The sequence below is a fragment of the Pseudomonas sp. PA15(2017) genome (assembly GCF_001945395.1).
Taxonomy (GTDB): domain Bacteria; phylum Pseudomonadota; class Gammaproteobacteria; order Pseudomonadales; family Pseudomonadaceae; genus Aquipseudomonas.
In genome coordinates, this window is sequence record NZ_MSXV01000045.1 from 1 (window position 1) to 42138 (window position 42138).

Consider the following 42138-nt stretch of genomic DNA (forward strand, 5'->3'; position numbering starts at 1 on the left):
TGGCGACCAGGTTACCGGTGATCAACCCCGCCTGGCGACAGAACTGCACGAAAGCTCGGCAAGTCGCCTGGAACGCTGCACCGTTGTCCTTGCGAAAGTCGGCAATGGTCTTGAAATCGGCGCCAAACGGCCCAGCAGCCACATCACTTCAACATTGCGCTGGCACTCAGCCTCCAGACGGCGCGATGAGCGGATGCGCTGAAAATAGCCATACAGGTAAAGCATGAGCAGATCGGCCGGGTCATAGCCAGGACGCCCCGTGCGATGAGCCTTGGCTTTGCTAAAGCCCAATGCCTGAAGATCCAGCCTCGCTACATAGGCCTCGATCACCCGAACCAGATGATCCTCGGCGATCAGCTCCTCCAGCGTGACCGGAAATAGACTGCTTTGCCCGCGACCTTCGCCCTGGATATAACCCATAAACGACAATGCCCCTATCAACCGATAGAGGCATTGTCTTCAACTCACCCTCGGACTGCTAGGTTTTCACACAGTCTGCGCTGGCGCCCTTTTCATTTGTCCGAGCGTTGCTGCTCACGCTGGAAGCGTTGCCACAAGGCCTCGGCACCTTCGAACTCGGTACCATCCTCCTCGCCCAACGCCTCGGGATCAAAACGCTGTACGCAGCCCTGGCCGATCACCTGAGGTGCCGTGGCCGTGCCGGGTGCATCCGCCTCTTCGTCAGCCATGGCGATCAGCCTCGTGAGCGGCCTTGTTCATGCTGAGCGAATGCCTTCACCGCCAGTAGCACGTCGTGGCGGCTGATCTGGCCGACCAACCTACCCCCTTCGACCACCGGGAAGCGGCGACGGCGGCCTTTGAGAAAGCGCTCGGCCACGTCGATGATGTCCGCCTCGGGCGAGGTGGTTTCCACGTTGGTGGTCATGTACGAAGCGATGGTGCCGCCGGTGGCTTCGTAATAGGCACCCTGCAGGATGCCCCGCAGGCAGTCGCCCTCCGACAACAGGCCAACCAGGCGCCCCTGGCCATCGACCACCGGCGCCCCGGAAATGCGATGTTCGAGCAATCGATTGATTGCGGTGAACAGATCGGTATCGGCATGAAAGGTCACCAGGTGACGAGTCATGTAATCACGCACTTTTACGGACTTGAGCATGAACGCGAACTCCTTGTTCGAGCATCGGGCCAGACGGCTCAGTCGAACACCACCGTCTTGTTGTTGTGCACCAGCACTCGGTCTTCCAAGTGATAGCGCAGACCACGAGAAAGCACCATCTTTTCCACGTCCTTACCGAGGCGCACCATCTCTTCGATGGACTCGCGGTGGCTGACGCGAACCACGTCCTGCTCGATGATCGGGCCGGCATCCAGCTCTTCGGTCACGTAGTGGGACGTCGCGCCGATCAGCTTGACGCCGCGTAGCGAGGCCTGGTGGTAAGGCTTGGCGCCGACGAACGATGGCAGGAAGCTGTGGTGGATGTTGATCACGCGCTGCGCATAGTCCTGACACAATTTGGGCGGCAGGATTTGCATGTAGCGCGCCAGTACGATGACGTCCGCCCGCTGTTCTTCGACCAGTCGCGCGACCTCGTCGAACGCAGGCTGCTTGTCTTGCGGATCCACCGGCACATGGATGAACGGAATGCCATGCCACTCGACCATGCTGCGCAGGTCGTCGTGGTTGGAGATCACGCAAGGAATGTCGCAGTCGAGTTCGTTGCTGTGCCAACGGTGCAACAGATCGGCCAGGCAGTGGGATTCGCGGCTGGCCATCAGCACCACGCGCTTCTTTTGCGCCGAGTCGGTGATGCGCCACTCCATGGAGAATTCCCGGGCGATCGGCGAGAACGCCTGGTTGAAACCGTCCAGGTCGAAAGGCAATGAATCGGCACGAATTTCATGGCGCATGAAAAACCAGCCGCTCTGCGTATCCGAATGATGGCTCGCTTCGGTGATCCAGCCGTTGTAGGTCGCCAGGAAGTTACTGACCTTGGCCACGATGCCGGTACGATCAGGGCAGGCGATTACCAGCCGAAAAGTGCGCATGAACAACTCCAGAGAATTAGCGAAGGCGCGCATTTTAGCCAGACTAACGAAAAACTGCAGTATCTCGTGCAGGCCACCGCCCGCTACGCCATGGCCGCAGCCAGACGGCTGAAAAACAATTGGCTTAATTCACGCAGCTGCCTGTGCTGTAACCGGTTAAATGACCTTGTTTTTTAAGTGGCAGTTAAACGCGATGAATTGTTGCTGCCGCTGCAACTTCTTTTGTTCCAATGCGTCTATTTACTACAAAGCGGTTTACTTGAAACCGGCCGCTGTCTACTATAAGCAACACTTGTTCACACCTCCCCTTGCATTGTATTAAAGGTACGCCCATGTCTCTGATCACCGAATACCGCAGCCTCGAAGAAAACATCAAAGAACTGCAAGAGCGCCTGAAAAACCTGTCGCAAGACGACAAGCTGAAAAAAGAACTGGAATTCGAAGGCAAATTGCGCACGCTGATGGGTGAATATCAGAAGTCCCTGCGCGACATTATCGCCTTGCTCGATCCTGAAGCCAAAGTTGGCAAGGCACCGCGCACTGCGGGTAAAGCAGCGGCCACTGGCAGCAAGCGTGCTCGCAAAGTTAAGCAGTACAAAAACCCGAACACCGGTGAAGTGATCGAAACCAAAGGCGGCAACCACAAGACCCTGAAAGAGTGGAAAGCCAAGTGGGGCGCCGACGTCGTCGAAGGCTGGGCCACCCTGCTGGGCTGATGCCAGACCGGGGCGGTGAGTCCATGAAGAACGCCAGCATTGCTGGCGTTTTTTATGGGCGGTTATTCAAGTCGATTCAATGGTGAGACTTCGCTGGCCCCACCGCATGACCAACACGCGGCGCCGCTTTTATCTCCCCTGGTGTTGTAATCCGTATCGCTGACGCAACTGCTGCGCGTGCTCGATCCAGGCTTGCAATATCAGACGCTGGCTATCTGTGGCCGCGTTCAAATAAGCCGCCATGTCCGTCTCGAAGCTCGCCAAGGTATTCGGCGCCCCCCATTCGCTTTGGGTAAGACGCTGACGGCAGAAGGCGTGCCAGCGCTGTTGCTCTTCACCGTCGAGCGTCGTCGGGAAGTTGCGAGCCCGGTAACGAAACAGCAACTCGGGCAAGCGCGCATCATCGAACGGCCAGGACGCGGCCATCAATTGCGCCGGGTCACAGTTGCGCACCTGCTCGCACAATCGCCGGTCACGGTCACCAATAAAGCCGTCGTATAACTGCTGCTCGGGATCGACGGTCGCTGCGAAACTTTCTTCTGCATAAACCTGCGGCAATTTGTCTCGCCATTGTTCCTGACTGTCTGCCAGCCGCTGCGCCCGCGTCAGGAACTCGGCCTTGTCCAGTTGCAGGCGCTGACAGTCCTGCTCACGCAACACTCCGAGCGGCGCGACCACCGGGCAACGGTTTATATGGATGAGTTTGAGCGGCACCGGCAGCTCGCCGCCCAGTTCATCGCGCCGGGTATACAGGCGGCGACGCAAGGTGTCGGCATCCTCATTCAGCAAGGGCGCAGCATCGAGGTGCAGGTCGCAGACGATCAGGGCGTTACGGTTGCGCGGGTGCCAGGCCAGCGGCAGCACGATCGCCAGATAATGACGGGCCCCGGAAAAACGTCCGGACACATGCACCAGGGGTTGCAGCAGGCGAACCTGGTCGAGCACCTGTTGCTTGCTGCGCAACCCGTAAAGGTAGTCGTAGAGCTTGGGCTGGCGCTCGCGGATCAGGCGTGCCAGGGCGATGGTCGCGCGCACATCGGACAGCGCATCATGGGCCTGGCCATGGTCGATGCCATTGGCGGCAGTGAGCCGCTCCAGCTTGAGGCTGACGCCGTGCTCATCCTGCGGCCATTCGATGCCTTCGGGGCGCAGCGCATAAGCGGTGCGCACCATATCGATCAGGTCCCAGCGGCTATTGCCGCCCTGCCACTCGCGGGCGTAGGGGTCGAAGAAGTTGCGGTACAGGCTGTAGCGCGTTACCTCATCATCGAAACGCAGGCTGTTGTAGCCCACGCCACAGGTGCCAGGCCTCGCCAACTCGGCGTGCACACGAGTCATGAACTCGGCTTCACCCAGGCCCTCACGCGCCAGACGATCCGGACCGATGCCGGTGATCATGCAAGCTGCCGGGTGCGGCAGGATATCGTCGCTGGGCTGGCAGTACAGGTTGATCGGCGCGTCGATCTCGTTGAGCTGCTCATCGGTGCGGATCCCGGCGACCTGCAGCGGCCGGTCACGGCGCGGATCGATGCCGGTGGTTTCGTAGTCGTACCAGAACAGGCTGGAAGGCACGGCGAACTCCTGTGTGGGCACCTCTGAAAACGCAGCGATGGCAACGCAGATAGTTTAGAGGTGTCCTGTGGCGAATGAGCGTCGCAGTCTAGGTGGGTTGCGCAGCGATCACAAACCACGACGTGTCGCAAAAACTTGATGGCCGTCACGGGCCTCGCCATAGGCTGGCAAGCGAGCCCTTGTTAGGGATTTGCTCCGCTATTAACATTAGGAAACGATCTTATTACCGCTCGCCAAGGATGAATCATGAGTGACGTTACTTCCAATCCCTATGCCGTTCCCGCCAGCCAGTTGCAGGACGTACCCACTGGCGATCAGGCACCGAGTGTCGAACAGGCCCTGAGCCGCGGTTACGACTTCACCATTGGCGGCCTGCTCAGCGAAGCCTGGCAGCTGACCAAGGGCACCAAAGGCATCATCATCGGCGGCTTTCTGATCTTCTACGTGGCGATCCTGGTGGCCTCGTTCGTGGTCGGTGCGGTACTGGGCATCTTCAGCCTGTTCAGCGATAACCTGGTACTGATCATCATCGGCCAGTTGCTGACCACCATCATCGCTTCCGCAGTGAGCTACCCGTTCTTCGCCGGTCTGAACATGGTCGGCATTCGCCGCGCCGCTGGCCAGCCGTTCAGTTTCAACGAAATCTTCAGCCACTTTGGCAGCCTGGTGCCGCTGCTGATCGCCGCCGTATTGATGATGGTGCTGATCTACCTCGGCATGATCCTGCTGCTGATCCCCGGTATCTACCTGGCCGTGGCCTACATGCTGGCGATCCCGCTGATCGTCGAGCGCGGCCTGTCGCCCTGGCAGGCCATGGAAGCCTCGCGCAAGGCCATCACCCAGCACTGGTTCAAGGTTTTCGGCCTGTTTCTGCTGCTTGGTCTGATCGTCATCGTCAGCGCTATCCCACTGGGTATCGGCCTGATCTGGAGCATTCCGCTGTTCGTGATGGTCATGGGTGTGCTGTACCGCACCATCTTCGGCGTTCTGCCCGTCGCTCGCTGACAAAGCACCTGCAGCCAGGGCCGCGTTCGCGCGGCCCTGTTGCTTCCCGCCCCGCTGCTGGCTAGCATCGGGCTTTGCTCCGTACGACGTGACGATGCCGCTTTCCTCTTCCTCCTCCGTTCCTCGATCTCAGCAGACGGTGCTGGACACGCGCTATCAGGTGGAAACCCCGGAAGGGATCGACCTCGCACTGCGTCCCGCCGGCCTGGTGCCTCGCGCATTGGCCTTCACCATCGACCTGTTGATCCGCGGCGCCATTCTCGCCTTCGTCTACCTGACGCTGGGCCTGTTCGGCAAGCTGGGCATGGGCCTGGCGACCATCGCGCTGTTCCTGGTGACTTGGTGGTACATGGTGCTGTTCGAGGTGCTCAACCAGGGCCGCTCGCCGGGCAAGCAACTGCTTGGCCTACGCGTGGTGCATGACGATGGCACGCCGATCGGCTGGCCGGCATCGCTGACGCGCAACCTGTTGCGCTTCGTCGACCTGCTGCCGTTCGCCTACGCCCTGGGCATTATCAGTTGCCTGAGCAGCCGCGGCTTCAAACGTCTCGGCGACATCGCCGCCGGTACCCTGGTGGTCTACCGCGAGCAACCCATCGAGCGACCCAACCTGCCCGAGGCCGAGGCCCTGCCAGCGCCCTTCGTGCTGGATTTCGCCGAACAGCGCGCCGTACTGGCCTTCGCCGAACGTGGCGAAGGCTTGTCGACCGCACGCCGCGCCGAGCTGGCGGGCATTCTCGCCGAACCGCTGCAGGTCGACGCCAGCCAGGCGGAAGGCCGCATCAATGGCATCGCCCGCGGCTTGTTGGGCCCGACATGAAACAGAGCGTTTTCGAAAACCGTCATCAGCCCCAGTGGCAGGCCTTCGCCGAGCAGCTCACGCGCCTCGAGGCCGGTGGCCGCGATGCGGAAAAGAGCCGCACCTTCGCCGCCGAGTACCGCCGCCTCTGCCAGCACCTGGCCCTGGCCCGGGCGCGGGGTTACAGCAACCACCTGATCGAGGAACTGCAGCACCTGGCCCTGCGCGGCCACCAGCAGTTCTATCGGCATCGTAGCGCCATCGGCCCGCAGCTGATCGGCTTCGTGCTGGCTGGCTTCCCGCGTCTGGTGCGCGAAGAGTGGCGCCTGGTGAGCATCGCCAGCCTGCTGTTCTTCGGCAGCCTGGCGCTGATGGGCGGCCTCGTCTACCTGTTTCCCGACCTGGTCTACAGCGTCATGGATCCGGCCCGGGTCAGCGAGATGGAGAGCATGTACGACCCCGACACCACGCGCCTGGGCCGCTTTGGCGAGCGTGACTCGGGCGATGACTGGATGATGTTCGGCTTCTACATCATGAACAACATCGGCATCGCCTTCCAGACCTTCGCCAGTGGCCTGCTGTTCGGCGTCGGCAGCCTGTTTTTCCTGCTGTTCAACGGGCTGATGATCGGCGCGGTGGCCGGCTACCTGACGCAACTCGGCTACAGCGAAACCTTCTGGTCGTTCGTGATCGGCCACGGTGCCTTCGAGCTGACCGCCATCGCTCTGGCGGGCGCAGCGGGCCTCAAGCTCGGCGGGTCGCTGCTGGCCCCCGGTCGCCTGCCGCGCGGCGAGGCATTGCGCCTGGCGGCGATCCGCGCCGTGCGACTGCTCGGCGGCGCCGCGCTGTTCCTGCTGATCGCGGCCTTCATCGAGGCCTACTGGTCATCCATGACCTTCTCGACGCCGGCGGTGAAATACTGGGTGGGTGCCGGCCTGTGGGCGCTGGTGCTGGCGTATCTGGGCCTGGCAGGCAGGAGGCAGCATGCGCCTGACTGACGCCAGCGTGGCGATCCGCCCGCGCACGCCGTGGGAAGCCATCGACCTCGGAGTGCTGATGGCCCGCCAGCACCGCCGCCTGCTGATGGCCAGCTGGGCCGCAGTGACCCTGCCGCTCTTCGCGGTGCTCTGTGCGCTGCTCTGGCAGTATCCGTCCTGGGTGATGCTGGTGTTCTGGTGGCTGAAACCAGCCTACGAGCGGCTACCGCTGTACATTCTGTCGCGCTCGCTGTTCGGCGAGGCGCCGACCCTCAAGCAAGCGCTGAAGGCTTTTCCGGGGCTGCTCAAACCGCAACTGCTGGCTAGCCTGACCTGGCGCCGCCTGAGCCCGACGCGCAGCTTCGATTTGCCGGTGCTGCAGCTCGAAGGCCTGAAAGGTAAGGCGCGCACCCAACGCCTCAACGTGCTGGCGCAGCGCGATGCCGGCGCTGCAACCTGGCTGACCGTGGTCGGCATGCACCTGGAAACCGCCCTGTGGATCGGCCTCGGCAGCCTGGTCTACTTGCTCATTCCCACCCAGGTCTCCACCGAGTGGGACTGGCAGAGCCTGATCAATGGCGACACCAGCGACTGGCTGTGGCTGGAGCACTTGTCCAACCTCGGCTATGCGCTGCTGCTGATTCTCTGGGGGCCGATCTACGTGGCCGGCGGCTTCAGCCTCTATCTCAACCGCCGTACCGCCCTGGAGGGCTGGGACATCGAACTGACCTTCCGGCGCCTGCGCCAGCGCCTGACCGGCGTGGCCTACGCCGTGCTGCTGGGCGTCGGTGTGCTGGTGCTGCAAGCCCCGACGCCAGCCTTCGCCGACTCATCCGCCAGCTGTCCACTGCCCAGCGAAGACCCCAACGGCCCGGAAGCGGCGCGCATGCTTGCCCAGCCACTGACCAGCCAGGCCTCGCGGGAAGCGGCGCTGCAGATTCTCGACGCGCCGCCGTTCGAGAACCGGGAAACCGTGACCCGCTGGCGCTTCGGTGAGGAAACCAAGAAAGACGAGCCCGAGCCGCCCGAGAACCTGCAGAAACTGCTCGACCTGATCGAGAACTGGGGCGCCCTGAAAGGTCTCGCGCTGTTCTTCGAAGCGGCCCTGTGGGCCCTGGTGATCGGCGTCATCGCCCTGGTGCTATGGCGCTACCGCGAATGGCTCAGCACCTTCGTCAGCCGCGGGCGCTTCAAGCTTGCGCGCAAGAGCGAATCCCCCGATCAGCTGTTCGGCCTGGACGTGGTGCCGGAAAGCCTGCCGAACGACGTGGCCAGCAGCGCCGAACGACTCTGGTCACAAGACCCGCGCGCCGCCCTGGGCCTGCTCTACCGCGCCCTGCTAAGCCGCCTGATCCACGACCACAAACTGCCGCTGAAGAGCTCCCACACCGAAGCCGAGGTGCTGCCACTGGTCGATGGCCTCGACGACCCCGAGCTGAGCAACTTCAGCCAGACCCTCACGCGCCACTGGCAGAACCTTGCCTACGGCCATCGCCTGCCGCCGGCCGAGCTGTGCCCGGTGCTGTGCAATGACTGGCGGCGCCTGGTCGAACAAGGGGGCCGCCCATGAGCCGCGCCTTGCGTTTCGGTCTCGTCGCCGTGTTAGTGATCGCCCTTGGCCTGCTCGGCAACTACCTGCTGCAGCGCGCCGAATCCTACGAGGAAGTGGTCACCCACGGCCCGTCCCCCGAAGCACGCGCCAATCCCTACCTGGCCGCCGAACAGTTCCTGCGCAAGCAGGGGCTCGAGGTGACCCACGCCGACAACCTGGCCGGCCTCGACAGCCTGCCAAGTCGCGGCCACACCCTGCTGCTGCTCGCCAACCGCAGCAACCTCACGCCGCGACAGAACGAGCGCTTGCTGGAATGGACTGCCCGCGGCGGTCACCTGCTGTTCATCGCCGAACGCATGTGGGACGAGGAACAGCGCAAGAGCGGCGACGGGCTGCTCGACAAACTGAACGTGCAGCAGTACCCGGTCGAGCAGCTCGACGAGGAAGACGCCGAGCAGGAAGGCGACGGTGCTGCCGACGAACAGCCAGGCGAGCCGGCCAGCGAAGAGGACCAGCAGGAGCCGACGGACGCCTACCCGAACCTGACCAAGCTGTACCTGGAAAACGAGCAGGCGCCGGCCTATGTCGGCTTCGATACCGACTTCCACCTCTATGACGCCGACAACCTGGCCCATGTCTGGGCCAACAGCGGCGAAGCCACGCACCTGCTGCAGATCTACCACGGCGACGGGCTGATCAGCATCGTCACCGATGCCTGGATCTGGCAGAACGCCACGCTGGGCGATTACGACAACGCCTGGCTGCTCTGGTACCTCAGCCAGGACAGCGCCGTGACCCTGGTCTACAACGCCGACCGCGATGATCTGCTGACCCTGCTGCAACGCCACTTCAGCCCCGCGCTGCTGGCCCTCGGCCTGCTGCTGGTGCTGACGCTTTGGCACGCCGGTCAGCGCCGCGGGCCGCTGTTGCAGCCGCAACCGGCCAGCCGCCGGCAGTTGCAGGAGCATCTGCGCGCCGCCGCCGACTTCCTGTTGCGCCAGGGTGGCCAGCAACGCCTGCTGGGCAACCTGCAGCAGGACATCCTGCGCCGCGCCCGCCGTCGCCACCCCGGTTTCGAGCGCCTTGCCGTGGCCGACCAGTGGCAGATCCTCGGCCGCCTCAGCCGCCAGCCGTCGACCATCATCAGCCAGGCCATGCGCCCACTGGGCCAGAAACGCCTTTCCGCCAGCGACTTCACCCGCCAGGTCGCCCACCTGCAAACACTCAGGAATGCCCTATGAGCGAAAATACGCCCGACCAGCCGAGCAGTCCGATCAGCGAGTCCGCAGCAGCGCCAGCCGCTGCCCCGACCGCCAGCAACATCGCCCAGCAGCGCCAGCGAGCCAGCCAACTGGCCCAGGGCCTGCGCCAGGAACTGCAGAAGGCGGTGATCGGCCAGACCGCGGTGATCGACGACGTGCTCACCGCGCTCATCGCCGGCGGCCACGTGCTGCTCGAAGGCGTACCCGGCCTCGGCAAGACCCTGCTGGTACGCGCCCTGGCCCGCTGCTTTGGCGGCGAGTTCGCCCGCATCCAGTTCACCCCCGACCTGATGCCCAGCGACATCACCGGCCACGCGGTGTACGACCTGCAGAGCGAGCAGTTCAAGCTGCGCAAGGGGCCGATCTTCACCAACCTGCTGCTCGCCGACGAGATCAACCGCGCGCCGGCCAAGACCCAGGCCGCGCTGCTGGAAGTCATGCAGGAGCGCCAGGTGACGCTCGAGGGCCGTCCGCTGGCGGTGCCGCTGCCCTTCATGGTACTGGCCACCCAGAACCCGATCGAACAGGAAGGCACCTACCCGCTGCCGGAAGCCGAGCTCGATCGTTTCATGCTCAAGCTGCACATGGATTACCCCGAGCAGGACGAAGAGCTGAACATGGTCCGCCAGGTCACTCGCTCACCGAAGGCCGACATGCTCGACGTCACCCCGTTGCGCACCCTGCTGCAGGCCAAGGACGTGCTGATCATGCAGAAGATCGCCAGCGACCTGCCACTCGACGATCAGGTGCTCGACTATGCCGTACGCCTGGCCCGCGCCACCCGCAGCTGGCCGGGCCTGGCCATCGGTGCCGGCCCACGTGCGTCCATCGCCCTGGTGCGAGGCGCCCGCGCCCGCGCCCTGTTGCGCGGGGGCGATTTCGTGCTGCCCGACGACATCAAGGGCTGCGCCCTGGCGGTGCTGCGCCACCGCGTGCGCCTGTCGCCGGAGCTGGATATCGAAGGGCTGTCGGTCGACCAGGTTCTGCTGCAGCTGCTCGACCAGGTGCCTGCGCCCCGTCTATGAGCGAATCGAACCGGGATAAAGCGGCATGAGGCCCTCTTCCACCCTGCTGCGCCTGCTGGCCGGATTGCTCGTGATCGCCATCGTGCTCGGCGCGCTTGACGCGCTGTCGGTGGCGGTGCCCGAGCGTCTCATCACCCTGTGGTGGGGCCTGTTGTTGCTGCTCACCGGCGCGGCGCTGGTCGATGCCCTGCGCCTTTCCCGCCTGCCCTCGCCACGCCTGCAGCGCCAGTTGCCGGGCAATTTGCCGCTGGGCCGCTGGAGCGACGTGCGCCTGAGCGCCGAGCACGCCTACAAGAACGGCCTGCACATCGAGGTGTTCGATCACGCGCCTCAGGACATGGCCGTCGAGCACATGCCGCAACGGGTCGAGCTGCGTCCTGGCGAGCACACCACCTTCACTTACCGGGTACGCCCGCTGGTGCGCGGCCACTTCGTATTTCCACGCTGCGAAGTCAGCCTGCCGAGCCCGCTGCGCCTGTGGCAATCGCGCCGCACGCTCGACATCCGCGACGAAACCCGCGTCTATCCGGACTTCGCCCGGTTGTACGGTGCCCAACTGATGGCCGTGGACGACTGGGTCAGCCAGCTGGGCGTGCGCCAGCGCCAGCGTCGCGGCCTGGGTCAGGAATTTCATCAGTTGCGCGAATTTCGCGAAGGCGACACGCTGCGGCAGATCGACTGGAAAGCCACTGCCCGCAAACGCACGCCGATCGCCCGCGAATACCAGGACGAGCGCGACCAGCAGATCCTCTTCCTGCTCGACTGCGGGCGGCGCATGCGCAGCCAGGACGGCGAGCTGTCGCACTTCGACCATGCCCTCAACGCCAGCCTGCTGCTGGGCTACGTAGCGCTGCGCCAGGGCGATGCGGTGGGGCTGATGACCTTTGCCAGCAAGCAGCGCCGCTACCTGCCGCCAGTCAAGGGCCAGGCCCAGGTCAACGTGCTGCTCAACGCCGTGTACGACCTGCAGAGCACCCAGCGCCCGGCCGACTACAGCGATGCGGTGGACGCCCTGCTCAAGCGCCAGAGCCGCCGCGCCCTGGTGGTGCTGATCACCAACCTGCGTGACGAGGACGACGAAGACCTGCTGGCCGCCGTCAAGCGACTCGAACGTCGCCATCGGGTGCTGATCGCCAGCCTGCGCGAGGACGTGCTCGACACCCTGCGCCATACCCCGGTGCAGGACTACGAATCAGCGCTGAATTACTGCGGTGCGGTGGATTACCTCAATGCCCGCAACACCCTGCATGAGCGCCTGGCGGCCCATAACGTGCCGGTGCTCGACGCGCGCCCGGGCGAGCTTGGCCCCGAGCTGGTCAACCGTTATCTGGCCTGGAAGAAAGCCGGGGTGCTGTAGGAACCTGCTCAGGGTCAGCCCCGTGAAAGCAGGTTCCAGCCCCGCGGCCTCGCGCTGGCGTTACTTTGTAACCGGCTACTGCCCAGGCATGCGCCTTTCCTTATACTGCGCTCCCCTCTTCCAGCCTGTGGAGCTTGACCCGTGAACTTCTCGTCCTGGACACCCAAGGAGCGTCTGATTTGCGCAGCGTTCTTCGCCGTGGCCATTGCTTGCCTGCTGTACGGTTTCGCCTCGGGCGTTGCGCCGATGAGCAGCGAGTTCTTTTCGATGTTCGCCGTGGTTTCGCTAATCATCGGCCTGGCCCTGACCCCGCGTTTCATGCTGCAGCCACTGAGCGAGAGCCTCGGCAGCAACCTGTCCACCCCGCTGCGCATCGCGCTCGGTTTCTTCTGCGCCTTCCAGCTGGTCGCGGTCATCCGCGTACTTGCAAGCTGAGCAGACTAAAGCGGCGTGACCGTAACCTGCACATCAGGGTCATGATGGCCGCCGCCGAGAATCACCCCGCGCAGGGGTGACACGTCCCCGAAATCACGTCCCCAGGCCAGGGTGATGTGCTCCAGCGCCGGCAGCAGATTGTTGGTCGGGTCGAAATCCACCCAGCCGTTGTGCGGGCAATACACCGATACCCAGGCGTGGGAAGCATCGGCACCGACCAGCCGCGCCTGTCCCGGCGGTGGCTGGGTCAGCAGGTAGCCGCTGACGTAGCGGGCGGCGAGCCCCCGCGAGCGCAGACAGGCGAGCATCAGGTGAGCGAAGTCCTGGCACACCCCGCGGCGCTGCTCGAGCACGCCTGCCAGCGGCGTCGCCACCAGGGTGGCGCTGGCGTCGAAGGTGAATTCGCCGTGGATCTTCTGCATCAGCGCCTGCACCGCTTCCAGCAGTGGGCGATCGACTGGGAAGCAGTCGGCCGCGAAGGCTTCGAACGCCGGTTCCAGGCCCACGTAGGGTGAGGCGAATCGGTAGCGCAGCGCCTCCAGGGCCTCTGCAGCCCAGGCGCGTCGCTGGTAGCGCAGGGCCTGGCGTACGGAGGTCCAGGATGGCGAGCCATGCAGGTCGACCGGGCGGCGCGGCAGCACTTCGACGGTCAACTGCGCCCGTACGTGCAGGGCGTCGTGGGGCCGCTCGAAGGCCAGGCGGGTTAGCGGGTTGCCGAACACGTCGACGCCATCGTGGCGCTGACAGGGCTGAGGGCCGACCTGCAGGTCGTGCATCAGGCAGCGCTGCCACGGGCAGTCGCGCGGCCACAGGTGCGCCAGTTGCTGGGCCAGGGAAACCGGCGCCGCGTAGCGGTAATGGGTGTCGTGCAGCACCTGGTAACGGCGACTCATGACGACTGGGTTCCCTGGCTGGCGGCCACGTGGGCGAAAAAGCGCAGGCTCAGTTGCTCGGAAACCGCTCCGGCGGCCTGGCCGATGGCATCGAGCAGCTCGCCCAGCCCTTCGAGCACGGCGCGAATGCCGCCGCTGCCGAACAACGGGTTTTCCAGGCTGTGGAGATCGAAGGCGCTCAAGCGACGTTCGAGTTGCGCGAGCGCGGGATTGGTCGGGATGTCGAAGCCCTGGGCGAGGCGTTTCAGGGCACGCAGCAGCAGGCGCAGCTGATACAGCACGGCGTGCGGGTTGCGCTCATCGAGCAGCAGCAGGTCGAGCACCGGAATCAGCTGTGCGCTGGCCATGTAGCGCGTGCGGTAGGTGATCGAGCTGTTGCCCAGCTCCAGCAGCCAGTCCAGTGCCGAGGCGTCGTCGCTGGCGCCGATGCGCAGGAAGCCACCGATGCTGTCGCAGAGAAACTGCAGACGCTCGATGCAGCGGCCGATCATCAGGAAGCGCCAGCCGTCATCGCGGGTCATGTCATCGAGGGCGAACCCGGACAGCGCAGCCAGCGAGATCATCAGTCGATTGAGTACATCCAGCAGTTGCCCGAGGTCGCCGTCACGGCCCTCCAGGCGTTGCAGGTCGCGCTGCAGTTCCACCATGGCCTGCCAGTTGGCCTGGGACAGCTTGCCGCGCACGCTGCCGGCCGTCCATTGCAGGCGCTGCAGGTTGACGCGCACGCTGGCCGGCCACTCGCTGCCGAGCAGCGCCTCGCGCAGACGCGCCTCCACGCTGCCGTGGGCGTCGTCAGGCAGGGTGCCGAGCTTTTCGGCGAGCTGGAACATCGCCTGCAGCGCACGCGGGTCGTCGTCGTCATCGACGTAACGCGCCAGCATGATGCGCAACAGCCGTGCATTGTCCTCGCAGCGCTCGCTGTAGCGCCCGAACCAGAACAGGTTTTCCACCACCCGCGAGGGCAGATAGGGGTCGCTGCGCACCAGATCGGCTGCGCCCAGGGCCCGCGTGCCCTGCCATTGCTCACTCGGCGCCTGGCGTTCGCCCAGCACCCAGGTGTCCTTGCTGACGCCGCCGCGCTGCATCGACACCACCTCGGCATCGGCTGCCACGGCAACCCGGGTCAGGCCGCCGGGCATCACCCGGTAGCCGTCACCGCTGGCCACGGCGAACACGCGCATGCCGATGGTGCGCGGCTGCATGCCCTGCTCGCCGAGCCACACCGGCGCCTGGGAGAGTTGCACGGGTGCCTGGGCCACATAGGCCTCGGGCTGCTGACGCAGGTGACTGGCCAGCTGCTCGGCATCAGAGCCGCTGCCCTGCCCCGGCGTCAGACGCTGGGCAGCCGAGCAGGGGCGGATCAGCCAGTTGGGCAGGTCTTCAAGCACCTGCGCCAGTACTGGCGCCTCCCCACACCAGGCACTGGCGATGCCCGGCAGCGACAGCGGCTCGCCGAACCATCGCTGGCTGATCGCCGGCAGGAATGCGCTCAGGCCCGGTGCCTCCAGCAAACCGGAGCCCAGGGCATTGGCCATCAGCACGCGGCCCTGGCGTACCACTTCCAGCAGCCCGGGCACGCCGAGCGCCGAATCGCTGCGCAGCTCCAGAGGATCGCAGAAATCGTCATCGAGCCGGCGCAGCACGGCATGCACCCGCTGCAACCCCGCAAGGGTCTTGAGGTACAGCGTGGCGTCGCGCACCGTCAGGTCGCTGCCTTCCACCAACGGGTAGCCGAGCTGGCGCGCCAGGTACAGGTGCTCGAAATAGCTCTCGTTGAAACGCCCGGCGGTCAGCACCACCACCAGCGGGGTGTCGTTGCCGGCTGGCGCCTGGCTGGTCAGGGTGTCCTGCAGGGTGCGAAAGAAACTGGCCAGGTGCTGCACGCCAAGATCGCGGTACAGCTCGGGAAAGGCCCGCGAGATGATCTGCCGGTTTTCCAGGGCAAAGCCGGCACCGACCGGCGCCTGGGTGCGATCGGCGACCACGTGCCACTGGCCGTCCGCCGAACGGGCCAGGTCCGCGGCATACAGGTGCAGATGGGTGCTGCCAGGCGGCTGGACGCCCTGGCACGGCCACAGAAAGCTCTCGTGGCCGAACACCAGCTCCGGCGGCAGCAAACCCTCGGCCAGCAAGCACTGCGGGCCGTAGAGATCGGCCAGCACCTTGTCGAGCAGCCCCGCGCGCTGCGCCACGCCCGCAGCGATGGCCTGCCATTCGGCCGCCGGTATCAGATTGGGCAGCAGGTCCAGCTCCCAGGGCCGATCGGCGCCATCGGGATCGGCGTAGACGTTATAGGTGACGCCGTTGGCCTGGATCTGCCGGGTGACCATGGCCTGGCGCTGCTGCAACTGCGCGGGCGTATTGCGCCGCAGTTGGCTCAGCACGGGCCGCCAGTGCGCGCGCGCCTGCCCTTGGCGGTCGAGCAGTTCGTCGTAGGCCGCCTCGTCAGGCAGGTAACCGGCAAGCAGATCAGGCATGAAGATTCCAGTGCGGGACGTCGATGGCGCAGCAATCACGCGCGCCGTGAAAGCGTAGCCGTTGTAGGCGTCGATCGGCCAGCGAGATATGCGCCAGCGCGCCGCCACGCACCGGGGCCGCACGATGCCCCTTCGCCAGCGCCCCGTGCTTCCGTTACCATCGGCACACTCAGTAGCGAGACGCGGCATGTATATCTATCGATTGGTTCTGATTCTGGTAGTCGGCATCTACCTGTTCTCGCCTGCCATCATGGACTGGTGGATCGACCCCAACGGTGCCTGGTACCGCCCCTACATGCTGTGGCTGATCCTCATCGTGGTGACCTTCATCCTGCAGAGCCAGCGCGATGCCGACGAGCTCTGACCCGATGCGCCAGCCAAAAATCCCCGCCGCCCCTGACTCGCCGAGCCGTGAATGCCGATGAACTTTAGCCTCGGTGGGCTGATGCTGATCAGCGCCGCCTACCTGCTGGTGCTGTTCGCCGTCGCCTGGTGCGCCGACCGCGGCCTGATTTCGCGCCGGCTCATCCGCCATCCCTTGACCTACACCCTTTCACTGGGCGTGTACGCCAGCGCCTGGGCCTTCTATGGCAGCGTCGGCCTGGCCTATCAATACGGCTACGGCTTCCTGGCCAGTTACCTGGGCGTGACCGGCGCATTTCTGCTCGCCCCGGTGCTGCTCTACCCCATCCTGCGCATCACCCGCACCTACCAGCTGTCGTCACTGGCGGACCTGTTCGCCTTCCGTTTCCGCAGTACCTGGGCCGGTGCGCTGAGCACCCTGTGCATGCTGATCGCCGTACTGCCGCTGCTGGCTCTGCAGATCCAGGCGGTGACCGATGCCATCGGCATCCTCACTCGCGAGGCGGTGCAGCCACAGGTCGCCCTGGCGTTCTGCGGGCTGTTCATCCTGGTGACCATCCTGTTCGGTGCGCGTCACCTGGCCACCCGGGAAAAGCACGAAGGCCTGGTGTTCGCCATCGCCTTCGAGTCGGTGGTCAAGCTGCTGGCCATGGGCGCCATCGGCCTCTACGCGTTGTATGCGGTGTTCGACGGCCCCCGCGAGCTGGAGCAATGGCTGGTGCTCAACCAGGCGGCCCTGGCCAGCTTGCACACGCCCTTGCAGGAAGGTCCGTGGCGCACCCTGCTGCTGGTGTTCTTCGCCTCGGCGATCGTCATGCCGCACATGTACCACATGACCTTCACCGAGAACCTCAACCCACGCGCGTTGGTCAGCGCCAGCTGGGGCCTGCCGCTGTTCCTGCTGCTGATGAGCCTGGCCGTGCCCCTGGTGCTGTGGGCAGGGTTGCGCCTGGGCTCGACCACCAGCCCGGAGTATTTCACGCTTGGCCTGGGCATCGCCGTGGACAGCCCGACACTTGCGCTGATCGCCTACATCGGCGGCCTGTCGGCCTCCAGCGGGCTGATCATCGTCACCACCCTGGCGCTGTCCGGCATGCTGCTCAACCACGTAGTACTGCCGCTCTATCAGCCGCCGGCCGAAGGCAACATCTACCGCTGGCTGAAGTGGACGCGCCGGGCGCTGATCGTCGTCATCATTCTGGCCAGCTATGCCTTCTACAACCTGCTCGACGCCCAGCAGGATCTGGCCAACCTGGGCATCGTCTCCTTCGTCGCTACCCTGCAATTCCTGCCCGGCGTGCTCTCGGTACTGTACTGGCCGACCGCCAATCGCCGCGGTTTCATCGCGGGATTGCTGGCCGGTATCGCGGTGTGGGGGGTGAGCATGCTGTTACCGCTGCTCGGTACGCTGCCGGGCCTGTACGTGCCGGTGCTGGATCTGGTCTACGTGCTCGACGACAGCAGCTGGCATCTGGCAGCCATCGCCTCGCTGGCCATCAACGTGCTGGTGTTCACCCTGGTCTCGGTGTTCACCGACTCCAGCCCCGAGGAAGACAGCGCCGCCGAAGCCTGCGCCGTGGACAACGTGCGCCGCCCGCAACGCCGCGAGTTGCTGGTCTTGTCACCCCAGGAATTCGCTGCCCAGCTGGCCAAGCCGCTGGGGGCCAAGACCGCCCAGCGCGAGGTCGAACAGGCCCTGCGCGACCTGCACCTGCCCTTCGACGAAAGCCGCCCCTATGCGCTGCGCCGCCTGCGCGACCGCCTGGAGGCCAACCTGTCCGGCCTGATGGGCCCCAGCGTGGCCCAGGACATCATCGAATCCTTCCTGCCCTACAAGTCCGGTAGCGAAGGCTACGTGACCGAGGACATCCACTTCATCGAGAGCCGTCTGGAGGATTACCACTCGCGTCTCACCGGCCTCGCCGCCGAACTCGATGCCCTGCGCCGCTACCATCGCCAGACCCTGCAGGAACTGCCCATGGGCGTCTGCTCGCTGGCCAAGGATCACGAGATCCTGATGTGGAACAAGGCCATGGAAGAACTCACCGAGATTCCCGCCCAGCGCATCGTCGGCTCGCGCCTGTCGACCCTCGCCGAGCCATGGCGCGAATTGCTGCAGAGCTTCACCGAGATTCCCGACGAGCACCTGCACAAGCAGCGCCTGGCACTCGACGGCCAGACCCGCTGGCTGAACCTGCACAAGGCGGCCATCGACGAACCCCTGGCGCCCGGTAACAGCGGCCTGGTGCTGCTGGTCGAGGACCTTACTGATACGCAGATGCTCGAAGACAAGCTGGTGCATTCCGAGCGCCTGGCCAGCATCGGCCGCCTGGCCGCCGGGGTGGCCCACGAAATCGGCAACCCGATCACCGGCATCGCCTGCCTGGCGCAGAACCTGCGTGAGGAACGCGAGGGCGATCCGGAACTGACCGAGATCAGCGGACAGATCCTCGAACAGACCAAGCGGGTCACGCGCATCGTTCACTCACTGATGAACTTCGCCCACTCCGGCAACCACCAACAGGCGGACGAACCGGTGTGCCTGGCCGAAGTCGCCCAGGAAGCCATCGGCCTGCTGGCCCTCAACCGGCGCAGCGTCGACGTGCAGTTCTTCAACCTGTGCGACCCTGGGCACCGCGCCGGAGGCGACCCCCAGCGCCTGGCCCAGGTGCTCATCAACCTGCTCAGCAATGCCCGCGACGCCTCGCCCGAAGGTGGCGCGATCCGCGTGCGCAGCGAAGCGTCGGAACACACCGTCGACCTGATCGTCGAGGACGAAGGCAGCGGTATTCCCAAAGGTGTGATGGACCGGCTGTTCGAGCCGTTCTTCACCACCAAGGACCCCGGAAAAGGAACCGGACTCGGCCTCGCGCTGGTCTATTCCATCGTGGAAGAGCATTATGGCCAGATAACAATCGACAGCCCGATCGACCCCGAGCAGCAACGTGGCACCCGTATCCGGGTGACGCTGCCGCGGCACATCGAGGCGATGCCACTGGCGAACTAAATTCCGAAGAACCGCATTCCCGGGGATGCGCGTGGCCCATCTTGGCCGCAGCACCGCGAAGCAGGTTCCGAGACCGTCGAGAGAATTCGTTTAAATGCCTCATATCCTGATCGTCGAAGACGAAACCATCATCCGCTCCGCCCTGCGTCGCCTACTCGAACGCAACCAGTACCAGGTCAGCGAAGCCGGTTCGGTACAGGAAGCCCAGGAACGTTTCGATATTCCCGGCTTCGATCTGGTGGTCAGTGACCTGCGCCTGCCGGGCGCACCGGGCACCGAGCTGATCAAGCTGGCCCAAGGCGCGCCGGTGCTGATCATGACCAGCTATGCGAGCCTGCGCTCGGCGGTCGATTCGATGAAGATGGGCGCCGTCGACTACATCGCCAAACCCTTCGACCACGACGAAATGCTCCAGGCCGTAGCGCGCATCCTGCGTGATCGCGAAGCACGCAATCAATCCGCCGGCGCCCCTGCCGCGGCACGCGGCGCCGACAAGGGCGACAAGGCGGCCACCGGCGAGATCGGCATCATCGGCTCCAGCCCGGCCATGCTGGAGCTGTACAGCAAGATCCGCAAAGTGGCGCCCACCGACTCCAACGTGCTGGTGCAGGGCGAGTCCGGCACTGGCAAGGAACTGGTCGCCCGTGCCCTGCATAACCTCTCCAAGCGCGCCAAGGCGCCGCTGATTTCGGTCAACTGCGCAGCGATTCCGGAAACCCTGATCGAGTCCGAGCTGTTCGGCCACGAGAAAGGCGCCTTCACCGGGGCCAGCGCCAGCCGCGCCGGCCTGGTGGAAGCGGCCGACGGCGGCACCCTGTTCCTCGACGAAATCGGCGAACTGCCCCTGGAAGCCCAGGCGCGTCTGCTGCGCGTGCTGCAGGAGGGCGAGATCCGCCGGGTCGGCTCGGTGCAATCGCAAAAGGTCGATGTACGCCTGATCGCCGCGACCCACCGCGACCTGAAAACCCTGTCGAAGACCGGCCAGTTCCGCGAAGACCTTTATTACCGCCTGCACGTCATCGCCCTGAAGCTGCCGCCGTTGCGCGAGCGCGGCGCCGACGTGCTGGAAATCGCCCGCGCCTTCCTGGCCCGCCAGTCGGCACGCATGGGCCGCACCGACCTGCACTTCGGCCCCGACGCTGAGCAGGCCATCCATCATTACAGCTGGCCGGGCAACGTGCGTGAGCTGGAGAACGCCATCGAGCGTTCGGTGATCCTCTGCGACGGCAGCACCATCAACGCCGACCTGCTGGGTATCGACATCGAGCTGGAGGACTTGGACGAAGACGTGTTCATGGGCCTGGCGACGCAAAGCGCTGCGGTCAACGCGACCAGCCAGGATCCTACCGAAGACCTGTCACTTGAAGACTACTTCCAGCACTTCGTGCTCGAACATCAGGACCACATGACCGAGACCGAGCTGGCCCGCAAGCTGGGCATCAGCCGCAAATGCCTGTGGGAGCGCCGTCAGCGTCTGGGCATTCCGCGCCGCAAGTCGGGCGCCGCCAGCGAGTAGGCAACGCGCGGCGCTCTAGGGCGGGTGTTACCGCCGCTCATCACAACACGTAACAAAGCCGGGGTTTACGGTAACGGAATCCCGGCTTTTTTCTGCCCAGAGAAATGATGAAAATATTAACTATATGATTTTAAAGGAAAAATAAAAACTGGCACGCTGAATGCTTTATCTCTTGCACAACAACAATAACAAGCATGACCCACGATAATAAAAATAAGACGTAACGGCTTCAGCACAATAAGAACAAGATCGCAGAAGGCGCAGCTAACTGATTATTTTGGAGAGGACCGCCTCTCGGTTCCACAGCCAGACAGATAACAACAATAAATGTCGACGGACACCACCCCAGGGTGAGGTCTCGGGCCTGAGGTAGCGTCAGCATCCAAAATAATCCGTTCGCTCTTGCTCCCACTCGGGAGGTACTCCGGACTCGATCCGGAACAGGCACCCAACAAGAACAACAGCCTGCATAACAAGAACGACGTAACGCACCACTTAAGGGGAGCCTCGGCTCCCCTTGTCGTTTCCCGCCCCGGCCTGCCCCCACCCTGCTTACGCCCCAGAGCCACCTGATGCTAGAATCCGCGCTATTTCTGCGCCGTTCCTTTATTCTGGCCGCTCAATTCGTCATACAGTGCCCTCCATGCTGAAAAAGCTGTTCAAGTCCTTTCGCTCGCCGCTGCGCCGTGCGCACCAGCCCCACAGCACGCCGCACGTGCTGAACACCAACCAGCACCCGATCCAGCGCGGGCAGATCAGCCGCCACGCCATCAGCGTGGTGGAGCGCCTGCAAAACGCCGGCTACGAGGCCTATCTGGTTGGCGGCTGCGTGCGCGACCTGCTGCTGGGCATCGAGCCCAAGGATTTCGACGTCGCCACCAGCGCCACGCCGGAGCAAGTGCGGGCCGAGTTTCGCAATGCACGGGTGATCGGTCGCCGTTTCAAGCTGGTGCATGTGCACTTCGGCCGCGAGATCATCGAAACCGCCACGTTCCGCGCCAATCATCCGGAGGGCGACGAGGAAGAGAACAGCAACCAGTCCTCGCGCAACGAGAGCGGTCGCATCCTGCGTGACAACGTGTACGGCACTCTGGAAGACGACGCCCAGCGCCGCGATTTCACCATCAACGCGCTGTACTACGATCCGGTTTCCGAGCGGATTCTCGACTACGCCAACGGCATGCACGACATCCGCAACAACTTGGTGCGGCTGATCGGCAACCCGACTCAGCGCTACCAGGAAGACCCGGTGCGCATGCTGCGCGCCGTGCGTTTCGCCGCCAAGCTGGACTTCGACATCGAGAAGCACAGCGCCGACCCGATCCACGACCTGGCGCACCTGCTGGGTGGCATCCCGGCCGCGCGGCTGTTCGATGAAGTGCTCAAGCTGTTCCTCAGCGGCTACGCCATCTACACCTATGATCTGCTGGTCGATTACGGCCTGTTCGGCCAACTGTTCCCGGCCAGTGCCGCGGCGCTGCGCCAGAACCCGGAATACACCGACACGCTGATTCGCAACGCCCTGGACAACACCGACCTGCGCATCCAGCAAGGCAAGCCGGTCACCCCGGCCTTCCTGTTCGCCGCCCTGCTCTGGCCGGCCCTGCCGGCGCGGGTGATCCGCCTTCAGGAGCGTGGCATGCCGGCCATCCCGGCCATGCAGGAAGCGGCCCACGAGTTGATCGCCGAGCAGTGCCAGCGCATCGCCGTGCCGAAACGCTTCACCCTGCCGATCCGCGAGATCTGGGACATGCAGGAACGCCTGCCACGGCGCAGCGGCAAGCGCGCCGATCTGCTGCTGGAAAACCCGCGCTTCCGAGCCGGTTACGACTTCCTGCTGCTGCGCGAAAGCGCCGGCGAGGAAACCGGCGGCCTGGGCGACTGGTGGACCGAGTATCAGGACGCCAGCGACAACGACCGCCGGGTGATGATCCGCAACCTGTCGGGCAAGGACGAGCCCGGCAGCGCGCCGCGCAAACGTCGTCGCAGCGGTGGCGCCAAGCGCAAGCGCGCGCCTCAGAACGGCGGCGCCGGCGAGTAAGTGATGGAACGCGTCTATATCGGCCTGGGCAGCAACCTGGCCGACCCCGCCGAACAACTGCGCCAGGCACTGGCGGCACTCGAGCAGTTGCCGCACACGCGCCTGGCCGCAACGTCCTCTTTCTACGCCAGCGACTCGTTGCTGCCCGGCCAGCCCCGTTACACCAATGCCGTCGCGGCGCTGGATACCGGGTTGCAACCGCTGCAGCTACTCGATGCGCTACAGGCCATCGAGCAGGATCAGGGCCGAGAGCGCAGCGAGCGCTGGGGGCCGCGCACCCTGGATCTGGACATCGTGCTGTTCGGCCAAAGGCTGATCGACGAGCCGCGCCTGCGCGTGCCGCACTACCACATGCATGCCCGCGCGTTCGTGCTCTATCCCCTGGCCGAGATCGCCAGCGAAGACCTGCAACTGCCCGACGGTCGCCCACTGAGCGAACTACTGGCAGCCTGTCCATTCGAGGGCCTGGAGCGCCTGCTGCCCTGATGCGCCGAGCACCCAGCCAGCGGTAACGGCGTAACAGCGCGGTAACACATTCGATTGACTTGCGCCGTTGCCATCGGGACTATAGCCACCCATTGCCCCCTGCCGGGGCCACATTGAAGCAGCGCTGCTGCCCCTTCGATGCCAACGTGAACCTGCTCAACGAGAGCCTGCCCGAACAGGCCCGCACAGGTTCCGAGTGAGGATACGTTCATGCCTGATGTAACCCTGACCACCCTGCGAGCGCTCAAGCAGAAGGGTGAAAAAATCACCATGTTGACCTGTTACGACGCCACCTTTGCCGATGCCTGCAGCAAGGCCGGCGTTGAGGTGCTGCTGATCGGTGACTCACTGGGCATGGTGCTGCAGGGGCACGACAGCACCCTGCCAGTGAGCATGGCCGATACCGTCTACCACACCGCCAGCGTCAAGCGCGGCAACGCCGGCGCACTGATCGTCGCCGACCTGCCGTTCATGGCCAACGCCACCCTGGAGCAGACCCTGCACAACTCGGGCCTGCTGATGCAGGCTGGTGCTCACATGGTCAAGGTCGAAGGCGCCGCCTGGTTGGCCGAGTCGATCAGCAAACTGGCCGAACGTGGCGTGCCGGTTTGCGCGCACATGGGCCTGACGCCCCAGGCGGTGAACATCCTCGGTGGCTACAAGGTGCAGGGCCGCGAGCACAACCAGGCGCGCCAGATGGTTGCCGATGCCGTCGCCCTGGAGCAGGCCGGCGCCGCCATGCTGCTACTCGAATGCGTGCCGAGCGACCTGGCGGGTGAAATCGCCCGTGCGGTGAAGGTGCCGGTGATCGGCATCGGTGCCGGCCCGCAAACCGACGGCCAGGTGCTGGTGCTGCACGACATGCTCGGCCTGTCGCTCAGCGGCCGGGTGCCGAAATTCGTGAAGAACTTCATGGGCGGCCAGGCGAGCATCCAGGGCGCCCTCGCCGCCTACGTCGCCGAGGTCAAGGCGGTGAGCTTCCCGGCTGCCGAGCACGGATTCTCCGCATGAACACCGTCAAGACCGTGCGCGAGCTGCGCGCCGCCGTGGCTCAGGCCCGCCAGGAAAGCAAGCAGATCGGCCTGGTGCCGACCATGGGCAACCTGCACGCCGGCCACGCCGCGCTGGTGGAAAAAGCCGCCCAGCGCACCGATTTCGTGGTCGCCAGCATCTTCGTCAACCCGATGCAGTTCGGCCCGGCCGAGGATCTCGACAAGTACCCACGCACCTTGCAGGCTGACCAGCAGCGCCTGATCGACGCGGGCTGCCACCTGCTGTTTCACCCTGGCGTCGAGGAGATGTATCCCGGCGGCATGGGCGAGCAGACGCGCGTCAGTGTGCCTGGCGTTTCCGAAGGGCTGTGCGGCGCCAGTCGCCCGGGGCACTTCGAAGGCGTGGCCACGGTGGTCACCAAGCTGTTCAACATGGTGCAGCCGGATCTGGCGGTGTTCGGCCAGAAGGACTTCCAGCAACTGGCGGTGATCCGCACGATGGTGCGCGACCTGAACATGCCGATCCAGATCATCGGCGAGCCGACGGTACGCGCCGAGAGCGGCCTGGCGCTGTCCTCGCGCAACGGCTACCTCAGCGACGAGCAGCGCGAGACCGCCAGCGTGCTCTATCGTTCGCTCAAGCACATCGCCGGGGCCATCCAGGGCGGCGCACGCGATGTGCCGGAACTGCTTGCCGACGCCCAGCGCCAGCATGCCGCCGCAGGCCTGCGCGCCGATTACCTGGAAGTGCGCGAGGCTCAGAGCCTGCGCGCGGTCAGCCCTGGTGATCGCGAGCTGGTGGTGCTGGTGGCGGCTTATCTGGGTAACACCCGGCTGATCGATAACTTGAGTTTCACCCTGGATCAGGGCTACTGAAATCCCTCTGCACGCGTACACTGAAAAGCCCGGACGATCTGCCGGGCTTTTTAATGCCCGAATCATCGCCAACCGAAGCCTCAACAAGGAAGCCCCATGGCGTACCACCGTCAGCCGCTCGATGTTCTCGCCCTACCCACCTGGCAGGCGTTGCAACAGCACCGCCAGGCCATGCAGCACTTCAGCATGCGCGATGCCTTCGCCGGCAATGCGCGGCGTTTCGAGCAGTTCTCGCTGAGCAGTTGCGGGCTGTTTCTCGACTATTCGAAGAACCTCGCCAGCGACGAGACCATTGCCCTGCTGATGGCCCTGGCCCGCGAAGTCGGCCTGGAGCAGTCGATCCGCGCCATGTTCGACGGCGAGAAACTCAATGCTTCGGAAGGCCGCCCGGCGCTGCACACCGCCCTGCGTCGGCCATTGGGCGACAAGGTATTGGTCGATGGCGTGGACGTGATGCCCCAGGTGCAGCGCGTGCTGCAGCAGATGACCGAACTGGTCGGGCGCATTCACAGCGGCCTGTGGCGCGGCTTCACCGAAAAGCCGATCACCGATGTGGTGAACATCGGCATCGGCGGCTCTTTCCTCGGCCCGCAGCTGGTCTCCGAGGCGCTGCTGCCGTTCGCCCAGCGCGGCGTGCGCTGCCATTACCTGGCCAATATCGACGGCAGCGAATTCCACGAGCTGTCGGCCAAGCTGCAAGCCGAAACCACTCTGTTCATCGTTTCGTCGAAATCCTTCGGCACCCTGGAAACCCTCAAGAATGCACAGGCCGCGCGCGGCTGGTACCTGGCCCAGGGCGGCTCGGAAGCCGAGCTGTACCGGCACTTCATCGCCGTGTCGAGCAACCGCGAGGCAGCGGTGAGTTTCGGCATCCGCGAGGAAAACATCTTCCCGATGTGGGACTGGGTCGGCGGGCGTTATTCGCTGTGGTCGGCCATCGGCTTGCCGATCGCCCTGTCCATCGGCATGTCCAACTTCAAGGAGCTGCTGGCTGGGGCCTACAGCATGGACATGCACTTCAAGACCGCGCCGTTCGAGGAGAACATGCCGGTGCTGATGGCCCTGCTGGGTATCTGGTACGGCAATTTCTGGGATGCCCAAAGCCAGGCGATCCTGCCGTACGATCACTACCTGCGCAACATCACCAAGCACCTGCAGCAGCTGGACATGGAGTCCAACGGCAAGAGCGTGCGCCAGGACGGCAGCCCGGTCAGCGGCGCCACCGGCCCGGTGATCTGGGGCGGCGTGGGCTGTAACGGCCAGCACGCCTATCACCAGTTGCTGCACCAGGGCAGCCAATTGATCCCAGCGGACTTCATCGTGCCGGTGGTAAGCTTCAACCCGGTCGCCGACCACCACCAGTGGCTGTACGCCAACTGCCTGTCGCAGAGCCAGGCGCTGATGCTCGGCAAGTCCCGCGAGGAAGCGCAAGCCGAGCTGCGCGCCAAGGGCATGGGCGAGGACGACGTGCAGCGCCTGGCGCCGCACAAGGTGATTCCTGGCAACCGGCCGAGCAACACCCTGGTGCTGGAGCGCATCAGCCCGCGTCGCCTCGGCGCACTGGTGGCGCTGTACGAGCACAAGGTGTTCGCCCAGAGCGCTATCTGGGGCATCAACGCCTTCGACCAGTGGGGCGTGGAGCTCGGCAAGGAACTGGGCAAGGGCGTCTACTCGCGCATGGTCGGTAGCGAGCCGAGCGCCGCGGAAGACGGCTCTACCCAGGGCCTGATCAACTACTTCCGCGGGCGCCACCGCGGTTGAGCAGGATTGCAGGCGCCCGGCAACGGACGCCGGCAATCCGCTGCACCCTCGCCCTAAAACTTGGCTGCTACCCTTAGTGTCGATTGGGTGTCTCTAAAAACGTTGGCGAGGCAGTCAGCGCAAGGCAAAAACAGGCGAAAAAGCGGAGTGTACGAGCTGTACATGAGCATTTTGATTGGACTCGCATCCGAGCCTGTTTTTAACGCCGCGCTGACAACGCAGGTAGTTTTTAGAGGCGCCCATGCGGATATAACAACAAAGGGTACCCGCCATGTCTCTTCCTCACCGCTATCCCGTCAGCGACGCCGCCCGCCAGCGTACGCACCTCGACGCCGCCGCCTACCAACGCCTCTACCGCCAGTCGGTCGACGACCCACAGACCTTTTGGGGCGAGCAGGCCGAGGCTTTTCTCGACTGGTTCAAACCCTGGGACGACGTCTGCAGTGGCAGCCTGAGCAAGGGTGACATCCGCTGGTTCTCCGGCGGCCAGCTGAACATCAGCCACAACTGCATCGACCGCCACCTGGCCACGCGTGGCGACCAGGTCGCGCTGATCTGGGAAGGCGACGACCCGAAGGATTCGGCCTCCATCACCTACAAGCAGTTGCACGAGCAGGTCTGCCGCTTGGCCAACGTGCTCAAGAAGCGCGGCGTGAAGAAAGGCGACCGGGTGTGCATCTACATGCCGATGGTGCCCGAGGCGGCCTACGCCATGCTCGCCTGCACGCGCATCGGCACCGTGCATTCGGTGGTATTCGGCGGCTTCTCGCCGGACGCGCTGCGCGACCGCATTCTCGACGCCGACTGCCGTACGGTGATCACCGCCGACGAAGCGGTACGCGGTGGCAAGCTGATCCCGCTCAAGCGCAACGTCGACAAGGCCATGGCGAGCTGCCCCAAGGTGTCCACCGTGCTGGTGGTGAAACGCACCGGCAACGCGGTCGGCTGGGATGAGAAGCGCGACCTCTGGTACGGCGAGGCCGTGCAGCAGGTAGACGCCGACTGCCCCGCCGAGCCGATGGATGCCGAGGACCCGCTGTTCATTCTCTACACCTCGGGTAGCACCGGCAAGCCCAAGGGCGTGCTGCACAGCACCGCCGGCTACCTGCTGCAGGCAGCGATGACCCACAAGTACGTGTTCGACTACCACGACGGTGACATCTACTGGTGTACTGCCGATGTCGGCTGGGTCACCGGGCACAGCTACATCGTCTACGGCCCGCTGGCCAACGGCGCCACCAGCCTGATCTTCGAGGGTGTGCCCAACTACCCGGATACCTCGCGCTTCTGGCAGGTGATCGACAAGCACCAGGTGAACATCTTCTACACCGCGCCGACCGCCCTGCGCGCGCTGATGCGCGAGGGCGAGGCGCCGGTGAAGAAAACCTCGCGCAGCAGCCTGCGCCTGCTCGGCAGCGTCGGTGAGCCGATCAACCCGGAGGCCTGGGAGTGGTACTTCAAGGTGGTCGGCGAGCAGCGCTGCCCCATCGTCGACACCTGGTGGCAGACCGAAACCGGCGCCATCATGATCACCCCGCTGCCCGGTGCCACCGATCTCAAGCCGGGCTCGGCGACGCGGCCGTTCTTCGGCGTGCAGCCGGTACTGCTCGACGAACAGGGCAAGGAAATCGACGGCCCGGGCGCCGGCGTGCTGGCGATCAAGGCCAGCTGGCCGGGCCAGATCCGCAGCGTGTATGGCGATCACAAGCGCATGCTGGAAACCTACTTCACCGCCTACCCTGGCTACTATTTCAGCGGTGACGGCGCGCGTCGCGACGAGGATGGCTACTGGTGGATCACCGGGCGCATCGACGATGTGATCAACGTCTCCGGCCACCGCATCGGTACCGCCGAGGTGGAAAGCGCCCTGGTGCTGCACGACGCCGTGGCCGAGGCCGCCGTGGTCGGCTACCCCCATGACGTCAAGGGCCAGGGCATCTACGCCTTCGTCACCACCATGAACGGCGTGGAGCCGAGCGACGAATTGAAGAAGGAGTTGCTCAGCCTGGTCGGCAAGGAAATCGGCAGCTTCGCCAAGCCGGAACTGATCCAGTGGGCGCCGGGCCTGCCGAAGACCCGCTCGGGCAAGATCATGCGGCGCATCTTGCGCAAGATCGCCTGCAACGAGCTGGACACCCTGGGCGACACCTCGACCCTGGCCGATCCGGCGGTGGTCGACAGCCTGGTGGCCGAGCGACTCAACACCTGACCAACGCGCCCCGGTATCGTCGCGCTCGTCCACAGGCTACGTCCATCAGCGCTGTAGCCCAGTGGCGAGCGCCGCGATACCCGGAGCACGCTCAAACCAACCTCGGCTTGTGGCCGGCATTCGCGCGCATTAGGCTCGCGCCATGGAAATTATCCGCCGCCGTATCGAACGCCAGGTGCTCAGTCTCAGTGGCATCTCCCTCGGCCAGATCGACTTCGAGAATCCCAAAGGCGACCCCGGCCTGTTCGGCCCGGACGCCGTGTGCTGGCGCATCCACGGCGACTTCACCAGCATGCTGATCGGCGGTATCACCGCCCTGCTGCTGCAGGCCCTGCACCCGCTGGCACTGGCCGGCGTGTGGGATCACTCCAATTTCCGCGAAGACCTGCTCGGCCGCCTGCGCCGCACCGGCCAGTTCGTATCCGGCACCACCTTCGCCAGCCGGGCCGACGCCGACTGGCTGATCGACAAGGTCAGGCGCATTCACCTGCACGTGGTCGGCACCGCGCCGGATGGCCGCCGGTACAGCGCCAGCGATCCCGAGCTGCTGACCTGGGTGCACGTGGCCGAGGTGCACAGCTTTCTGCAGGCCCACCTGCGTTACCTCGACCCCGAGATGAGTGGCGCCGATCAGGATCGCTACTACGCCGAGATCGCGCTGGTGGCCGAGCGGCTGGGCGCGCGCGGCGTACCTCGCAACCGGGTACAGATGGACAGCTACCTGCAGCGCATGCGAGGCCAGTTGCTGTGCGACGAACGCTCGCGGGAAATCCTGCGCATCCTGCTGGCAGCGCCCGCACCCAGCCGGCTGGCTGCACCGGTGGGCAAGCTGTTCATGCAGGCCGGCATCGACCTGCTGCCTGACTGGGCCCAGCAGATGCTCGACCAACCCATGACGCCGCTGCGCAGCCGCCTGGTACGCAGCGGCGTGCATGGCATCGCGCCGATCATTCGCTGGGCGGTGCGCAGTGGTTCGCTGCACCGATCGCGTGTTCGTATGGGCCTGCCGCCGTATTGAGAACCCGCTCGAGGCCCGGCGCACCAGTCGGGCAATCAACGCCGCAGCGCCGACGCTCAGCGGGCATTTAGCGATTGCGAGGGTGGTAGACTGCGCGCCCCTTTTCTACGAGTCGCTGCCATGCCGTCTCTCGACCAGGCAGTGCGCGCCGCACTCGCCAATCGCCACGCCCTGATCGCCGAGTTGCACGCGCAGAACACCGACTGCTATCGCCTGTTCCATGGCAGCCAGGAAGGCGCCGGCGGCCTGACCGTCGACCGCTACGGCCCGCAACTGATGGTGCAGAGCTTTCACCAGACGCTCGACCGCGCCGAGTTGCTGGCCCTGCAAGCGCTCGTCGACGAATTCCTCGGGCTGCAGACGGCGCTGGTCTACAACGACCGCTCCAAGGGCAACTCGCGCATCGACCGCAGTGACCCGGTCTACGTCGCCGAAGACGCGGCGCTGGTCGACCTGGTCGGCCAGGAATGGGGCCTCAACTACCGGGTGCGTGGCCGCCACGCCGGGCAGGACCCACTGTTGTTTCTCGACCTGCGCAACGCCCGCGGCTGGGTGCAGCGTCACAGCGCGGGCAAAAGCGTGCTCAACCTGTTCGCCTACACCTGTGGCGTGGGCCTGAATGCCGCCGCAGGCGGTGCGCGCGACGTGGTGAACCTCGACTTCGCCGAAGGCAACCTGGCGGTCGGCCGCGAAAATGGCGCGCTCAACCCGGCTCTGCCAGCCATGCAGTTCGTGCAATCGGATTACTTCCCGGCGATTCGGCAATGGGCTGGGCTGCCCATTGCTGCGCGCCGTGGCCAGAAACTACCGAGCTACCCGCGCCTGGAACAGCGCCAGTTCGACCTGGTGTTTCTCGACCCGCCCGCCTGGGCCAAGAGCGCCTTCGGCACCGTCGACCTGCTGCGCGATTACCAGAGCCTGCTCAAGCCGGCGATTCTCGCCACCGCCGAGGACGGCGCCCTGGTGTGCTGCAACAACCTGGCGAAAATGCCCATGGACGAGTGGCGTGAACAGGTGCTGCGCTGCGCCAGCAAGCTCGGCCGCCTGGTACGCGAGCACGAACAGCTGCCGCCGGCAGCGGACTTTCCCTCCAACGATGGCAATCCTCCGCTCAAGACCCTGGTTCTGCATTTCTGACCGGGCCGCCCACCCTTCCCGCGGAACCTAGGCTCCATGCCATAATCCAAGGCACTCCCGCCAGGAAGATGAAGCGAAACCATGCCCAAAGGATTGCTCCGCGCCGCCACCGCCCTGTTGATCGCCGTGGGGCTGTATAGCCTGATCGGCTTCCTGATCCTGCCGGGTGTTGCCCTGCGCATCGCCAATCAGCAACTGGAGAACTACGCCACTCAGCCGGCGCGGCTGGATCGCCTGCAGTTCAACCCCTTCACCCTGGAGCTGAAATCGTGGGGCCTGCACCTGGGTGAGCCCGGCAAGAGACAGCTGGCCTTCGAACACCTGGCGGTCGACCTGCAGTTGGACAGTCTGTGGAGCGGCGCCCTGCACCTGGCGAACGTCAGCCTGGTCAAGCCGCACACCGAGGTGCGCTTCAGCAAGGACGGTGCCCTCAACCTGGCGCAGCTGTTCAAGCTGCCACCCAGCGAGCCCAAGCCCGATGAGCCGAGCGAGCCGTTCCCGCTGCGCATCGACCGCATCGAACTCGTTGGCGGCAACCTGCGCTTTCAGGACCTGCGCCCGCAGGAGCCGATCGACATCCACTACGACGACCTGAACCTCGAGCTGCATAACCTCAGCACCCTGCCCGACGACAACGCCGACATGACCTTGGTGGCCACCGGCCCGGCCGGCGGGCGTATCGACTGGCGCGGCGAGCTGAGCATCAGCCCGTTCAGCTCCAGCGGCACCCTGAAGATCACCGATGAGCCGATGCGGGCGTTCTGGCCCTACGTGCGCAACGCCGTACCGCTGGTGCTCGAACAGGGCGTGGTGAACCTCAGCACCGATTATCGACTGGATCTGCGCAAGGGCACCGAGCTGACCCTCAGCAACACACATATCAAAGCCGCACCGTTCGCCATGAAAACGCCGGACGGCAAGCCGCTGGTCAAGCTGCAATCGCTGGAGGTCAGCGAAACCTCGCTGGATCTGGCCAAGCAGCAGGTGGTGATCGGCAAGGTGCGTGGGCAGAGGCTGGAAGCCTGGGCGAGCCGTGAAAAGGATGGCGAGCTGGACTGGCAGAAGCTGTTCGCCGGCGAGCCACAGCAAGCACAGGCGCCAACGGACGATGGCAAACAACCGAACGCTGGCCAGAGCGGCAGTCAAGCCAAGTCCCCGGCCAAGGAGCCGGCCAAGCCCTGGCAGGTGCAGGTCAAGGACGTGCAACTGCGCGACTATCACGCCCACCTGGTGGACCGCGTACCAGACGACGAAGTGGCCGTCGAGCTTGGCCCGCTCGATCTGGACATGCAGAACTTCGACAGCCTGGGCACCTCGCCCTTCACGCTCAAACTGGATACCGGCGTCGGCAAACAGGGCAAGCTGCAGGCCGAGGGCCAAGTGCAACTGAGCCCGACCATCGCCAGCCTGAAAGTCGCCACCCGCACCATCGACCTGCGCACGGCCCAGGCCTATATCAGCCCCTTCGTGCACCTGGAGCTGCGCAGCGGCCTGCTGAGCAGTGACCTCGACGTCGCCCTCACCGGCACAGAACCCTTGGCGCTGCGCGTGCAGGGCAAGGCGCAAGTGACCCAGCTGCATACTCTCGACACCCTCAAGGAACGCGACCTGCTGCGCTGGAAGCAGCTGGACCTGGGCGGCATCGACTACCGCCACGGCGAGCGCCTGGACATCGAGCGGGTGGACCTGGAACAGCCCTACGCACGCTTCATCATCAACGAAGACCTGACCACCAACGTCAACGAACTGATCATCAAGCAACCAGCCGGCAACGCCTCGCAGGCGAAGGCGTCTGCCGATACCGCTACGGACAAGCCACTGGCGATCCGCATTGGCGAGGTCAGCTTGAAAGACGGCTCGGCCAACTTCGCCGACTTCAGCCTCCGGCCCAACTTCGCCACCGCCGTGCAGCAGCTCAACGGCCGCATCGGCACCCTCGACAGCACCGCCAACAAGGCCGCACCGGTGAACATCACCGGCAAGGTGGATCGCTACGCGCCGGTCAGCATCAAGGGCAGCCTGACGCCTTTCGACCCGCTGCAGAGCCTGGACATCGCCACCCAGTTCCGCCAGGTCGAGCTGACCACCCTGACGCCCTACTCGGGCAAATTCGCCGGCTACCGCATCCGCAAGGGCCGCCTGAACCTGGACCTGCACTACCGCATCAACGACGGCAAACTCAACGCCGAGAACAAGGTGCTGGTCGAGCAACTGCAGCTGGGCGAGAAGGTCGACAGCCCGGACGCCGTCGACCTGCCGATCCGTCTGGCCGTGGCCCTGCTCAAGGACACCCAGGGGCGCATTTCCCTGGAACTGCCGCTGCAGGGCAACCTCAACGACCCGCAGTTCAGCGTCATGCCGATCGTCTGGCAGACCCTGCGCAACCTGGTGCTGCGCACCGCCCAGGCGCCGTTCAAGTTCATCGGTGGGCTGGTCAGTGGCGGCAGCGACATGGACCTCAGTACCGTGCTGTTCGCCCCCGGCAGCGCCGAGCTGGATGGCCAGGCGCGCCAGGCGCTGGACACCCTGGCCAGTGCCCTGCGGGAGCGCCCGGCCCTGCGCCTGGAAATCGAAGGTGCCGCCGCCCAGAGCAGCGATGGCCCGCTGCTCGCCGAACGGCGGCTGGAGCGCGAGTATCAGAACTACTTGTACCGCATCATGCAGCGCCGCGGTGACCAGGTGCCGGCGGGCGCCGAGGCGCTGGTGGTGCCGGATGACGAAAAAGCCCCGCTGCTCGAAGGCATCTATCGCGCGCGTCTCAAGCAGCAGCCTCCAGCCGAATGGGCCACACTGGACGATGATGAGCGTACCGCCAAGCTGCACACGGCGGTGCTCGCTTCCTGGAGCGACAGCCGCGGCCTGCAGCGCGTACTGGCGCAGGAACGCGCGGCGGCGATCAAGGATTATCTGGTGGACCACGACAAACTGGCGGACGAGCGCATCTACCTGCTCGACGTCAACCTCGGCCAGGCCGAACCCGATGGCCGCGTGGCCACTCCCCTACACTTGGGCAGCGAGTGATGAGTATGAAACGACTGGGCCTGTTGCTGGCACTCTGCGCCAGCCCGCTGCCAAGCCACGCCGACACGTTGCGCTGCGGCAGCAAGCTGGTGAATCTTGGTGATCGCACCTTCGAAGTGATGCAGAAATGCGGTGAGCCAGCGTTCCGCGACTCGGTCGGCTACACGGTCGGCCCCTACAACCGGCGCGAAACCAATATCGAGGAATGGGCCTACGAGCCCAGCAACGGCATGTTCACCATCCTGACTTTCGAGGGCAATCGGCTGACGCGCATCGAGCGCAAGCGCCGGCAATGACCATGATCAAGACACTGATTTCCTGCACCCTGCTGGTGCTGCTGGCCGGCACCGCCAATGCCGCGACCTGGCGCTGCGGCAGCGCGCTCGCCAGCACTGGCGATACCACCGCCGAAGTACAGGCCAAATGCGGCGAGCCGAACAACCGCGACTTCGTTGGCTATAAAGACCAGACCGACCGCTACGGCTTCACCCATGAGGTGCAGGTCGAGGAATGGAACTACGGCCCGCGCAACGGCATGAACTACTTCCTGCGTTTCGAGGGCAATCGCCTGGAGCGGATCGACAGCAAGCGCGGCGATTAGCCTGCTGTCCTGATCATTTAGGCGATGGGGAGGCCGCCGCCGCAGAGCCCATGGAACCTGTTCGAAGTCTTCAAGCCAATGTTCGTCGATTTTGGCAGCCAAGTGGCGTGCAGTACCTGTGGGAGCGGGCCATGCCCGCGATTTTTCGCGCGCATGGCGCGCTCCCACAGTGAATCGGCGAACGGTTGCTGTTGCCTGCCAGCAGCCTCTCTCATGTCGCCTGAAACGATCCCGAACAGGTTCTTAGCCGCGAGCGACCTTGACGGCCTCGATGTAGGCTTCGGCGTTGCGCTGATCCTGAATCAGAGCGACGAAGTCATTGCCGTCGGCGTCCTTGGCGTCGAGGTCATGACCGGCCTTGACGAAGAAGCCCAGGAAACGCTCGAAGTCATGATCGCGCAGGCCGCGGTAGGCTTTCACCAGTTTGTGCAGCGACGGCGGCGTGGCGTCGGCCGGCTCCACGGCGAGAAACAGCTTGATCTGCTCATCGCTGATGTCGTCGCCAATCAACTGCTTCTTGTCTTTGCGCATCGCTCACTCCAGCTAACCACTTCACGGGGCCGGCAGTGTAACTCCGGCGCTGCACGCGCTCAACGAAGGGCGCAGCCGGCACCCTTAGCATTCGCCCCGTGCGAGCGGTACGCGACCTAAGTCAACACCCAGGCAACAAGGGCCGCTCTATACTGACGACATTCCTCCCAGGAAGCGCCGCCATGCCCACCCTGTTCGCCGCCTGCCGCCAGAGCCTGCGTAGTGGCTACTCCTGGGCCAGCCTGCGCGGCGACCTGGGCGCCGGCCTCACGGTGGGCATCATCGCCATTCCGCTGGCCATGGCCCTGGCAATAGCCGTTGGCGTGGCGCCGCAACACGGCCTCTATACGGTGCTCGTCGCCGCCCCGTTGATCGCCCTGTGCGGCGGCTCGCGCTTCAATATTTCCGGCCCTACGGCGGCCTTCGTGGTGATTCTGCTGCCGATCACCCAGCAGTTCGGCATCGGCGGGCTGTTGCTGTGCACGGTGATGGCCGGGGTGATCCTGATCGCCCTGGGCCTGCTCAAGGCCGGCCGGCTGATCGAGTTCGTGCCCTACCCGGTGACCCTGGGCTTCACGGCCGGCATCGGCATCGTCATCGCCACCCTGCAGCTCAAGGATCTGCTCGGCCTGCAACTGGCCGGGCAGCCGAGCCACTACGTGCAACAGATGCAGATGCTCTGGCAGGCCCTGCCCGGCATCCAGCCCGGCGATACCCTGGTGGCGCTGGCCTGCCTCGGCGTGTTGCTGGTTTGGCCGCGGCTGGTGCCGCGGGTGCCCGGGCATCTGGTGGCGCTGACGGTCGGCGCGCTGCTGGGCCTGGCACTGGAACGCGGTGGCTTGCCGGTGGCGACGCTGGGCGAGCGTTTCAGCTACAGCGTCGATGGCATCAGTTATCCGGGCATTCCGCCATTTCTGCCAAGCTTCGCCTGGCCCTGGCAATTGCCGGGCGCCGACGGCCAGCCGCTGATGCTGTCGTTCGAATTGATCCGCCAGTTGCTGGCGCCGGCCTTTGCCATCGCCATGCTCGGCGCTATCGAGTCACTGCTTTGCGCGGTAGTGGCCGATGGCATGACAGGCAGCAAGCACGACCCCAATGCCGAATTGCTCGGCCAGGGAATCGGTAACCTGATGGCACCGCTGTTCGGCGGCATCACCGCCACCGCAGCCATCGCCCGCAGCGCCACCAACGTGAGGGCCGGCGCCCGCTCGCCGCTGGCCGCGATCATTCATGCCGGCGTGGTGCTGGCGGCGATCCTGTTTCTCGCCCCGCTGTTCAGCTACCTGCCGATGGCCGCGCTGGCCGCCCTGCTGCTGATGGTGGCGTGGAACATGAGCGAAGCCCATCACGTGGCCCACACCCTGCGCATCGCGCCACGCAGTGACGTGCTGGTGCTGCTCACCTGCCTGCTGCTGACGGTGCTGTTCGACATGGTGCTGGCGGTGGGCGTCGGCCTGCTGCTGGCCGCCGGGCTGTTCATCAAGCGCATGAGCGAGCTGACCGATGCCAGGCGCCTGCCGCGCAACGGCCATCAGGCCCTGAGCGACCTGCCCGAACACGTGCTGGCCCTGGCCATCCGCGGGCCGCTGTTCTTTGGCGCAGCGCAGCGCACCCTGGAGGCGCTGCGCCGGCTCGACCCGCGTATCCGCGTGGTGATTCTGGATGTCAGCGCGGTGCCAATGCTCGACATGACCGCCCTCGCCGCCCTGCACAGCACCGTGCTCGAGTACCGCAAGCAGGGCATCGCCCTGATCGTCAGCGGCGCGTCACCGTCGTTACGCCTGAAGCTTCGTCGGGCCGGCCTGCAACAGGCCCACGGGCGCCTCAGCTACGCCCGCGATCTGCCACAGGCGAGGGCGATCTGCGAACGCTGGCCAAGCGACACCTGAACCGCGCGCCAGACAGCCGAGGGGCTTGGAAGCCATTCACGATCTTTCGGCTCGATTTCAGCGCTTTGCCTGCAAAGTGGCGGTAGCGGACATCGGCGTAATACCTGTGGGAGCGCGCCATGCCCGCGATTTTTCGCGCGCATGGCGCGCTCCCACAGTGGATCAGCGAATGGCTGCTATTGCCTTGTAGCCGTCTCTTCATGTCGCCAAAAAGACCGTGAACAGGCTCTCAGAGCCCCTTGACCGCGAAAATGCCCGGCGCGTTGCGCCAGTAGCCCTTGTAGTCCATGCCATAACCGAAAATATAGCGGTCGATACATGGCAGGCCGACGTAATCGGCTTTCAGGTCCGGACGCGCCTTGCGGTCGTGATCCTTGTCGATCAGCACCGCGGTGTGCACGTTGGCGGCACCGGCGTGGTGACAGAAATCGATGATCGCGCCCAGGGTGTGCCCTTCGTCGAGGATGTCATCGATGATCAGCACGTCGCGGTCGATGAACGACACTTCCGGCTTGGCCTTCCAGAACAGCTCGCCGCCGCTGGTCTGGTTGCGGTAGCGGCTGGCGTGCAGGTAGCTGGCTTCCAGGGGGAAGTCGAGCTGGGTCAACAGCTTGCCGGAGAAGATCAGCCCGCCGTTCATCACGCAGAACACCACCGGGTTGCGTTCGGCCAGATCGGCATTGATGGCGGCCGCGACGCGGGTGATGGCGGCTTCCACGTCGGCTTCGCTGTACAGGCAGTCGGCTTCGGCCATGACTTGGCGGATGTGGGCGAGATCGGCAGACATATCGTGTCCTCGTAGGCGGGCCGGCATGGCGCCGCGTGGGTGGCCCCGGCGCAGGAACTGATCACAGGGTCAGAAAAAAGCCGGCAACGTTACGCATCCGCCCGACAAGGCGCAAGCGCCGTCGTCGACGCGCGACAGGTGGCATAAGCGTTGCTCGGCGATTGTAAAAAGTTCCACATCCGCAGCGCCAAATTGCAACGCAATGCTTTAATCTAGCGTGTTTTTGTCCATTTTTGCCGGAGACCCTGCAATGCCCGTTCTCGAGATCCGCCACCCGCTGATTCGCCACAAGATCGGCCTCATGCGCCGCGCGGATATCAGTACCAAGAACTTCCGTGAGCTGGCCCAGGAAGTGGGCGCCCTGCTCACTTATGAGGCGACCAAGGATCTGCGCCTGGAAACCTATGAAATCGAAGGCTGGGCGGGTCCGGTGCAGGTCGAGAAGATCTCCGGCAAGAAGATCACCGTGGTGCCGATCCTGCGCGCCGGCATCGGCATGCTCGACGGCGTGCTCAGCCTGATCCCCGGCGCCAAGGTCAGCGCCGTCGGCGTGGCCCGCAACGAGGAAACCCTGCAGGCGCATACCTACCTGGAAAAACTGGTACCGGAAATCAACGAGCGCCTGGCGATGATCATCGACCCGATGCTCGCCACCGGTAGCTCCATGGTCGCCACCATCGACCTGCTGAAGAAAGCCGGCTGCAAGGAAATCCGCGCCATGGTGCTGGTCGCCGCCCCCGAAGGCATCAAGACGGTGAACGAGGCGCACCCCGACGTGCAGATCTACACCGCGTCCATCGATCAGTGCCTCAACGAGCACGGTTACATCATCCCGGGGCTGGGTGATGCTGGCGACAAGATCTTCGGCACCAAGCAGAAGGACGCCTGATCGATGCACGACGAATTCAACGACCCGTTGTGGCGGCAGGTGCTGTCCGGCGCGCAGATGCTCTTCGTGGCCTTTGGCGCGCTGGTGCTGATGCCGCTGATCACCGGCCTGGACCCCAACGTGGCGCTGTTTACCGCCGGCCTGGGCACCATCCTGTTCCAGATCGTCACCGGTCGTCAGGTGCCGGTGTTCCTGGCCTCGAGCTTCGCGTTCATCACCCCGATCATTCTCGCCAAGGGCCAGTTCGGCCTGGCGGAAACCATGGGCGGCGTGGTCGCGGCGGGCTTCGTCTACACCTTTCTCGGCCTGGCCGTGAAGATCAAGGGCACCGGTTTCATCGACCGTTTGCTGCCGCCGGTGGTAATCGGCCCGGTGATCATTTCCATCGGCCTGGCCATGGCGCCGATCGCCGCCAACATGGCCATGGGCAAGGCCGGTGACGGTAGCGTGCTGCTGCCCTACAGCACGGCGATGTGGATTTCCATGCCGACCCTGCTGACCACCCTGATCGTCGCCGTGTTCGGCCGTGGCATCTTCCGCCTGGTACCGATCATCTCCGGAATCCTGGTGGGCTTCGCCCTGTCGATCTATTTCGGCGCTCTGGACCTGAGCCATGTGGCCGACGCGCCCTGGCTGGCGGTACCGGCGTTCACCGCGCCGGCGTTCAACTGGCAGGCAATCCTGTTCATCGTACCGGTGGCCCTGGCGCCGGCCATCGAGCACATCGGCGGTGTGATCGCCGTGGGCAGCGTGACCGGCAAGAACTACCTGAAGAAGCCGGGCCTGCACCGCACCCTGTTCGGCGACGGCCTGGCCACTTCGGCTGCCGGCCTGTTCGGCGGCCCGCCCAACACCACCTACGCCGAAGTCACCGGCGCGGTGATGCTGACCAAGGCCTACAACCCGAAGATCATGACCTGGGCGGCGATCTTCGCCATCACCCTGGCGTTCATCGGCAAGTTCGGCGCCATCCTGCAGAGCATTCCGGTGCCGGTAATGGGCGGCATCCTGTGCCTGTTGTTCGGCTCCATCGCCGCGGTGGGCATGAACACCCTGATCCGCCACAGTGTCGACCTCAGCGAAGCGCGCAACTTGGTGATCGTTTCGGTAACCCTGGTGTTCGGCATCGGCGGCGTGCTGATCGGCACCGGCGACGGCCCGGATGACTTCGGCCTCAAAGGCATCGCCCTGTGCGCCATCGTCGCCATCGCCCTGAACCTGATCCTGCCCGGTAACGATGGCTGGAAGAAGAAGAGTGCCGACGAGGCGCCCGACATCTGACAGCCTGTTGATGATCTTTCGGCTCGACTTCAGCGCTTTGATTGCAAAGTGGCGGGAGCGGACTCTCGGCGGTCAATTGTGGGAGCGGGCCATGCCCGCGAAATCGCGGGCACGGCCCGTTCCCACAGGTATACGCTGATGTCCGCTTCTGCCTTGTAGCGGTCTGTTCAATATCGGCCGAAAAGATCGTGAACAGGTTTTGCGAGAAAGAAAAAAGCCCCGCACGCGGGCGTAATGCTGTTCACTTAAGCATTTGAGTCCAAGCCGGGGTTTCTAGAAAATCCGATACCAGCCTCCTGGTATCGGATTTTTTATGCCCATTCAGCAGCAACTGCTCGACCTCGGCGATCTCTTCAACTTCTCCGACCTCAGCACTTTCACACAGAACATCCCTGTTGAATGGGTCGCCAGTGCGCTCAATCTCTCCGCTCAAGCCACTATTCGGCGCAGGCGTCTGCCGAGTGATCAGGTGCTTTGGCTGGTGCTGGGCATGGCCTTGTTCCGCGATGAGCCTGTGCACGAGGTGGCCAGACGCCTGAATATCTGTGCCCAAGGCCTGGCTTCCGATCAGTTGCTGGCGCGCAGCGGAATCACCGAAGCGCGTAAGCGACTGGGAGCTGACCCGGTCGAATCCTTGTTCCGCCAAACAGGCATGCAGTGGGGTTGCGAGCGCTACGAAGGTGATCAATGGCACGGCTTGCAAGTGTTCGCGGTAGATGGCGCATTACTGAGAACCCCTGATTCTCCTGAGCTGAGGGAGCATTTTGGCTCTGGTAATACGGGCACCGAGCGCCAGACGCCTTTTCCGATGCTGCGCCTAGTTGCCTTGATGAACGTGCGCTCCCACGTGATCCTCGATGCGCAGCTCGGTCCTTATCGCGGCAGTGAGATGCGCTTGGCCGAAACCTTCCTGGGCCAGATTCCGGACAATTCGATCACATTGTTCGACAAAGGCTTTTGGGGAGCTGATTTGCTGCTGAGCATTGCCGATGGGGGAAGCAATCGGCACTGGCTCACGCCAGCTCGCAAGAACCTGGTGATGGAGGAAGTCGAGCGCTATGGCGAGCATGATCGTCGCGTACGGATGAAAGTCTCGCCTCAGGCTCGCAAACGAAACCCGGCTCTCCCCACACACTGGGAAGTGCGCGAGGTCAGCTATCAAAGCCAGGGGTGTATCAGATCGCTGCTCACGTCGCTGCCGGTCGAGGACTACAGCGCAGAAGCGGTCGCCGAACTATATCTGGAACGCTGGGAAATCGAGCTGGGCTTCCGGGATATCAAAAGCTCAATGCAGCAGAATGCGGTAACGCTGCGCAGCAAGAAGGTCGACCTTATTTATCAAGAGGTCTGGGGACTTTTACTGGCTTACAACATCATCCGTCGAGAGGCCAGCCACGCCGCAATAGCCTTTGGCCGAACGCCTTCAGACATACGCTTCAAACCTGCCTGCCAGTACATTGCGGTACAACTGATCGTCATGGCAGCTGCTAATCCGGTATCGGCGACAGGCAGAAGGTTGGCTGAGTTGCGGGGAGGTATCGGAGGGATGTTTCTGGATCACCGTCCAAGGCCGGGAAGAACCAGGACGGTGAAGATTTCCAAAACCCGATATCCAGTGGATCGTAAGGCTGCTCCGCTTAAGTGAACAGCATTACG

35 protein-coding genes and 1 pseudogene are annotated in these 42138 nt (G+C 64.5%); 27 read left to right on the forward strand and 9 right to left on the reverse strand.

Annotated elements, in window-relative coordinates; all coding sequences use genetic code 11:
* The 4 genes and pseudogenes from BVH03_RS15020 to purU all read right to left on the reverse strand — a co-directional run.
* Positions 1 to 420 (reverse strand): annotated as a pseudogene (locus BVH03_RS15020) (transposase); the annotation flags it as partial.
* A gap of 92 nt (positions 421 to 512) precedes the next feature.
* Positions 513 to 689, reverse strand: a complete 177-nt coding sequence (locus BVH03_RS26380) for a hypothetical protein (RefSeq protein WP_168175626.1) — start codon at positions 687 to 689, stop codon at positions 513 to 515.
* Between the two features lie 5 nt (positions 690 to 694).
* Positions 695 to 1117: a CBS domain-containing protein gene (locus BVH03_RS15025; RefSeq protein WP_075961919.1), complete on the reverse strand. Its 423-nt coding sequence runs from the start codon at positions 1115 to 1117 to the stop codon at positions 695 to 697.
* 38 nt (positions 1118 to 1155) lie between these two features.
* On the reverse strand, positions 1156 to 2007 hold the full coding sequence (gene purU / locus BVH03_RS15030) for a formyltetrahydrofolate deformylase (protein ID WP_075961920.1): 852 nt from the start codon (positions 2005 to 2007) through the stop codon (positions 1156 to 1158).
* Positions 2008 to 2339: 332 nt separating this feature from the next.
* On the opposite strand from purU, the gene mvaT reads away from it, so the two are divergent.
* Positions 2340 to 2723, forward strand: coding sequence for a histone-like nucleoid-structuring protein MvaT (mvaT, locus tag BVH03_RS15035; RefSeq protein WP_075961921.1), 384 nt, complete (start codon positions 2340 to 2342; stop codon positions 2721 to 2723).
* A gap of 129 nt (positions 2724 to 2852) precedes the next feature.
* On the opposite strand, the gene sbcB is transcribed toward mvaT, so the two are convergent.
* The gene (gene sbcB, locus BVH03_RS15040) at positions 2853 to 4295 is read right to left on the reverse strand and encodes an exodeoxyribonuclease I (RefSeq protein ID WP_075961922.1); all 1443 of its coding nucleotides are present in this window, start codon (positions 4293 to 4295) and stop codon (positions 2853 to 2855) included.
* 246 nt (positions 4296 to 4541) lie between these two features.
* Here sbcB and BVH03_RS15045 point away from each other — a divergent pair, with 246 nt between their 5' ends.
* From BVH03_RS15045 to BVH03_RS15080, 8 genes are all read left to right on the forward strand, one after another.
* Positions 4542 to 5300: a hypothetical protein gene (locus tag BVH03_RS15045; RefSeq protein ID WP_075961923.1), complete on the forward strand. Its 759-nt coding sequence runs from the start codon at positions 4542 to 4544 to the stop codon at positions 5298 to 5300.
* Between the two features lie 94 nt (positions 5301 to 5394).
* On the forward strand, positions 5395 to 6120 hold the full coding sequence (locus BVH03_RS15050) for an RDD family protein (RefSeq protein ID WP_075961924.1): 726 nt from the start codon (positions 5395 to 5397) through the stop codon (positions 6118 to 6120).
* Positions 6117 to 7097 carry a stage II sporulation protein M gene (locus BVH03_RS15055; protein WP_075961925.1) on the forward strand — a complete coding sequence of 327 codons (981 nt, stop codon included), beginning with the start codon at positions 6117 to 6119 and terminating at the stop codon, positions 7095 to 7097. The genes BVH03_RS15050 and BVH03_RS15055 overlap by 4 nt, the downstream gene beginning before the upstream one ends.
* Positions 7084 to 8646, forward strand: coding sequence for a DUF4129 domain-containing protein (locus BVH03_RS15060; protein ID WP_075961926.1), 1563 nt, complete (start codon positions 7084 to 7086; stop codon positions 8644 to 8646). Before BVH03_RS15055 ends, BVH03_RS15060 begins: the two co-directional genes overlap by 14 nt.
* Positions 8643 to 9869, forward strand: a complete 1227-nt coding sequence (locus tag BVH03_RS15065) for a DUF4350 domain-containing protein (protein ID WP_075961927.1) — start codon at positions 8643 to 8645, stop codon at positions 9867 to 9869. The genes BVH03_RS15060 and BVH03_RS15065 overlap by 4 nt, the downstream gene beginning before the upstream one ends.
* Positions 9866 to 10915, forward strand: coding sequence for a MoxR family ATPase (locus tag BVH03_RS15070; RefSeq protein ID WP_075961928.1), 1050 nt, complete (start codon positions 9866 to 9868; stop codon positions 10913 to 10915). The genes BVH03_RS15065 and BVH03_RS15070 overlap by 4 nt, the downstream gene beginning before the upstream one ends.
* Before the next feature lie 25 nt (positions 10916 to 10940).
* Positions 10941 to 12272 (forward strand): DUF58 domain-containing protein, encoded by a 1332-nt coding sequence (locus BVH03_RS15075; RefSeq protein WP_075961929.1) that lies wholly within the window; start codon positions 10941 to 10943, stop codon positions 12270 to 12272.
* A 141-nt stretch (positions 12273 to 12413) separates the two neighbouring features.
* Entirely contained in the window at positions 12414 to 12707 is a 294-nt protein-coding gene (locus BVH03_RS15080; RefSeq protein ID WP_075961930.1) for a hypothetical protein, read from the forward strand.
* A 5-nt stretch (positions 12708 to 12712) separates the two neighbouring features.
* Here BVH03_RS15080 and BVH03_RS15085 read toward each other — a convergent pair whose 3' ends face one another.
* Together BVH03_RS15085 and BVH03_RS15090 are read right to left on the reverse strand one after the other, a co-directional pair.
* Positions 12713 to 13600 (reverse strand): transglutaminase family protein, encoded by an 888-nt coding sequence (locus BVH03_RS15085; protein ID WP_075961931.1) that lies wholly within the window; start codon positions 13598 to 13600, stop codon positions 12713 to 12715.
* On the reverse strand, positions 13597 to 16077 hold the full coding sequence (locus BVH03_RS15090; protein WP_075961932.1) for a circularly permuted type 2 ATP-grasp protein: 2481 nt from the start codon (positions 16075 to 16077) through the stop codon (positions 13597 to 13599). The genes BVH03_RS15085 and BVH03_RS15090 overlap by 4 nt, the downstream gene beginning before the upstream one ends.
* A 187-nt stretch (positions 16078 to 16264) precedes the next feature.
* Between BVH03_RS15090 and BVH03_RS25970 the strand changes: the two genes are divergently transcribed.
* From BVH03_RS25970 to BVH03_RS15155, 14 genes are all read left to right on the forward strand, one after another.
* Complete coding sequence (locus BVH03_RS25970; protein ID WP_042556252.1) at positions 16265 to 16441, forward strand: hypothetical protein; 177 nt, start codon at positions 16265 to 16267, stop codon at positions 16439 to 16441.
* Positions 16442 to 16492: 51 nt separating this feature from the next.
* Positions 16493 to 19447 (forward strand): sensor histidine kinase, encoded by a 2955-nt coding sequence (locus tag BVH03_RS15095; protein WP_168175627.1) that lies wholly within the window; start codon positions 16493 to 16495, stop codon positions 19445 to 19447.
* Between the two features lie 94 nt (positions 19448 to 19541).
* A complete protein-coding gene (locus tag BVH03_RS15100; protein WP_075961934.1) occupies positions 19542 to 20963 on the forward strand; it encodes a sigma-54 dependent transcriptional regulator in 1422 nt (473 codons plus the stop codon).
* A gap of 643 nt (positions 20964 to 21606) precedes the next feature.
* Positions 21607 to 23004, forward strand: a complete 1398-nt coding sequence (locus BVH03_RS15105) for a polynucleotide adenylyltransferase PcnB (RefSeq protein WP_075961935.1) — start codon at positions 21607 to 21609, stop codon at positions 23002 to 23004.
* Between the two features lie 3 nt (positions 23005 to 23007).
* Positions 23008 to 23490: a 2-amino-4-hydroxy-6-hydroxymethyldihydropteridine diphosphokinase gene (gene folK / locus BVH03_RS15110; protein WP_075961936.1), complete on the forward strand. Its 483-nt coding sequence runs from the start codon at positions 23008 to 23010 to the stop codon at positions 23488 to 23490.
* A gap of 210 nt (positions 23491 to 23700) precedes the next feature.
* On the forward strand, positions 23701 to 24501 hold the full coding sequence (panB, locus tag BVH03_RS15115) for a 3-methyl-2-oxobutanoate hydroxymethyltransferase (RefSeq protein ID WP_075961937.1): 801 nt from the start codon (positions 23701 to 23703) through the stop codon (positions 24499 to 24501).
* The gene (gene panC / locus BVH03_RS15120) at positions 24498 to 25358 is read left to right on the forward strand and encodes a pantoate--beta-alanine ligase (RefSeq protein WP_075961938.1); all 861 of its coding nucleotides are present in this window, start codon (positions 24498 to 24500) and stop codon (positions 25356 to 25358) included. Before panB ends, panC begins: the two co-directional genes overlap by 4 nt.
* A 96-nt stretch (positions 25359 to 25454) precedes the next feature.
* Positions 25455 to 27119 carry a glucose-6-phosphate isomerase gene (gene pgi, locus BVH03_RS15125; protein WP_075961939.1) on the forward strand — a complete coding sequence of 555 codons (1665 nt, stop codon included), beginning with the start codon at positions 25455 to 25457 and terminating at the stop codon, positions 27117 to 27119.
* A 271-nt stretch (positions 27120 to 27390) separates the two neighbouring features.
* Complete coding sequence (gene acs, locus BVH03_RS15130) at positions 27391 to 29328, forward strand: acetate--CoA ligase (protein ID WP_075961940.1); 1938 nt, start codon at positions 27391 to 27393, stop codon at positions 29326 to 29328.
* Positions 29329 to 29470: 142 nt separating this feature from the next.
* On the forward strand, positions 29471 to 30346 hold the full coding sequence (locus tag BVH03_RS15135) for an oxygenase MpaB family protein (RefSeq protein WP_075961941.1): 876 nt from the start codon (positions 29471 to 29473) through the stop codon (positions 30344 to 30346).
* Between the two features lie 120 nt (positions 30347 to 30466).
* Positions 30467 to 31483, forward strand: a complete 1017-nt coding sequence (locus BVH03_RS15140; protein ID WP_075961942.1) for a class I SAM-dependent rRNA methyltransferase — start codon at positions 30467 to 30469, stop codon at positions 31481 to 31483.
* A gap of 81 nt (positions 31484 to 31564) precedes the next feature.
* The gene (locus BVH03_RS15145; protein ID WP_075961943.1) at positions 31565 to 34504 is read left to right on the forward strand and encodes a DUF748 domain-containing protein; all 2940 of its coding nucleotides are present in this window, start codon (positions 31565 to 31567) and stop codon (positions 34502 to 34504) included.
* Between the two features lie 5 nt (positions 34505 to 34509).
* Complete coding sequence (locus BVH03_RS15150) at positions 34510 to 34800, forward strand: DUF2845 domain-containing protein (RefSeq protein WP_143485977.1); 291 nt, start codon at positions 34510 to 34512, stop codon at positions 34798 to 34800.
* 2 nt (positions 34801 to 34802) lie between these two features.
* The gene (locus BVH03_RS15155; protein ID WP_371915364.1) at positions 34803 to 35105 is read left to right on the forward strand and encodes a DUF2845 domain-containing protein; all 303 of its coding nucleotides are present in this window, start codon (positions 34803 to 34805) and stop codon (positions 35103 to 35105) included.
* A gap of 243 nt (positions 35106 to 35348) precedes the next feature.
* Here BVH03_RS15155 and BVH03_RS15160 read toward each other — a convergent pair whose 3' ends face one another.
* Positions 35349 to 35636, reverse strand: a complete 288-nt coding sequence (locus BVH03_RS15160) for a PA4642 family protein (protein ID WP_075961946.1) — start codon at positions 35634 to 35636, stop codon at positions 35349 to 35351.
* A 182-nt stretch (positions 35637 to 35818) separates the two neighbouring features.
* Here BVH03_RS15160 and dauA point away from each other — a divergent pair, with 182 nt between their 5' ends.
* A complete protein-coding gene (dauA, locus tag BVH03_RS15165) occupies positions 35819 to 37525 on the forward strand; it encodes a C4-dicarboxylic acid transporter DauA (RefSeq protein ID WP_075961947.1) in 1707 nt (568 codons plus the stop codon).
* Positions 37526 to 37754: 229 nt separating this feature from the next.
* Here dauA and BVH03_RS15170 read toward each other — a convergent pair whose 3' ends face one another.
* Entirely contained in the window at positions 37755 to 38312 is a 558-nt protein-coding gene (locus BVH03_RS15170; protein WP_075931803.1) for a hypoxanthine-guanine phosphoribosyltransferase, read from the reverse strand.
* A 250-nt stretch (positions 38313 to 38562) separates the two neighbouring features.
* Here BVH03_RS15170 and upp point away from each other — a divergent pair, with 250 nt between their 5' ends.
* The 3 genes from upp (at position 38563) to BVH03_RS15185 (ending at position 42127) form a co-directional block, all read left to right on the forward strand.
* Positions 38563 to 39201, forward strand: a complete 639-nt coding sequence (gene upp / locus BVH03_RS15175; RefSeq protein ID WP_075961948.1) for a uracil phosphoribosyltransferase — start codon at positions 38563 to 38565, stop codon at positions 39199 to 39201.
* Between the two features lie 3 nt (positions 39202 to 39204).
* On the forward strand, positions 39205 to 40482 hold the full coding sequence (locus tag BVH03_RS15180; RefSeq protein ID WP_075961949.1) for a uracil-xanthine permease family protein: 1278 nt from the start codon (positions 39205 to 39207) through the stop codon (positions 40480 to 40482).
* Between the two features lie 313 nt (positions 40483 to 40795).
* The gene (locus BVH03_RS15185) at positions 40796 to 42127 is read left to right on the forward strand and encodes an IS4 family transposase (protein ID WP_075961950.1); all 1332 of its coding nucleotides are present in this window, start codon (positions 40796 to 40798) and stop codon (positions 42125 to 42127) included.
* Positions 42128 to 42138: the final 11 nt, after the last annotated feature.

Bases quoted from the DNA above. Each gene is read 5' to 3' on its own strand.
- BVH03_RS26380 (WP_168175626.1), bottom strand. From the start codon at position 689: ATGGCTGACGAAGAGGCGGATGCACCCGGCACGGCCACGGCACCTCAG.
- BVH03_RS15025 (WP_075961919.1), bottom strand. From the start codon at position 1,117: ATGCTCAAGTCCGTAAAAGTGCGTGATTACATGACTCGTCACCTGGTG.
- purU (WP_075961920.1), bottom strand. From the start codon at position 2,007: ATGCGCACTTTTCGGCTGGTAATCGCCTGCCCTGATCGTACCGGCATC.
- mvaT (WP_075961921.1), top strand. From the start codon at position 2,340: ATGTCTCTGATCACCGAATACCGCAGCCTCGAAGAAAACATCAAAGAA.
- BVH03_RS15045 (WP_075961923.1), top strand. From the start codon at position 4,542: ATGAGTGACGTTACTTCCAATCCCTATGCCGTTCCCGCCAGCCAGTTG.
- BVH03_RS15050 (WP_075961924.1), top strand. From the start codon at position 5,395: ATGCCGCTTTCCTCTTCCTCCTCCGTTCCTCGATCTCAGCAGACGGTG.
- BVH03_RS15055 (WP_075961925.1), top strand. From the start codon at position 6,117: ATGAAACAGAGCGTTTTCGAAAACCGTCATCAGCCCCAGTGGCAGGCC.
- BVH03_RS15060 (WP_075961926.1), top strand. From the start codon at position 7,084: ATGCGCCTGACTGACGCCAGCGTGGCGATCCGCCCGCGCACGCCGTGG.
- BVH03_RS15065 (WP_075961927.1), top strand. From the start codon at position 8,643: ATGAGCCGCGCCTTGCGTTTCGGTCTCGTCGCCGTGTTAGTGATCGCC.
- BVH03_RS15070 (WP_075961928.1), top strand. From the start codon at position 9,866: ATGAGCGAAAATACGCCCGACCAGCCGAGCAGTCCGATCAGCGAGTCC.
- BVH03_RS15075 (WP_075961929.1), top strand. From the start codon at position 10,941: ATGAGGCCCTCTTCCACCCTGCTGCGCCTGCTGGCCGGATTGCTCGTG.
- BVH03_RS15085 (WP_075961931.1), bottom strand. From the start codon at position 13,600: ATGAGTCGCCGTTACCAGGTGCTGCACGACACCCATTACCGCTACGCG.
- BVH03_RS15090 (WP_075961932.1), bottom strand. From the start codon at position 16,077: ATGCCTGATCTGCTTGCCGGTTACCTGCCTGACGAGGCGGCCTACGAC.
- BVH03_RS25970 (WP_042556252.1), top strand. From the start codon at position 16,265: ATGTATATCTATCGATTGGTTCTGATTCTGGTAGTCGGCATCTACCTG.
- BVH03_RS15095 (WP_168175627.1), top strand. From the start codon at position 16,493: ATGCCGATGAACTTTAGCCTCGGTGGGCTGATGCTGATCAGCGCCGCC.
- BVH03_RS15100 (WP_075961934.1), top strand. From the start codon at position 19,542: ATGCCTCATATCCTGATCGTCGAAGACGAAACCATCATCCGCTCCGCC.
- BVH03_RS15105 (WP_075961935.1), top strand. From the start codon at position 21,607: ATGCTGAAAAAGCTGTTCAAGTCCTTTCGCTCGCCGCTGCGCCGTGCG.
- folK (WP_075961936.1), top strand. From the start codon at position 23,008: ATGGAACGCGTCTATATCGGCCTGGGCAGCAACCTGGCCGACCCCGCC.
- panB (WP_075961937.1), top strand. From the start codon at position 23,701: ATGCCTGATGTAACCCTGACCACCCTGCGAGCGCTCAAGCAGAAGGGT.
- panC (WP_075961938.1), top strand. From the start codon at position 24,498: ATGAACACCGTCAAGACCGTGCGCGAGCTGCGCGCCGCCGTGGCTCAG.
- pgi (WP_075961939.1), top strand. From the start codon at position 25,455: ATGGCGTACCACCGTCAGCCGCTCGATGTTCTCGCCCTACCCACCTGG.
- acs (WP_075961940.1), top strand. From the start codon at position 27,391: ATGTCTCTTCCTCACCGCTATCCCGTCAGCGACGCCGCCCGCCAGCGT.
- BVH03_RS15135 (WP_075961941.1), top strand. From the start codon at position 29,471: ATGGAAATTATCCGCCGCCGTATCGAACGCCAGGTGCTCAGTCTCAGT.
- BVH03_RS15140 (WP_075961942.1), top strand. From the start codon at position 30,467: ATGCCGTCTCTCGACCAGGCAGTGCGCGCCGCACTCGCCAATCGCCAC.
- BVH03_RS15145 (WP_075961943.1), top strand. From the start codon at position 31,565: ATGCCCAAAGGATTGCTCCGCGCCGCCACCGCCCTGTTGATCGCCGTG.
- BVH03_RS15150 (WP_143485977.1), top strand. From the start codon at position 34,510: ATGAAACGACTGGGCCTGTTGCTGGCACTCTGCGCCAGCCCGCTGCCA.
- BVH03_RS15155 (WP_371915364.1), top strand. From the start codon at position 34,803: ATGATCAAGACACTGATTTCCTGCACCCTGCTGGTGCTGCTGGCCGGC.
- BVH03_RS15160 (WP_075961946.1), bottom strand. From the start codon at position 35,636: ATGCGCAAAGACAAGAAGCAGTTGATTGGCGACGACATCAGCGATGAG.
- dauA (WP_075961947.1), top strand. From the start codon at position 35,819: ATGCCCACCCTGTTCGCCGCCTGCCGCCAGAGCCTGCGTAGTGGCTAC.
- BVH03_RS15170 (WP_075931803.1), bottom strand. From the start codon at position 38,312: ATGTCTGCCGATCTCGCCCACATCCGCCAAGTCATGGCCGAAGCCGAC.
- upp (WP_075961948.1), top strand. From the start codon at position 38,563: ATGCCCGTTCTCGAGATCCGCCACCCGCTGATTCGCCACAAGATCGGC.
- BVH03_RS15180 (WP_075961949.1), top strand. From the start codon at position 39,205: ATGCACGACGAATTCAACGACCCGTTGTGGCGGCAGGTGCTGTCCGGC.
- BVH03_RS15185 (WP_075961950.1), top strand. From the start codon at position 40,796: ATGCCCATTCAGCAGCAACTGCTCGACCTCGGCGATCTCTTCAACTTC.